This is a genomic window from Actinomycetota bacterium, from assembly GCA_030774015.1.
GTDB lineage: Bacteria > Actinomycetota > UBA4738 > UBA4738 > JACQTL01 > JALYLZ01.
The window spans coordinates 1-49,508 of sequence record JALYLZ010000099.1; the positions used below are offsets into that span (position 1 = coordinate 1).

At 69.7% G+C, this 49,508-nt stretch carries 42 protein-coding genes; 22 read left to right on the forward strand and 20 right to left on the reverse strand.

What is annotated here, in order from left to right; translation table 11 throughout:
* Nucleotides 1-46: 46 nt before the first annotated feature.
* Nucleotides 47-1,018: an aldo/keto reductase gene (locus M3Q23_09720; GenBank protein ID MDP9342349.1), complete on the forward strand. Its 972-nt coding sequence runs from the start codon at nucleotides 47-49 to the stop codon at nucleotides 1,016-1,018.
* 51 nt (nucleotides 1,019-1,069) lie between these two features.
* Here M3Q23_09720 and M3Q23_09725 read toward each other — a convergent pair whose 3' ends face one another.
* A complete protein-coding gene (locus M3Q23_09725) occupies nucleotides 1,070-1,291 on the reverse strand; it encodes a hypothetical protein (protein MDP9342350.1) in 222 nt (73 codons plus the stop codon).
* A 101-nt stretch (nucleotides 1,292-1,392) separates the two neighbouring features.
* On the opposite strand from M3Q23_09725, the gene M3Q23_09730 reads away from it, so the two are divergent.
* The 7 genes from M3Q23_09730 to M3Q23_09760 all read left to right on the forward strand — a co-directional run bounded on the left by M3Q23_09730 (nucleotide 1,393) and on the right by M3Q23_09760 (nucleotide 11,290).
* A complete protein-coding gene (locus M3Q23_09730; GenBank protein ID MDP9342351.1) occupies nucleotides 1,393-1,617 on the forward strand; it encodes a hypothetical protein in 225 nt (74 codons plus the stop codon).
* Nucleotides 1,618-1,940: 323 nt separating this feature from the next.
* On the forward strand, nucleotides 1,941-5,408 hold the full coding sequence (locus M3Q23_09735; protein ID MDP9342352.1) for an AAA family ATPase: 3,468 nt from the start codon (nucleotides 1,941-1,943) through the stop codon (nucleotides 5,406-5,408).
* Between the two features lie 39 nt (nucleotides 5,409-5,447).
* Nucleotides 5,448-7,274, forward strand: a complete 1,827-nt coding sequence (gene typA / locus M3Q23_09740) for a translational GTPase TypA (GenBank protein MDP9342353.1) — start codon at nucleotides 5,448-5,450, stop codon at nucleotides 7,272-7,274.
* 170 nt (nucleotides 7,275-7,444) lie between these two features.
* Nucleotides 7,445-8,317: a hypothetical protein gene (locus M3Q23_09745; protein MDP9342354.1), complete on the forward strand. Its 873-nt coding sequence runs from the start codon at nucleotides 7,445-7,447 to the stop codon at nucleotides 8,315-8,317.
* 64 nt (nucleotides 8,318-8,381) lie between these two features.
* Nucleotides 8,382-8,774, forward strand: coding sequence for a RidA family protein (locus M3Q23_09750; protein MDP9342355.1), 393 nt, complete (start codon nucleotides 8,382-8,384; stop codon nucleotides 8,772-8,774).
* Between the two features lie 316 nt (nucleotides 8,775-9,090).
* Nucleotides 9,091-10,431, forward strand: a complete 1,341-nt coding sequence (locus tag M3Q23_09755) for an AAA family ATPase (protein ID MDP9342356.1) — start codon at nucleotides 9,091-9,093, stop codon at nucleotides 10,429-10,431.
* Nucleotides 10,432-10,642: 211 nt separating this feature from the next.
* The gene (locus tag M3Q23_09760; protein ID MDP9342357.1) at nucleotides 10,643-11,290 is read left to right on the forward strand and encodes a DUF4435 domain-containing protein; all 648 of its coding nucleotides are present in this window, start codon (nucleotides 10,643-10,645) and stop codon (nucleotides 11,288-11,290) included.
* Between the two features lie 143 nt (nucleotides 11,291-11,433).
* Here the strand turns inward: M3Q23_09760 and M3Q23_09765 are convergent, their stop codons facing one another.
* From M3Q23_09765 to M3Q23_09775, 3 genes are all read right to left on the reverse strand, one after another.
* Nucleotides 11,434-13,695, reverse strand: a complete 2,262-nt coding sequence (locus M3Q23_09765) for a diguanylate cyclase (protein ID MDP9342358.1) — start codon at nucleotides 13,693-13,695, stop codon at nucleotides 11,434-11,436.
* A 109-nt stretch (nucleotides 13,696-13,804) separates the two neighbouring features.
* The gene (locus M3Q23_09770) at nucleotides 13,805-14,905 is read right to left on the reverse strand and encodes a methyltransferase domain-containing protein (GenBank protein MDP9342359.1); all 1,101 of its coding nucleotides are present in this window, start codon (nucleotides 14,903-14,905) and stop codon (nucleotides 13,805-13,807) included.
* 13 nt (nucleotides 14,906-14,918) lie between these two features.
* Nucleotides 14,919-15,413 (reverse strand): DUF5519 family protein, encoded by a 495-nt coding sequence (locus tag M3Q23_09775; GenBank protein ID MDP9342360.1) that lies wholly within the window; start codon nucleotides 15,411-15,413, stop codon nucleotides 14,919-14,921.
* 29 nt (nucleotides 15,414-15,442) lie between these two features.
* Here M3Q23_09775 and M3Q23_09780 point away from each other — a divergent pair, with 29 nt between their 5' ends.
* Nucleotides 15,443-16,438, forward strand: coding sequence for a 2-hydroxyacid dehydrogenase (locus M3Q23_09780; GenBank protein ID MDP9342361.1), 996 nt, complete (start codon nucleotides 15,443-15,445; stop codon nucleotides 16,436-16,438).
* 7 nt (nucleotides 16,439-16,445) lie between these two features.
* On the opposite strand, the gene M3Q23_09785 is transcribed toward M3Q23_09780, so the two are convergent.
* Nucleotides 16,446-17,141 carry a hypothetical protein gene (locus tag M3Q23_09785; protein MDP9342362.1) on the reverse strand — a complete coding sequence of 232 codons (696 nt, stop codon included), beginning with the start codon at nucleotides 17,139-17,141 and terminating at the stop codon, nucleotides 16,446-16,448.
* Nucleotides 17,142-17,271: 130 nt separating this feature from the next.
* Between M3Q23_09785 and M3Q23_09790 the strand changes: the two genes are divergently transcribed.
* Nucleotides 17,272-17,865: a GNAT family N-acetyltransferase gene (locus M3Q23_09790; GenBank protein ID MDP9342363.1), complete on the forward strand. Its 594-nt coding sequence runs from the start codon at nucleotides 17,272-17,274 to the stop codon at nucleotides 17,863-17,865.
* Between the two features lie 8 nt (nucleotides 17,866-17,873).
* Here M3Q23_09790 and M3Q23_09795 read toward each other — a convergent pair whose 3' ends face one another.
* Complete coding sequence (locus M3Q23_09795; GenBank protein MDP9342364.1) at nucleotides 17,874-18,380, reverse strand: OsmC family protein; 507 nt, start codon at nucleotides 18,378-18,380, stop codon at nucleotides 17,874-17,876.
* Between the two features lie 3 nt (nucleotides 18,381-18,383).
* Nucleotides 18,384-19,745, reverse strand: a complete 1,362-nt coding sequence (gdhA, locus tag M3Q23_09800; protein MDP9342365.1) for an NADP-specific glutamate dehydrogenase — start codon at nucleotides 19,743-19,745, stop codon at nucleotides 18,384-18,386.
* Nucleotides 19,746-19,974: 229 nt separating this feature from the next.
* On the opposite strand from gdhA, the gene lon reads away from it, so the two are divergent.
* The gene (gene lon / locus M3Q23_09805; GenBank protein ID MDP9342366.1) at nucleotides 19,975-22,320 is read left to right on the forward strand and encodes an endopeptidase La; all 2,346 of its coding nucleotides are present in this window, start codon (nucleotides 19,975-19,977) and stop codon (nucleotides 22,318-22,320) included.
* Between the two features lie 9 nt (nucleotides 22,321-22,329).
* Here the strand turns inward: lon and M3Q23_09810 are convergent, their stop codons facing one another.
* Complete coding sequence (locus tag M3Q23_09810; GenBank protein ID MDP9342367.1) at nucleotides 22,330-22,866, reverse strand: nucleotide-binding protein; 537 nt, start codon at nucleotides 22,864-22,866, stop codon at nucleotides 22,330-22,332.
* Nucleotides 22,867-23,274: 408 nt separating this feature from the next.
* Nucleotides 23,275-23,541 carry a hypothetical protein gene (locus M3Q23_09815; protein MDP9342368.1) on the reverse strand — a complete coding sequence of 89 codons (267 nt, stop codon included), beginning with the start codon at nucleotides 23,539-23,541 and terminating at the stop codon, nucleotides 23,275-23,277.
* Between the two features lie 50 nt (nucleotides 23,542-23,591).
* Here M3Q23_09815 and M3Q23_09820 point away from each other — a divergent pair, with 50 nt between their 5' ends.
* Nucleotides 23,592-24,452: an aldo/keto reductase gene (locus M3Q23_09820; GenBank protein MDP9342369.1), complete on the forward strand. Its 861-nt coding sequence runs from the start codon at nucleotides 23,592-23,594 to the stop codon at nucleotides 24,450-24,452.
* A 54-nt stretch (nucleotides 24,453-24,506) separates the two neighbouring features.
* Nucleotides 24,507-25,457, forward strand: coding sequence for a DMT family transporter (locus M3Q23_09825; GenBank protein MDP9342370.1), 951 nt, complete (start codon nucleotides 24,507-24,509; stop codon nucleotides 25,455-25,457).
* Nucleotides 25,458-25,519: 62 nt separating this feature from the next.
* Here the strand turns inward: M3Q23_09825 and M3Q23_09830 are convergent, their stop codons facing one another.
* Nucleotides 25,520-28,720, reverse strand: coding sequence for an AAA family ATPase (locus tag M3Q23_09830; GenBank protein ID MDP9342371.1), 3,201 nt, complete (start codon nucleotides 28,718-28,720; stop codon nucleotides 25,520-25,522).
* A 160-nt stretch (nucleotides 28,721-28,880) separates the two neighbouring features.
* Here M3Q23_09830 and M3Q23_09835 point away from each other — a divergent pair, with 160 nt between their 5' ends.
* Nucleotides 28,881-30,200 carry a hypothetical protein gene (locus M3Q23_09835; protein MDP9342372.1) on the forward strand — a complete coding sequence of 440 codons (1,320 nt, stop codon included), beginning with the start codon at nucleotides 28,881-28,883 and terminating at the stop codon, nucleotides 30,198-30,200.
* Between the two features lie 115 nt (nucleotides 30,201-30,315).
* Nucleotides 30,316-30,774 carry a DNA-3-methyladenine glycosylase I gene (locus M3Q23_09840; GenBank protein ID MDP9342373.1) on the forward strand — a complete coding sequence of 153 codons (459 nt, stop codon included), beginning with the start codon at nucleotides 30,316-30,318 and terminating at the stop codon, nucleotides 30,772-30,774.
* Between the two features lie 204 nt (nucleotides 30,775-30,978).
* Here M3Q23_09840 and fumC read toward each other — a convergent pair whose 3' ends face one another.
* Complete coding sequence (gene fumC, locus M3Q23_09845; GenBank protein ID MDP9342374.1) at nucleotides 30,979-32,382, reverse strand: class II fumarate hydratase; 1,404 nt, start codon at nucleotides 32,380-32,382, stop codon at nucleotides 30,979-30,981.
* 83 nt (nucleotides 32,383-32,465) lie between these two features.
* Here fumC and M3Q23_09850 point away from each other — a divergent pair, with 83 nt between their 5' ends.
* Both M3Q23_09850 and M3Q23_09855 read left to right on the forward strand, forming a co-directional pair.
* Nucleotides 32,466-34,418, forward strand: a complete 1,953-nt coding sequence (locus M3Q23_09850; protein MDP9342375.1) for a DUF2207 domain-containing protein — start codon at nucleotides 32,466-32,468, stop codon at nucleotides 34,416-34,418.
* Between the two features lie 78 nt (nucleotides 34,419-34,496).
* The gene (locus tag M3Q23_09855) at nucleotides 34,497-35,459 is read left to right on the forward strand and encodes a pirin family protein (protein MDP9342376.1); all 963 of its coding nucleotides are present in this window, start codon (nucleotides 34,497-34,499) and stop codon (nucleotides 35,457-35,459) included.
* Between the two features lie 28 nt (nucleotides 35,460-35,487).
* Here M3Q23_09855 and M3Q23_09860 read toward each other — a convergent pair whose 3' ends face one another.
* The 3 genes from M3Q23_09860 to M3Q23_09870 form a co-directional block, all read right to left on the reverse strand.
* A complete protein-coding gene (locus M3Q23_09860) occupies nucleotides 35,488-36,357 on the reverse strand; it encodes a dihydrodipicolinate synthase family protein (protein MDP9342377.1) in 870 nt (289 codons plus the stop codon).
* The gene (locus tag M3Q23_09865; protein MDP9342378.1) at nucleotides 36,354-37,541 is read right to left on the reverse strand and encodes an FAD-binding oxidoreductase; all 1,188 of its coding nucleotides are present in this window, start codon (nucleotides 37,539-37,541) and stop codon (nucleotides 36,354-36,356) included. The genes M3Q23_09860 and M3Q23_09865 overlap by 4 nt, the downstream gene beginning before the upstream one ends.
* A 70-nt stretch (nucleotides 37,542-37,611) precedes the next feature.
* Nucleotides 37,612-38,961: an adenylate/guanylate cyclase domain-containing protein gene (locus tag M3Q23_09870; GenBank protein MDP9342379.1), complete on the reverse strand. Its 1,350-nt coding sequence runs from the start codon at nucleotides 38,959-38,961 to the stop codon at nucleotides 37,612-37,614.
* 120 nt (nucleotides 38,962-39,081) lie between these two features.
* Here M3Q23_09870 and M3Q23_09875 point away from each other — a divergent pair, with 120 nt between their 5' ends.
* The 3 genes from M3Q23_09875 (at nucleotide 39,082) to M3Q23_09885 (ending at nucleotide 41,201) form a co-directional block, all read left to right on the forward strand.
* Nucleotides 39,082-39,720, forward strand: coding sequence for a haloacid dehalogenase-like hydrolase (locus tag M3Q23_09875; protein MDP9342380.1), 639 nt, complete (start codon nucleotides 39,082-39,084; stop codon nucleotides 39,718-39,720).
* A gap of 480 nt (nucleotides 39,721-40,200) precedes the next feature.
* The gene (locus M3Q23_09880) at nucleotides 40,201-40,887 is read left to right on the forward strand and encodes a hypothetical protein (GenBank protein ID MDP9342381.1); all 687 of its coding nucleotides are present in this window, start codon (nucleotides 40,201-40,203) and stop codon (nucleotides 40,885-40,887) included.
* Nucleotides 40,884-41,201 carry a transcriptional regulator gene (locus M3Q23_09885; GenBank protein ID MDP9342382.1) on the forward strand — a complete coding sequence of 106 codons (318 nt, stop codon included), beginning with the start codon at nucleotides 40,884-40,886 and terminating at the stop codon, nucleotides 41,199-41,201. Before M3Q23_09880 ends, M3Q23_09885 begins: the two co-directional genes overlap by 4 nt.
* Before the next feature lie 3 nt (nucleotides 41,202-41,204).
* Here M3Q23_09885 and M3Q23_09890 read toward each other — a convergent pair whose 3' ends face one another.
* Together M3Q23_09890 and M3Q23_09895 are read right to left on the reverse strand one after the other, a co-directional pair.
* Complete coding sequence (locus tag M3Q23_09890) at nucleotides 41,205-41,687, reverse strand: hypothetical protein (protein MDP9342383.1); 483 nt, start codon at nucleotides 41,685-41,687, stop codon at nucleotides 41,205-41,207.
* A 35-nt stretch (nucleotides 41,688-41,722) separates the two neighbouring features.
* Nucleotides 41,723-43,096, reverse strand: a complete 1,374-nt coding sequence (locus tag M3Q23_09895) for a beta-lactamase family protein (GenBank protein ID MDP9342384.1) — start codon at nucleotides 43,094-43,096, stop codon at nucleotides 41,723-41,725.
* Nucleotides 43,097-43,294: 198 nt separating this feature from the next.
* On the opposite strand from M3Q23_09895, the gene M3Q23_09900 reads away from it, so the two are divergent.
* Together M3Q23_09900 and M3Q23_09905 are read left to right on the forward strand one after the other, a co-directional pair.
* On the forward strand, nucleotides 43,295-45,733 hold the full coding sequence (locus M3Q23_09900; GenBank protein ID MDP9342385.1) for a hypothetical protein: 2,439 nt from the start codon (nucleotides 43,295-43,297) through the stop codon (nucleotides 45,731-45,733).
* Between the two features lie 57 nt (nucleotides 45,734-45,790).
* Nucleotides 45,791-46,243, forward strand: a complete 453-nt coding sequence (locus tag M3Q23_09905; GenBank protein ID MDP9342386.1) for a peroxiredoxin — start codon at nucleotides 45,791-45,793, stop codon at nucleotides 46,241-46,243.
* Nucleotides 46,244-46,250: 7 nt separating this feature from the next.
* On the opposite strand, the gene M3Q23_09910 is transcribed toward M3Q23_09905, so the two are convergent.
* The 4 genes from M3Q23_09910 to M3Q23_09925 form a co-directional block, all read right to left on the reverse strand.
* Nucleotides 46,251-47,141, reverse strand: a complete 891-nt coding sequence (locus M3Q23_09910) for an alpha/beta hydrolase (GenBank protein MDP9342387.1) — start codon at nucleotides 47,139-47,141, stop codon at nucleotides 46,251-46,253.
* Nucleotides 47,142-47,191: 50 nt separating this feature from the next.
* Nucleotides 47,192-48,022, reverse strand: coding sequence for an ABC transporter permease (locus tag M3Q23_09915; protein ID MDP9342388.1), 831 nt, complete (start codon nucleotides 48,020-48,022; stop codon nucleotides 47,192-47,194).
* Nucleotides 48,019-49,062: an ATP-binding cassette domain-containing protein gene (locus M3Q23_09920; protein ID MDP9342389.1), complete on the reverse strand. Its 1,044-nt coding sequence runs from the start codon at nucleotides 49,060-49,062 to the stop codon at nucleotides 48,019-48,021. Before M3Q23_09920 ends, M3Q23_09915 begins: the two co-directional genes overlap by 4 nt.
* Nucleotides 49,063-49,205: 143 nt before the next feature.
* Nucleotides 49,206-49,361, reverse strand: a complete 156-nt coding sequence (locus M3Q23_09925; protein ID MDP9342390.1) for a DUF5679 domain-containing protein — start codon at nucleotides 49,359-49,361, stop codon at nucleotides 49,206-49,208.
* Between the last annotated feature and the right edge of the window lie 147 nt (nucleotides 49,362-49,508).

Sequence of the window (49,508 nt, forward strand, 5' to 3'; positions counted from 1 at the left end):
CTCCAGGATGGCGCGGCCCGTTCTGTCCTCGTTCCCGATCGGTTTCATGAGCGCCGTGCTCGGTTCCACCGGGCTTCCGGTGTCGCGGATCGGTCTGGGCCTCGCCGCCCTCGGCCGCCCCGCCTACATCACCCTGAGGCGCGACCGGGACCTGGGCGCAGCCCGAAGCCAGGAGGCCATGGAACGGCGGGCGCACGAGGTGATGGACGCGGCGTACGAAGCTGGGATCCGGTACTTCGACGCCGCCCGGTCCTACGGGTACGCCGAACGGTTCCTGGCCTCCTGGCTCGAGCGGGACGAGCCCTTGCGCAAGGTGACGGTCGGGTCGAAGTGGGGGTATCGGTACACCGCGGGGTGGCGCCTCGACGCCGAGGTGAACGAGGTCAAGGACCACAGTCTGGAGGCCCTTCGGCGCCAGTACGCCGAGAGCCGTTCCATCCTGGGCGACCGTCTGGCCCTGTACCAGATCCACTCGGCGACCCTGGAAAGCGGCGTGCTGGAGGACCGCCGGGTGCTGGCCGAGCTGGCCCGCCTGCGGGACGAAGGTCTGGTCATCGGCCTGACCGCGAGCGGACCGCGGCAGGGCGAGGTGATCCGCCGGGCCCTGGAGGTCTCGGTCGACGGCGTGAACCCCTTCTCGGCGGTTCAGGCCACGTGGAACGTGTTCGAGCCCTCCGTGGGGCCGGCCCTCTCCGAGGCGCGGAAGTCGGGCTGGGGGGTGATCGTGAAGGAAGCCCTGGCCAACGGCCGCCTGACATCCAACGGCGCGCCGCCGGCCGAGCTGGCCCGTGTGGCCGACGCGCACGGCGTGGGGCCGGACGCGGTCGCGCTGGCCGCCGCCCTGTCCCAGCCGTGGGCGTCCGTCTGCCTGTCGGGAGCGGTCAGCGTCGACCAGCTCCGGAGCAACGTCGCCGCGCCGGCCGTCACGCTCTCGAACCACGAGCTCGATCGTCTGGCGCGGCTGGCCGAGCCCCCGGAACAGTACTGGCGAACCCGCGCCGGGCTCCCCTGGCGGTAGCCGGGCCTGCGCTCGCGTTCCTCTCGCAGAAGCCGCTCCACCCCGATCGGGCTAGCCGGCTTCCTCGCCCTTGACGATGCCGAAGACGGCCCCCTGCGGGTCGGCCAGGACGGCGTACCGGCCCGCGCCCTCCATGGTCATGGCGGGCATCAGCACGCTTGCCCCGCCCTCCAGCGCGGCGGCCAGTGTGCCGTCCACGTCGGCGACCTCGAAGTAGATGGCCCAGTTCGGCGGGATCTCCATGCCGGGCTGGGGGGCGGTCAGCCCGCCCACCGGCCTCGCCCTTGCTGAATATCGTGTAGGAACCGCCGCCCATGTCCATGGTCCGGGCGGTCCACCCGAAGACTTCCTCGTAGAAGGCCTGGGCCCGGGCCGTGTCGGGCGTCCACAGCTCCGCCCAGCCGAACGACCCGGGAACGTCGGCCAGCCCGAACCCCGGATGGTCCTTGGGCTGCCACGCGCTGATCGCGGCGCCGGTGGGGTCGGCCATCACCGTCATGCGGCCCGACTCCAGCACGTCGAACGGCGGCGCCAGCACCATGCCTCCGGCGGCTTCCGCCGCCTTGGCGGTCTGGTCGGCGTCCTCGGTGGCGACATAGACGTTCCAGCGGGGCGGGATGCCCTGGGAACGTTCCTGGTCGAACTGCTGGGTCCCGGCGCCGACGTAGCGGTCTCCGAGCCCGAACATCGTGTACACGCCGCCGTCCGGCAGCGGGGCGTCCCAAGCCTGCCACCCGAACAGCTTCGTGTAGAACTCCCTGGCGGCCGGGAAGTCGCTGGTGGCGAGCTCCACCCAGCAGAACGTCCCCGGCTCGTGCTTCTCGAACTCCGTCATCGTCGGCTCCTTCCGTTCGCTGGTCCGGTTCGTCCAACCCTAGCGCGGGCCGCCGACAGGCGTGCATCCGGGCATACACTCCCCCGCATGATCGTGTGTGCCCGTTGCGGGCAGGAGAACCCGGACGGGTTCCGGTTCTGCGGCCGCTGCGCGTCTCCCCTCGGCGCCGAGGCGCCGAGGGGCGAGGAACGCAAGGTCGTCACCGTCCTGTTCTGCGACCTGGTGGGGTTCACCGCTCGCTCGGACCGGGCCGATCCCGAGGACGTTCGGGCCACGCTCCGCCCGTACCACGCCCGGCTCCGCATCGAGATCGAGCGCTACGGCGGGACGGTGGAGAAGTTCATCGGCGACGCCGTCATGGCTGTGTTCGGAGCGCCGGTGGCGCACGAGGACGACCCCGAGCGAGCCGTCCGCGCCGGGCTCCGCATCACGGAGGCCATCGAGGAGCTCAACGAATCGCAGAGCGGCCTGGACCTCTCGGTCCGGATCGGGATCAACTCGGGGGAGGCCGTCGTCGCCCTGGGGGCCCGGCCAGCGGAGGGGGAGGGCATCGTCACCGGCGACGTGGTCAACACCGCGGCCCGCCTGCAGACCGCCGCCCCGGTCGGCGCGGTCGTGGTGGGTGCGTTGACCTACCGGGCGACCCGCGAGGTGTTCGACTACGACGATCTCGACCCCGTAGCCGCGAAGGGCAAGCAGGAGCCGATTCCTCTGTGGCGGGCCCTACGGGCGAAGAGCCGGTTGGGCGTGGACATCGAGCAGGGAACCCGGGCGCCGCTCCTCGGCCGCGACGCCGAGCTCGGGCTGCTGAAGGACACGTTCATCCGAACGGTTCGGGACCAGGCGCCGCAGCTCGTGACGCTGACCGGCGAACCCGGGGTGGGCAAGTCGCGCCTGGTCTGGGAGTTCCGCCGGTTCGTGGACGACACGCCAGACCTCGTCTACTGGCGGCAAGGGCGCTGTCTCCCCTACGGCGACGGCATCGCGTTCTGGGCCCTCGGCGAGATCGTCAAGGCCCAGGCCGGCATCAACGAGACCGACGACCCGGAGCGGGCGTCGGCGAAGCTCGACGCGGCCGTCCGCTTTCTGGCCGCGCCCGCGGAGGAGGCCGAGTGGCTGAAGGCGCGACTGGCCCCGCTCGTGGGCGGCGAGGGCGCCGGCAGCGGTGCGGACGCGGTGGCGCGGGACGAGTCCTTCGCGGCGTGGCGGCGGTTCCTCGAGCTGGCGGCCGCGCGCTCCCCTCTCGTCGCCGTCTTCGAGGATCTCCACTGGGCCGATCCGGTGCTGATCGAGTTCCTGGAGCATCTCGTCGACTGGGCGTCGGGCGTGCCGTTGCTGATCCTGTGCACCGGCAGGCCCGAGCTGTACGAGCGCCACCCCGGTTGGGGCGGCGGGAAGCGGAACTCCTTCACCGTGGCCCTCTCGCCGCTGGGTGCCGAGGACACCGCCCGTTTGATCTCCGAGCTGCTGTCCCAGGCGGTGCTCCCGGCGGAGGTCCAGTCGGCGCTCGTGGAGCGCTCCGGCGGCAACCCCCTGTACACGGAGGAGTTCGTGAAGATGCTGGTGGACCGGGGCGTGCTTGCTCGCGGGGAGAACAGGGGCCCGTGGCGGCTGGCGGCCGACGCGGACATCGCCGTCCCGGAGACGCTCCAGGCGCTCATCGCGGCCCGGCTCGACACGCTGCCCATCGAACAGAAGTCGCTGCTCCAGGACGGGTCGGTGGTGGGGAAGGTCTTCTGGAGTGGGGCTGTGGCCGCCATGGGAGCCGTGGACGAACAGGCGGTCCGCATCGCCCTGCACGAGCTCGCACGCAAGGAGTTTCTCCGGCCCGCCCGGACCACCTCGATGGAGAACCAGGCCGAGTACTCGTTCTGGCACGTGCTCATCCGCGACGTGGCCTACGGGCAGATCCCCCGCGCCGCCCGCGGGAAGAAGCACCGGGCCGCGGCCCGGTGGATCGAGGGCCAGGCGGGGGACCGGGCGGTGGACCAGGCCGACTTCCTTGCCTACCACTACGGCCAGGCGCTGGAGCTGGCCCGGGCGGCGGGAGACCGGGTTGAGTCGGAAGGCTTGAGGGAGCCGCTGCAACGGTTCCTGGTGCTGGCCGGCGATCGCGCGTTCCCGCTCGACGCCGCCAAGGCGGAGTCGTTCTACCGCGACGCCCTGGAGCTCCTTCCCGAGGGAACCGTCGATCGTGCCCGGGTCGAGCTCAAGGCGCTTGACGCCGGGTGGACGTCCGGGACCAGGCCGGCCCAGGAGGTCATCGCCGGCTACGAGGGCCCCATCCGCTCCTTCCGCGAGGCCGGCGACGTGGAGGCGGCGGCGGAGGCGATGATGGCGCTGACCGGCCCGCTCTGGGTCAGCGGTGAGACGGAGCGAGCGGAGCGGGTGGCCCGGGAGGTCATGGAGCTCCTGGGGACGGACCCGTCCCCGCTCCTGGCGCGCGCCCACTCCATCCTGGCAGGCCGATTGATGCTGTCCAGCAAGTTCGACGAATGCCTTCGTCTGACCGACCGGGCCCTCGAGCTCGCGGCCCAGTTCGGCATGGACGAGGTGACCCTGCGGGCCCTCCAGTTCCGGGGCAGCATCTGGTGCCTTCGGGGCGATCCAGAAGGTGGCCTCGCGGACCTGCGGCAGTCGCTGGACATGGCGCTGAGCCGGGCCTCGGGCCAGGCCTACGCGGCCTACGTCAACCTGGCCGACTTCGTGTGGGACGAGATGGGGCCGGCGGCGGGGCTGGCGATCTATCGAGCCGGCATCGACCATTCCAAGGCCCGCGGGAACTTCAACAGCGCCATGTGGGCGACGGCGGAGTCGGCCTGGCTCCTGTTCGGGTCGGGCGAATGGGACGAATGCCTTCGGTCGGCGGACGAGGTCATCGAATGGGGGCGCGGTTTCGGGGAGACGCAGATGACGGTGATCGCCATGCAGTCGAAAGCGGACGTGCTGGTGAGCCGGGGTCGGGCGCGGGAGGCGGCGGAGCTCGTCGCGGAGTTCCTGCCCAGAGCCCGGGCGGCCCGCGATCCGCAGATCCTCATGCCGTCCCTCGTCACGGCGACGGCGGTGGACCTCGCACTGGGGCGGCGCCCGGAGGCGACGGAGCAGATCATGGAGTACGCCCGCGACGTCCTGGACCCGACGTTCGCGGCCTACTTCCAGCCCCAGGTCTCGCGAGTCCTGGTCCAGGCCGGCCGCACCGACGACGCGCAGGACTACTTCGAAGCGGGGGTTGCCTCCTTGGTCCGAATGCGGCACGGGGGCGTGGCCGCGGCGGGGATCCTGGCCGAGGCCCGGGGGGAACTGGAGGAGGCGGAACGGCTCCACGCGGACGCGGCGGCGCGGTGGAACGACTACGGCTACCCGTTCGAGGAAGCCCATTCCCTGCTCGGACAGGCCCGATGCCTGATCGGGTCGGGTCGAGGCGGCGAGGCAGAGGCACCGCTGTCGCGGGCCCAGGAGATCCTGGCCGGACTCGGAGCCCTACCGCTGCTCGCCGAGGCCTCGCGCCTGCTGGAGGAGGTCCGCTCCGCCGGTTCGGCGTCGCCGGGCCGGTAGACTGGAGGCGACCTCTGTCTCCCCTCGAGGACCCCTGCCATGCCATCCCGTGAAGACCTTCGCAACGTCGCCATCGTGGCCCACGTCGACCACGGGAAGACGACGCTGGTCGACGCCATGTTGTGGCAGACGGGCGCTTTCCGGGCGGGCTCGGACGTGGAGGAGCGGGTCCTCGACTCCATGGACCTTGAGCGCGAGAAGGGCATCACCATCCTCGCCAAGAACACCGGCGTGAACTACGGCGGGGTCAAGATCAACATCGTCGACACGCCCGGCCACGCCGACTTCGGGGGCGAGGTGGAGCGCGGCCTGACCATGGTGGACGGTGTGCTGCTGCTGGTCGACGCCTCGGAGGGGCCGCTGCCGCAGACCCGGTTCGTCCTTCGGAAGGCGCTGGAGGCGCGCCTGCCCGTGATCCTGGTGGTCAACAAGGTCGACCGGCCCGACGCCCGCATCGCCGAGGTCCTGGACGAGGTGTACGAGCTGTTCCTGGACCTCGACGCCGATGAATCGCAGATCGAGTTCCCCATCCTGTACGCGAACGCCCGAGCGGGATGGGCCTCCACGGTGCCGGACGTGGCCGGTTCGGACCTGAAGCCGCTGTTCGAGATGCTGATCGAGCACATCCCGGCGCCCCGGTACGACGATTCCCATCCGCTCCAGGCTCTGGTGACGAACCTGGACGCCTCGCCCTACGTGGGCCGGCTGGCCCTGTGCCGGGTGATGCACGGCACCATCCGCCGGGGCCAGCAGGTGGCGTGGTGCCGGGCCGACGGGTCCATCGAGCCGGCCAAGATCACCGAGCTGTACGTGACCGAAGCGCTGGACCGTGTCCCGGCCGAGGAGGCCGGGCCAGGCGAGATCATCGCGGTGGCCGGCCTGGCCGAGGTCACCATCGGCGAAACCCTGGCCGACCCGGCCGACCCCCGTCCGCTCCCGGTCTCGCACTTCGACGACCCCAGCCTGTCCATGACCGTCGGCATCAACACCGCGCCGCTGGCCGGCCTGGACGGCGACAAGGTCACGGCGCGCCTGGTGAAGGGGCGGCTGGAACAGGAGGTGGTGGGCAACGTCTCCATCCGGGTCCTGCCCACCGAGCGCCCCGACACGTGGGAGGTGCAGGGCCGCGGCGAGCTCCAGCTGGCCGTGCTGGTCGAGATGATGCGCCGCGAGGGCTACGAGCTCACCGTGGGCAAGCCCCAGGTCGTGACGAGGCTGGTGGATGGGCGGGTCCACGAGCCGGTGGAGCGCCTGGCCATCGACATCCCCGAGGACTTCCTGGGAGTGGTGACCCAGCTCCTCGCGCTGCGCAAGGGCCGCCTGGAGCACATGGTCAACCACGGCACGGGCTGGGTCCGCATGGAGTACCTGGTGCCGGCCCGGGCCCTGATCGGGTTCCGGACCGAGTTCCTCACGGAGACCCGGGGGACCGGCCTGCTGCACCACGTCTTCGACCGCTACGAGGCGTGGCACGGCGAGCTGCGCACGCGTCCGACGGGGTCGCTGGTGGCCGATCGGCGTGGCATGACCACTTCGTTCGCCCTGCTGAACCTCCAGGAGCGCGGCTCGATGTTCATCGGCCCCGGCGTGGAGGTCTACGAGGGCATGATCGTGGGCGAGAACAGCCGGTCGGAGGACATGAACGTGAACCCGACCCGGGAGAAGAAGCTCACCAACATGCGCTCGTCCACCTCGGAGGAGCTGGTGCGCCTCATCCCGCACCGCGAGCTGTCCCTGGAGCAGGCCCTCGAGTTCATCCGCGAGGACGAGTGCGCGGAGGTCACCCCGAAGAGCGTCCGCCTGCGCAAGGTGGTCCTGGACCAGACCGACCGCCTGAGGGCGTCGCGCCGGGCCGGCGCCGACTGACCGGGAACCGTCCGCCCCCTTCAGGTGTACTCCAAAGCGTCATGGGCGGAAGGACCCTTCGCTGGATCTGGGCCTCGGCCGCTGGGACGGTCGTCCTGCTCGCCGGGTGTACGGCGTCGGGGTCGCACGGTACGACACCCGTCGCTTCGGCCACGCTTGGGCCCTCTCCCGTGCCGACCCCTTCCGCGACTCCGCTTCAGGCGGGCGCCATCGACGTGTCGTCCCTTCCAGGGCGGATCGCGTTCGCCAGCGGCACGGCGGACGTCTACGTGGTGAATGCGGACGGGTCGCACCTCCGCCAGCTGACCGCGAACCCGGCCAACGACTTCGACCCGTCCTGGTCGCCTGACGGGAAGCGGATCGCCTTTCGGTCGGAGCGCGACGGCAACAACGAGATCTACGTGATGAACGCCGACGGGTCCGCACAACGGAACGTGTCACTGTGGGAGGGGGACGACTGGGGACCGGCGTGGTCGCCGGATGGGCGGTGGATCGCATTCAACTCGGCCCGGCCCGGACTGGTGGGGCTGCACCTGTACCTCGCATCGCCGGACGGCGCCCTTTCGCTCCGGGTTGCGCACCGCTACGTCGAGTACCCGGCGTGGTCGGCCGACGGCACGAAGATCTCCTTCATGTCCCCCGCCCGTGACGGCGCCTACGACATCTTCGTGATGGACGCCGACGGAACGGACGTGCGGCAGCTGACGCACTCGCCGGGACCGGACGGCTGGCCGGCCTGGTCACCGGACGGCCGGCAGATCGTGTTCGCCTCCGTACGGGACGACTGCTCGTACTCGAGCGCTGCGGGCTGCAAGACATCCGGTGACGTCGGCCCGTACCACACGCTGTGGATCATGAATGCCGACGGTTCGAACCAGCACCGCCTGACTGACGTGTTCGGCCAGTTCGCCGTGTGGTCGCCGGACGGCAGATACATCCTGTTCGCCCCCGGTCTGAGCGTGATCCGTCCCGACGGCACCGGGCTCGCCCGCATCGAGGTCGGCGCCGCGGAGCCCGAGATGCCCGACTGGACCGCCGCCTGACGGCGTCCCGGTTACCGTTCCTCCAGCCCAGCAGTGAAGTCCGGGACGACGCAAAGGAGGACCGATGACCGTTCGGCTGAGCAACGTGCCTGCGTTGAGCGAACCGCCCGGCTACCACCACCTGGCCGTGGCCGATGGGCGCACCCTCGTGTTCACGGCGGGCCAGGTTCCCCTCGACGGGTCGGGGGAGCTCGTGGGAGAGGGCGACGCCGTCCGCCAGACGGAGCAGGTCCTGGCGAACCTGCTGCTGTCCCCGGAGGCAGCCGGGGCCCGCGCCGAGCAGGTGGTCAAGACCACCGTCTACGTGGTGGGCGGCGACCACGACCGGCAGGCGGCTGTGTGGAATGTGGTGCGGGACTCCCCGGTCGGGGCGTCGCCCAGCACCCTGGTGGGTGTGGCGTCGCTCGGCTACCGCGGGCAGCTCGTGGAGATCGAAGCGGTAGCGGTCCGCGACTGAATCGTCCGCTCCGAGCGAAGGTCCAAATCACTTTGCCTACCCGGGCGCCAGCGTCGCTAGGGCGGCGTCCCGGAGCTGGACAGCGTCGGGGGGCCACGCCCAGAACCGTGACCCCGCTGGTCGAGGAAGGTCCGGGCCCGCTCGGCGCCGTGGTCGAGCGAGATGATCGGCGTGTCCGTCGACCGGTAGTTCGCTCCTCCCGGGGACTGAGCTGAGCGCGATCCTTCCGGCGTCTTGATGGCAAGTCCTGCGTCCCTCTCGAGTCTTGCGCTGAGACCAAGGAACGAGCCATCATACGCGAAGGGGGTGATGCAGGGTGCGGATCGGCTCGGTTTCGATCAGAGGGCTCTTCGATACGTTTTCATATGACATCCCGCTTAACCTTGACGAGAGAATCACGCTCATCCATGGGCCGAATGGCGTAGGCAAGACCTCCATTCTGAAGGCTCTTTCCAGTCTATTTGCTCAGAACTTCAGCGTACTCCGCCGGATTCCATTCGGGAGTATAGAAATTGCTTTCGAGACCGGCGAGAAGCTGAAGGTCGCTCGCCGCAAGTCGCCTTCCCAAGATCAACCTCAGCCCGATCTAGCTTTCTCGCTCAAGAACCCTAGCCTCGGCGAAGACCTCAAGTTCAACCTGCCAATCCTCGATGAGGCTGAGCGTCGATTCGTGCCCCCCCTTGGGCTAATTGAAGACCATGTTGATACGCTGCAGAGGGTTGGTGAGTTCGAATGGTTCGATCAGTTGACCGGGGAAACCCTTGCCCTTGAGCAAGTTTTGGACAGATATGGGGAGATTCTCCCAATCCCGCGCCAAATCCTGGCACGCCGGGTGCCCGAGTGGCTGAGCGAAATACTCGAAAGCCTCCCAATCCTATTCATTGAGACTCAACGTCTATTCGCGATTGGCGAAAGGCCCCGCCGATTGGGTAGACCGCGCCCGACCGAGATGGCCTCGGCGGTGGCTACATATGCGAGTGCTCTATCTCACACGATTCAGAGGGATCTTGCCCAATACGCTACCATCTCTCAAGAACTGGATCGAACGTTTCCGAGCCGGCTGCTGAAGCAACGCAAGCTTCCTGCAAGGGCGACAGAGAAGGAGATCCGGCGCCGGTTCATTGTTCAAGGAGAGCAACGAGGAAGACTCATGGAGGCTGGACTCCTCGAAGCGGCGGAAGAGCTTCCACTTCCACATAGAGAGCTCGACGCCATCGAGTTGAAGCTCTTGTGGGCGTATCTGGCAGACGTGGATCGTAAGTTAAAGACGTTCGACCAGTTGCTGGCACGGATTGAATTGTTCAAGGAGATCATCAACCCTAAGTTTCTATTCAAAACGATGTTTGTGGACAAGGGGAAGGGCTTTGCCTTCGAGACCAATGTAGGGGAGGAGCTTCCTCCGACACAATTATCCTCCGGCGAGCAGCACGAACTGGTCCTTGCGTACCAGCTCCTCTTCGAGGTGGCACCTGGCTCGTTTATATGCATAGACGAACCCGAAATCTCTCTACATGTAACTTGGCAACATCGCTTTCTCGAAGATCTTCGGCGGATCGCGGGAGTCTCGAGTGTGGACTTTCTGGTGGCTACGCACTCGCCTCAAATCATCCATAAGAGTTGGCAACTGGCTGTGGATTTGGAGCCGCCGGTATCGTGAGGCGGCACTTGACTGCCTACGACGTGTTCGCTGAGCTTCGCATGATTCGTACTGCGTTCCGCGGTGCCTTGGTCATCCTTGAAGGCGAACACGACGCCCGATTGTATGACCGGTGGCTGGATACTTCGGTGACACGTTCGATCCCGGCACACGGCAAGGAGCACGTCCTGGAAGTCATGGGGCTCGTGGAGACCGCTAAACTTCCTGGGTGGTGGGGATAGTGGATGGAGACTTCTGGCACTTGGAAGGAGTGGGGACGCCTTCTGCGAACCTTCTAATCACTGATTTTCATGATGCGGAGATGTTGGTAATCGTTTCGACAGCGTTGGGCCGAGTAATTCGCGAACTGGGGTCGGCGGAAAAGATCGCTCGGTTTCGAGCCCTCCATGGAGGGAAGCCTCTCGTCCGTATCCTTCTTGAGATAGCGGCGCCCTTAGGGGCGCTTCGGTGGGCCTCGGAGCGAGAGGGATGGCGCCTTGATTTCAACGTTAGGCTTGATCGCGCGAGGTGCATTGAGCCACGACACTTAAACCTCGACTTCGGGCGATGGGTTGAGGTTGTCTTGCAGGTGAGCGGCTCTGCTCTTAGGAGAAGAAGGGTTCACGAGGTTGTCAGCTCCCTTCTGTCGGAGCAGCCAGACTTGCGCCAACTCTGCTCAGGGCACGATATCGTTGCCATCATGAGTGTGGGTCTGAGACGGGCTATTGGTTCCCGGCGGATGGCCGGTGCTTTGCCCGACGTGTTAGAGGAGGGGCTTCGAATGGCATACGATAGCAAGGACTTCAGGAAGACAAGCCTTTACGCAAGTGCGAGGGCGTGGGAGGCGAGGAACCCTCCATATCAGCTATTCGATGCCTGACCGGATCGAGGTGCGGTTAGTCATAGAAGTGTGACCGCACATAAGGGGTTCCCTGCTTGTCCGCCAGGGTGTCTATGTTGACCCCCCCGCCTATCCCCTTGGAGAGTAAGGGGTGGTTGCTGCCTGGTAGTTGCCTCACGCGCTCAAGCGCTCAGGTCGCGGTGGCCGGTTTCTATTCTGCCGGCCCGGTCCAGGCGCACGAAGGCGTCGACGACCATGGGGTCGAACTGGGTGCCGGCGGATTCCTGGAGGCGCCTGATCGCTTCGGAGACGGGTAGCGCTCTCCGGTACGGGCGGTCGCTGGTCATGGCGTGGAACGCGTCGCACACCAGGATGATCCGGGCTTCGACCGGGATGTCCGTTCCGCTCAGGCCCTCGGGGTAGCCGTTTCCGTCCCAGTGCTCGTGGCAGGCCTGCACGATCGGCACGAGGGGCTGGAGGAACGGTACGGGCGCGATGATCTGCGCCCCGATGCCGGGGTGCCGCTTCATCTCCACCCACTCCTCTGGCGTGAGCGCGCCGGGTTTGCGGATGATCTCGCTGGCCACGCCGATCTTCCCGATGTCGTGGAACAGCGCCGCGAGCTCCAGGGTTCGAAGCGGCTCGCCTTCCAGGCCCAGCTCGCGGCCGACCGCGATGGCCATCTCCGCGAGGGCCCGAGCGTGGTCGTGCGTGTGCGTGTCCTTGGCCTCCAGCGCGTTGGCCAGCGCCTCCACCGTTGACAGATACGCCTCCTCGAGCGTTCGGGCCGCGTCGCGCTCGCCCTTGATCAGCCTGGCGTTCTCGAACGCGGTCGCGGCGTTGAAGGCCAGCACCTCCAGCAGGCGCCGCTCGTTCTCGTCGAACTGGTCGAGACCGAGCCGTGACAGCACGATGACGCCGGTGGCCCGTTCCGCGTACAGGAGCGGCACCGCCAGGATGGTCTCGTCGATCTCGGGGGTCCCCTCGATCTGCACCGCGAACTCGCAGTGCGCGGCGTCGGGGACGTAGATGGTCTCCCGACGTTCCACGGCCATGCCGGTGGCCCCCTCGCCGACCCGCGTGAGCAGCGCGTCGAACGTCTCGCCCTCGTACTCGGACAGCTCTCCGCGGAACGCCACCGGGACCAGCATCTGCGACGCCTCGTCCAGCACGTACACCCGGCAGTTGTGGTAGTCGATCAGCCCGCGCAACTCCGCGGTGATGACCTCGCCGATGGCGGCCTCGTCGTTCAGCCGGGTCAGGCGCGAGGCCAGCTTGTGGAGCATGCGCATCTGGGCCAGCGAGCTGAGCTCCGACAGGTTGAGGTCGGGAAGCTCGCCCTTCAGCGGACGCCATGCGGGGGCTCCCGGAGGCCGATGCGCGCCCGGTCGCCACGGCTGCTCGCGCCATTCGGTCGCGTGGGCGAACTCCTCGCTCCCGAACACCACCACGCGGTCCTTGCCCGCTGCCTTGGCGGCCAGCAGGGCGGCGTCCGCGCCGGCGAACAGGTGGCGGGGGCCGGTGGCCTGGCGGGGCGCCTCGGCCAGGCCGATGCTGATGGTGATCCGGATGTCGAACGGCAACCTCAGGGCCCGCGCCGCATCCAGGAGCCGGTCCGCCAGCACGGCGGCTTGGGGAACGGTCTGGCCCGGCAGGAGGATGGCGAACTCCTCCCCGCCGATGCGGCACACCGGGTCCTCCGCCCGGCACACCGCCCGGCAGGAGCTGGCCAGTTCCTGGAGCACCTGGTCGCCGATGAGGTGCCCGTAGCCGTCGTTGATCCACTTGAAGTCGTCGATGTCGAACACCAGCAGCGCCACGCTCGAGTGGAGGCGCATGGCCCGGGCCACCTCCTCGGCCAGGCGTTCGTGGAAGAAGCGGTGGTTGTGCAACCCGGTGAGGTGGTCGGTCACCACCTGCGTCTGGAGCCGGGCCCGGATGTCCGCGTTGTCGATGGCGAGGGCGGCCAGGTTCCCGAACCGGATGGCCAGCCGGAACTCATCCTGCGTGAACACGTTCCCGGCGCCCAGGCGGTACAGGCACAGCACGCCCTTCAGCTCCGCGCGGGCCACGAGCGGGATGGCGATGAGCGCCTCCGGCTCGTCCGGCGTCCCGGGGATGTGCTGCGATCGCGGGTCCGCCATCACGTCCTGCACCAGGGCCGGTTCGGCCGTCTCGGCCACGGTTCCCGTGATGCCGGTGCCGAATGCGATGGTCCCCATGGCCAGGAGCTCTTCCGCGTACTGGTCCCGGACCAGGGTCGGGCGCAGGAGCCGGCGGGTGACGTCGGCCGTGTAGATGGTCAGGGTGTCGTGCGGGACGAGCTGGCGGAGCCCGTCGCCCACCTTCTCCAGCGTGTGCTCGGGCGAACCCTCCGAGACCAGGACCTGCTCGATCTCGGCGAGGATGCCTTCCGGTGGGATGTCGGTTTCGCGTCTGGACACGGTTGTTCCATGCGGGCTTGCCTCGAGGCCGGTCGAACTTCCATCTTCAGGCTACGGGGGCTCGCGGATCTCTCACATCAGTCGATCGGGTGACCCCCGGCCGGGGCTGCTACGGGATCAGCCGGTAGAAGCGCCAGAACTCGGTCTCGATCGGGAGGACCTCGACCCCCTCGAATCCCGCCTCCAGCGCATAGGCGCGGAGCGTCGCGGGGCGCATGACGGCGCCGGTCGCGGCCGTCCCGGGGTCTCCCATGGCGTCCGGGAGGCAGCTCACCACGCTCCATCCGTAGACGTAACGCTCGCGGTCGCCGGCCTGGGCCGAGAACTCCTCATCCACCAGCTCGTCCGCCACTAGCAACCATCCGCCCTTGTCGAGGAGCGAGCGCGCCGCCCGGAGCGCCTCGACCGGGCGGGACATGTCGTGGAGGGCCTCGAAGATCGTGGCGAGGTCGTAGCGGCCGGAGAAGCCGGGATCCGCGGCGTCCGCGGCCCGGAACGCCACACGGTCGGCCACCCCTTCTTCCCGCGCATTCCCGGTGGCTCGCTCGATCGCCGCCTCGTCGAGGTCGAACCCGTCCACCGTGATCCGCGTGTAGGCCTGAGCCATCGCGATGCTGGACCATCCGGTTCCGCATGCGACGTCGGCCACCCGAGCGGGTGGGTCGGACGTCAGCCGCTCGTGGACTTCCGGGATGGACGGAAGCCACGCCTTGCCCAGCAGGTTCACGAACCGCGGACGGTTGAAGTCCGCCCTCCCCTCGGGCTCCCAGGGAAGTGGCGGGATCCCGCCGCCGGTCCGGAAGGCCTCCACCAGCTCCGGCAGGCGGCGGCTCGCCCGCACGATGTCGATGGCCTTGTGCGCCGAGAACGACAGGCTGTCCCGATCGACCAGCACCTCGACGTGCTCGGCCGGGAGGACGTAGCGGCGCTCGGCGTCCGAGCTCGTCGGGGAGTTCTCTTCCTCGACGTGGACGTCGATCAACCCGGCGACGGCCTGGTGCTCCAGCCATTCGCGGACGTAGCGCTCTGCCGTCCCCGTTCGGACTGCCAGCTGGGCCGGCGTGGCGGGACCGCCCTCGGCCAGGGCCTGATACAGGCCGAGGCGCTCCCCCAGGTAGACGACATAGAGGTCGAGCGCCGCCATCTCCGACTGCCGCAACCGTTCGGCGAGCGGATGGCCGGGACCTGCGGCGGTCGCGTCCTGCGCCATGTTGCGCCGGAGCCTACTCGTCCGCGCCCGTCTGGTCCCCCGAGCCTCGCGCGAACGCGTGGGAAGCCTGGAGGATCGTCCAAACGACCTCGAGCTCGCCGGCGTCTCGCGGGCCGAAGACCATCAGGGCGGTCGGCGGCATGACGCCCATCCGGGCCAGCGGGTGCAGCTCGCCCCAGCCCTTGCGTTCGAGCTCCGTGGCCGCCTCCGCCGCCAGCGCGAGATGGAGGCTCCCGTCGTACGGCGGGTGGAGATGCGCGAACTCCGTGCCGACCATGAACGCCTCGGGCGGACCCTGGGCCAGCTCTTCGTCGAGGATGAACGCGCGGGCGCCCGGTACCGACACCCCGCTGCGGCCGACCCGGACGCCCGGCAGCCGGGCGGCCCGCTCGAACAACGCCTCCTGCAGCTCCGGCGGCGCGTTCTGGCTCAGCTGTTGATGCGGCATGGCCGGCCCGGTCTCCGGCCGCGCCCCCGCCCGGTCCGGAAGTGATCTGATCGCATCCATCTGCGCCGGCGAGCCTACAGTGGATGGCCATGAAGGCCACCGGCACCGCGATCGTCGTCGTGACCTTCGGCGCGTCCGGTGAGATCAAGGACGCGATCGTCGACGTCCTGGGGACGGCGGCCTCGGTGGTGTTCCTCGCCGACCTGGCTCCCGGCGAGCGGCGTGAGGCACTCGAGACGGCCGACGCCGTCCTCGCGTGGAACCTGGACGCGGAGCTCGAGCCGGAGGAGCTCGAGCAGCTGGCCGGCGTGGGGCTGATCCAGTTCGTCTCCGCCGGGGTGGATCACATCCCGTTCGACCGGCTGCCCGCCGAGGTGCCGGTGGCCTCGAACGCCGGGGCCTACGCCGGACCCATGGCCGAGCACGTCCTGGCCATGGCCCTCGCCCTGGCCAAGCGGCTGCCGCAGCTGCACGCGAAGCTGGCCAGGGGCGAGTTCGACCAGCGGACCCTGACCAAGTCCGTCCGCGGTTCTGTGGTGGGGACCCTCGGGTTCGGCGGGATCGGGCACGCCTGTGCGGCGCTCTTCGAGGCGTGCGGCGCGCGGATCCACGCGATCAACCGCTCGGGTCGGACCGACCGCCCGGTCGAGTTCGCCGGAACACTCGACGACCTGGATCGCGTCCCGGCCGCCGCCGACGTGCTGGTCATCTCCGTCCCGCTGACGCGGTCGACCCGCGGCCTGATCGGGCGCCGGGAGCTCGAGCTGATGAAGCCGGACGCGATCCTGGTGAACGTGGCCCGGGGCGCGATCGTGGACGAGGCCGCCCTCTACGAGCACCTCCGCGGCCACCCGCAGTTCTCCGCAGGCATCGACGCCTGGTGGGACGAGCCGCACCACGGCGAGCCCTTCCGGACGGCGTTCCCGTTCTTCGATCTGCCGAACGTGCTGGGCTCGCCACACAACTCCGCCCTGACACCGGGATCGCTGGTCGAGGCGAACCGGTACGCGGCCGAGAACGTCCTCCGCCACCTTCGTGGCGAACCGATCCGAGGCCTGGTCCGTCGGGACGACTACGCCGTCTGAGCTCGCATCAGTCGACCACGACCATGTTGCCGGCCAGGAGGAGGACTGACTTCGGTTCGGTCGGCTCCAGCAGCGTGCCGTCGCCGGTCGCCGTGACCCGTTGCCGCAGCCCGACCTGCCCCAGGACGTGGCTCGCGCCCTTGAACGCGAACCGGTGCGCGGCGGTCTGGCGAAGCGATCCCATCAGCGTCTCGAGGCCCTTGTCAGGCGCCGTGACGTTCACGATGCTCTGGAAGTCTCCGGCGAGGGAGGCGATGAGCTTGCCCGATCTGAACGAGTCCGGGTTCCCGAAGTCCGCCCCCGGCGCGTCCCGCAGGTAGATGTCCATCGGACCCGAGACCTGGAGGGCGTGGATCGGATCGTTGACCGAGCGGCCCTTCATGTGGGTGACGCTGAAGACCGTGAAGAGGGCCGTCGTCTCGTCTCGCTGTGGGCCGGCGAACAGGGCGGAGTCCTTGAGCCCGGCGATGTGCGTCAGGTAGCCGTAGGTCGTGAACTCGACCCCGGCTTGATCGATCTTGAACATCATCTGGATGGAGTTCTTGTCTTCCGTGCCCACGCCGACCTGGCCCCGAGGCCGTCGCGCCCCCTGCGCGACCGCGGCGCGCGCGCCGCCGAGGGATAGGCCGGCAACTGCCGCCCCGCCACCCGCGAGCAGCGCTCTCCGGCTGACCTTGCCCCGCTCAGGAATCTCCTCGCTCATCGAGCCTCCCTCGCAATCCCGTCGGACCGCCACCTGGCCGGTTCGCATTCTCTTGATCACGGGAATGCGGCGCAACCAGGCGCGCGGCTATCCTCCTCCCCGGCTCCTGAACGGAGCACCGAGGACCGAGGTGGAGACGCTTCCCGAGGAACAGTGGGCTCGATTGCTGTCGGCCCTGGATTCCCTGGCCCGCTTGTGGATCGAGCGGGCTGCCCCCATCGCCATCGGGCTGGCCGAGTCGCGCGAAGAGCGCGAGGCCGTCTACCGGCTTCGGTACGAGGTGGTGGTGGAGCAGGGATGGGCCCGTCCGGAGGAGTTCCCCGACGGCACCGAGCGCGATGGCTTCGACGACGGCGCGGTGCACGTGGTGGCGAGGGCGGGGCACGAGCTGGCCGGGTCGTCTCGTGTGGTGTTTCCCGTGCCGGGTCGCCGGCTTCCGACGGAAGAGGCGTTCGACATGCTCGTCGAGCCCATGGGCGGGGTCGTCAACTTCGACCGAACCCTCGTCATGTCGCCTCACCGGACCCCGGACCACCGGGTGCTTGCCGGTGTGATCGCCCGGAGCTGGCTCGAGGCTCGAGCCCGGGGCTTCTCGATGTGTTGCGGGATCCTGTCCCCCGAGATGATCGAGCGGTACCGCCAGCTTGGGATCGAGCTCACCATCCTGGGACCGGCGCGCCCTCACTGGGGCGAGGACCGATTCCCCATCAGGTTCGGACTCTGACTCCGGGCTCAGGCCTCGATCTCCAGGGTGACCGGGACCTCGCGCTGGGCCGCATCGCACACGGGGCACAGCGCCTTGCCCCGCTCGATCACGGTGCGGAGCTGCTCGGGCGACGCGCCCGCGGCGGCGGCCCGGACCCGCACCCGCATCGACAGGGGCCCGGCCGGCACCGACGGGTCCATCCCCAGAATGCCCCGGTCGTCCGACTCGCTGTCGGCGGTCACCTCCAGCGTGTCCAGGGTGAGGCCCTCACGCGCCGCCTCCATGGCGATGAGCGTGGCCACACAGCCCGCCAGCCCGGCCCGGAACACCCACCCGGCCGACGGGGCCGATCCCCCGCCTCCGACCGAGGTGGGCATGTCGGTGACGAGCGAGGCGCCGTCCGGCCCCTCCACCCGAACCCGGAGGCCCTCCTCGATCCGGGCCGTCGCCGCCGAGTCGGTGTAGCGGGCCTCGTCCGGGTGCTCGCTCAGGTACCGGACGGCGTTCTCGATCGACGTGCGGATCTCGTCCATCCGCTACACCAGGCCCTGGTCCAGCATGGCGTGGGCAACCTTCTTGAAGCCCGCGATGTTGGCGCCGTTGACGTAATTCCCCGGCGTCCCGTACTCCTCGGCGGTCTCCCGGCACTGCTTGTGGATGGCCTTCATGATGTCCTTCAGCCGGTGGTCGACCTCCTCGCGGGCCCAGCTGATGTGCAGGGCGTCCTGCGACATCTCCAGCCCTGACACCGCCACCCCGCCCGCGTTCGCGGCCTTGCCCGGCCCGTACAGGATGCCGGCGGCCATGAACTGCTCCACGCCATCGGGCGTCGTCGGCATGTTCGCACCCTCGGCCACTACGAAGACGCCGCCATTCAGCAGGTTGGCCGCGTCCTTCGCGTTGATCTCGTTTTGCGTGGCCGACGGGAACGCGCAGTCCGCCGGTATGGCCCACAGCGGACAGGCATCGGCCGTGGGGTCGTGCGGGATGAAGGTCGCGCCCGGGTAACGCTCCACGTACTCGGCGATCCGGCCCCGGCGGACGTTCTTCAGGTCCATGATCCAGGCCAGCTTCTCGTTGTCGATCCCATTCGGGTCGTGGACGATCCCGCCGGAGTCCGACGCGGTCACGGGCTTCGCCCCCATGTGCAGCAGCTTCTCGATGGTGTACTGCGCCACGTTGCCGGAGCCGGACACGAGGCACGTCTTCCCCTCGAGCGAGTCGTCCCGCGAGGAGAGCATCTCGTGGGCGAAGTACACGGTGCCGTAGCCGGTGGCCTCGGGCCGGATCAGCGAGCCGCCCCACTCCAGCCCCTTGCCCGTGAGCACGCCGGTGAACTCGTTGCGGATCCGCTTGTACTGCCCGAACAGGTAGCCGATCTCGCGGGTCCCCACGCCGATGTCGCCGGCGGGCACGTCCGTGTTCGGCCCGATGTGGCGCTGGAGCTCGGTCATGAAGGACTGGCAGAAGCGCATGACCTCGCCGTCGGACTTGCCGTGCGGGTCGAAGTTGGCCCCGCCCTTGCCGCCGCCCATGGGGAGCCCGGTCAATGCGTTCTTGAACACCTGCTCGAACGCCAGGAACTTCAGCAGGCCCAGGTACACGCTGGGGTGGAACCGCAGGCCGCCCTTGTAGGGGCCGATGGCGCTGTTCATCTCGATGCGGTAGCCGCGGTGGACCTGGATCTCGCCCGCGTCGTCGACCCACGGGACGCGGAACATGATCACGCGCTCGGGCTCGATGATTCGCTCGAGCATCTTCGTGTGGCGGTATTCGGGGTGGCGGTCGAGGATCAGCTCGACCGATTCCGCTACCTCACGGACGGCCTGGTGAAACTCCACCTGGCCGGGGTCCCTGGCCTTGACCTCATCCATCAAGGCGTCGACATACCTGCTCATGGCCGATCCTCCCTTTTCTCTTCTCACCCGGTTCCAACGCTGAACACTACCCGCAATGGACCGCAGAGCATCGGGCGAGGCACCGCGGAAGGCGATGTGCCCGGGACCGCCGGACAGGGTGCCGGCGCCAAGCTTGAGTCCCGTACGCTCAACTTTGGCCGGAGGGACGGAATAGCCCGGCCCTGGACGGCGTTCTCCACTCCGTAAGCCCATGAAGCCGGGAGAAGACATGCCTGACCAGCTCGAAACCCAGATCCTGCCCCTTCTGCCACTGACCTCGGGGGTCGTCCTCCCGGGGATGGTGGTCACGCTGACCCTGGAGACCGAGGACGCCCAGCGGGCCGCAGAGGCCGCGCGGTCCCACGACGACCAGCTCCTGCTGGTTCCGCGCGTGGGCAGCCGCTACGCGACCGTCGGCACCGTGGCCGTGATCGAGGACGTGGGGCGCCTGCGCAACGGCATGGAGGCCCTGGTGATCCGGGGCCTGCACCGGGCCGCCGTCGGCACCGGCGTGGCCGGGACCGGCGACGCCACGTGGGTCACCGTCTCGGAGGCCGTCGAGACGAACGCGGAAACTGCTCGCACCCGCGAGCTGGCCCGCGAGTACCGGGCCGCCGTGGAGGCCATCGTCGAGGCCCGGGGCGTGCCGCAGGTCGCGGAGTTTCTCCGCGGCATCGAGGAGCCAAGCGCCCTGGCCGACATGTCGGGCTACTCGCCGGACCTGTCGCTCGAGCGGAAGGTCCAGATCCTGGAGACCCTCGACGTCGAGCGGCGGCTGGAGGTCGTGGTCCAGTGGACCAAGGAGACCCTGGCCGAGGTGGAGCTGAAGGACAAGGTCCGCCGCGACGTCGCCGAGAACATGGACAAGCGCCAGCGGGAGTTTCTGCTGCGCCAGCAGATGGAGGCCATCCGCAAGGAGCTCGGCGAGGACACGGAAGAGAACGTCGTCGAGGAGTACCGGACCAAGATCGCCGAGGCGGGCATGCCCGAGGCCGTGCAGCAACAGGCCGAGCGCGAGCTGGGCCGGCTGGAGCGCACCTCCGAGCAGTCGCCCGAGTACGGCTGGATCCGCACCTACCTGGACTGGCTGGTCGAGCTGCCGTGGAACGTTCGGACCGACGACAACCTGGACATCCCCGACGCCCGCCGGATCCTTGACGAGGACCACACCGGCCTGGAGGACGTGAAGGACCGCATCGTCGAGTACCTGGCGGTGCGGAAGCTCCGGCGCGAGCGCGGCCTTGCCGAGACATCCACCGGCCGCGGCTCGGGCGCCATCCTCACGCTGATCGGTCCGCCCGGGGTGGGCAAGACCTCGCTCGGCGAATCCGTGGCCCGCGCCCTCGGCCGCAAGTTCGTCCGGGTGGCCCTGGGCGGCATCCACGACGAGGCCGAGATCCGGGGGCACCGCCGCACCTACGTCGGGGCCATGCCCGGACGGATCGTGCGAGCGCTGAAGGATGCCGGCACGAAGAACCCGGTGATGATGCTGGACGAGATCGACAAGGTCGGTGCGGACTGGCGAGGCGACCCGTCGAGCGCGCTGCTGGAGGTCCTGGACCCCGCCCAGAACCACACGTTCCGGGACCACTACCTTGACGTCGACCTGGACCTGTCCGAGGTCCTGTTCATCGCCACCGGCAACGTCGCGGAGACCGTTCCGGGACCGCTGCTCGACCGGATGGAGGTCATCCGTTTGGACGGCTACACCGAGGACGAGAAGGTCGCCATTGCCCGGGACCACCTGGTGGCCCGGCAGGTGGAGCGGAACGGCCTGTCCGTTGGCGAGGTCGTGCTGCCCGACGGGACGCTCCGGGCCATCGTGGGCGACTACACGCGCGAGGCCGGGGTGCGGAACCTGGAGCGGGAGATCGGCAAGCTCCTGCGGAAGGCCGCCACCCAGATCGCTTCGGGCTCCGTGGAGACCCCGGTGACGGTTGAGGCGGAGCAACTGCGCGAGTTCCTGGGCCGTCCGAAGTTCTTCTTCGAGGCGGCCGATCGGACCAGCGTCCCCGGCGTCGCGACCGGCCTGGCCGTGACCGGCACCGGCGGCGACGTGCTGTTCATCGAGGCCTCGGTCATGGACGGCGAGCCCGGTCTCACGCTGACCGGACAGCTGGGTGACGTCATGAAGGAGTCCGCGCAGATCGCGCTGTCCTACGTGCGAGGGCACGCCCCCGAGCTCGGGATCGCCGCCGACCAGCTGAACCGGCGGTTCCACGTGCACGTGCCGGCGGGCGCGGTTCCCAAGGACGGGCCCAGCGCGGGCGTGACCATGACCACGGCCCTGGCGTCGCTGCTCACCGGGCGGCCGGTGAAGTCGACGGTCGGCATGACCGGCGAGGTCACCCTCCAGGGCCGGGTGCTCCCGATCGGCGGCGTGAAGCAGAAGGTGCTGGCCGCGCACCGGGCGGGCCTGAAGGAGGTCATCGTCCCCAAGCGCAACGAGGGCGACCTGGACGACGTCCCCGAGCAGGTCCGAGCCGACATCGAGTTCCACATCGCCGAGTCCGTCGACGACGTCCTGTCCTGGGCCCTCGAGCCCACGCGGGAATCCATCGAAGCGGTCGCCTGATGATTCCTGCTACGGGGCGTTCTCGAGTAGCCAGTTGCTGATCAGCTGAGTGCGATCGGCGAATGTGAGCTCGGCGGGGGAGATGCGGGCCTCCTGGCACATCGCCGGGAGGTCCCGCTGGAACACCTGGAACCGGTCCCAGATGACTCCACCGCCAGGGATCCCGCTTCGCCTGGAGCTCGTCCTGAGCCAGCCGCGCACCTCCAGGACCGCCTGGCGAGGTTCGTTCTTGTGAGCAGCGACGTACTGGCCCGCGATGTCGGAGATGAATCGCTGGTACCGGTACTGATCGCGGTCGAGGACGAGGCACACCTTTCGCCGATCCTGGGCAGACCCATATCTCCTGCATCCGAGGAACAACCCGAGCTCGAGTGGCATGTTGAACCGCGGGAGTCCCTCGTCGTTCGATTCCGTACGCGAGATGTCGTGGATCCCGAAGCGGCTGCCCTTGATGATGGCAGCGATCTTCTCGAAGCGGTTCTCCGCTGAGTCGGCGACCTCCAGGGCCGACCGCGCGTAGAAGCCGGAGTCGTGGACCGCGAACACGATTGCCTCGAAGATCGGGCGGTAGGTGGCATCAAATGGACAGTTGACGAAGACGTTGTCCTCGTAGCGAGCAATTGCAGCCGGGACTCTAAGCGGACTTGCGGGAGACCTTGGCAACCGCTCGCCTCACCTGGGCGGGTGTGAGACGTCCGTAGCGACGGGATGTCTTCACGACTCGCTTCGAGGAACTCGCCGCCTTCTTCGCGGCAGTCTTCGATGCCATCTCGTCCCACAATGTAGCTGGCATGTCGAGTCAACCTTGATCCGGGAAGCCGCGGGTCGCATGCGTCTCAGGCGGACTCCTGCTCCGAGCGGACCTCGAGGCCTTCATGTTCCAGGGTCGAGCAGGAGCTGCCTCGCCAGCAGGGCGCGGTTCAGCTCCCGCTGGGTGAGGACGCGCTGGGCCATCTACCGGCCGGCCATGAGGGCGCGACGCGACCGCCACGACATGCTCGACCATCGGGAGGCGCCCGACAGGATCGATCCGAGCGATGCGAACGAGCCGATGGAGAAGGCGCTGAACGAGGACCCGATCGACCCGATCGACAGGAACGAGCCCACCGACCCGATGGAGAGCACGGAGCCCTTCGACCCTATGGACAGGATCGAGTTCGTCGAACGGACGGACCACCGGGACCCGCCGGCTCGATCCGGTGAAGCGCTCATGGCGCTCATTCTGGTCCATCGCGGAATCGGTCCGCTCGGCGGCGGGTAGGGTGGAGTGCATGGCGAATCCAGCCGCGGCCACGGCGGGAACACTCGCCATCGGCGGCGACCTCACGGTCAACCGGATGGGTTTTGGCGCCATGCGCCTCACCGGTCCCGGGATATGGGGTGAGCCGGAGGACCGAGAGGAGTGCATCCGGGTGCTCCGACGGGCCGTCGAGCTCAGCGTGAACCTCATCGACACCGCCGACTCCTACGGCCCCGAGCTCAGCGAGCGCCTCCTCGCCGAGGCGCTCCATCCGTATCCGGACGACCTGGTGATCGCCACCAAGGGAGGGTTCCTGCGGCCGGGGCCGGGCCGGTGGGTCCAGGACGGCCGTCCCGAGCACCTCCGGGCGGCCTGCGAGGGGAGCCTCCGCCGCCTCCGCCTGGAGCGGATCGACCTGTACCAGTGGCATCGCATCGACCCCAAGGTCCCGATGGAGGAGTCGCTCGGCGCGCTGAAGGAGCTGCGCGACGAGGGGAAGGTTCGCCACCTCGGCCTGTCGGAGGTATCGGTCGACGAGCTCCGGCGGGCCCAGGCGGTCGTCCCGATCGTGTCCGTGCAGAACCGCTACAACCTGACCGAACGGGGCTCCGAGGACGTCCTCGAGGCCTGCGAACGGGAAGGGCTGGCGTTCCTCCCGTGGTTCCCGCTGGCGGTGGGAAAGCTCGCCCGGCCCGGTGGGGCGCTGGACGAGCCGGCTCGCCGGATGCGGGCCACGGCGGGGCAGATCGCGCTGGCATGGCTGCTCCGGCGCTCGCCGGTGATGCTCCCCATCCCGGGGACGTCCAAGGTGGCCCACCTCGAGGAGAACGTCGCCGCCGCGGGGCTGTCGCTGCCGGACGACGTGATGCGGTCGCTCGACCGGGCGGCCTGAGAAAGGCGCCGCCGGCGCTCCCGGCGTGTCCGTTCCGCCTGCCAGAATCGGCGCATGGGCGTGGAGGGACGATCCGGCGATCGGCATGTGGCCCAGGAGCGACGGCCCGGCCTGCATGCCACCCGGCTGGGCGTCCTGGCGGTGATCACTCCGGTCGTGGGGTGGTCGTTCGCCAACACCATCGTGCGGATCGCGCACGTTCCGGCGCTGATGTTCGCGTTCTACCGGCTGTGGCTGGGCGCGCTGGCCATGGTGGTCCTCCTGGCCGCGACCCGGCGCCGGTTGGCGTGGACGATGATCAGGTCGGCCGCCCCGGGCGGCGTGCTGTTCGCGCTGAACATCGTGTTCTTCTTCTCAGCCATCAAGCAGACCAAGGTGGCCGACGTCCTGGTGATCGGGGCTCTTCAGCCCGCCCTGACCCTGCTGGTGGCGGGGCGGCTGTTCGGGGAGCGGGTCACCCGCCGCGAGCTGCTGTGGGTCGCCGTCTCGGTGGTCGGCGTGGTCGAGTTCGTCCTGGCCTCGAGCGGCACGCCGGCCTGGAGCCTCCGGGGCGACCTCCTGGCGGTGGCGTCCCTGCTGGTGTGGACGGCGTACTTCCTGGTCTCCAAGCGCGTCCGGCAGCGGGTAGGCACCGTGGAGTACATGACCACGGTGACGCTGGTGGCCGCCCTCGTGGTCACCCCGATCACGGTCGCCTCCGGACAGTCGTTCACGACGTTTCGCACCGCGGACTGGCTGTGGCTGCTGCTGTTCGTGGCGGGGGCGCAGGGCGGGCACCTCCTGCTGGCCTGGGCCCATCCCCGTGTCGACGTCACGCTGTCGTCGCTGCTCATGCTGGGTGAGCCGCCGGTCTCGGCGGTGGCCGCGCTGGTGGTGCTGGGGCAACACGTCACGGCCCTCGAGATCGTTGGGGGCATCGTCGCCATCGTGGCCGTGGCGATGGTGGCCACCCGGGCCACCGCGGCGGCCGAGTCTCTCGACACCACCGTGGCGACCCCCCCGTAAGGGGGCCGACTTCTCGGAGGACGAGTGCGCCGGGAGATGGACCTGCTGAAGTAGGGGTCGCCTCAGACAGCCAGCGAGGCGAGGGCCTCCCGGGCTCTGGCCGCGGGGACGGTGGCACCCTTGCCCTTGTAGCGATCGATGGCCTGCCGGAGCGCCGCGGCCGCGCCCTCCGTGCGACCCGCCATCCGAAGGACCTCCGCGAGGTCCATGTACGCGTCTCCCTGGTGAGCGACCTCGTCCGTCGCCAGGACGAGCTCGACGGCCTCCCGGGCCAGTTGCTCGGCTCCCTCGAGATCACCGCCCGCCGCGAGGAGCTTGGCCTTGACCGTTCGCCACCAGAACTGTGCGCCGTTGTCCTGAGGATTCGCAGCGTCCCGGCCCAGCGCCGCGAACTCGTCCGCCTCGTCGAACCTGCCCTGGCGGTACAGCGCTTCGGCCAGGATCGGCGCCAGCGACGAGAGCCATCCCCGCTCGCCGATTCGCTTGAGCTCCTCGACGCCCGGCCGGAGCTCTCGCTCGGCGGCGACCGGGTCGCCGGCCAGGAGTTCCAGGGGACCGTAGTGGAAGCCCAGGGTGGCCAGCGAGATGGTCTGGCCCACGTCCCGGGAGATCTCACGGGCCCGCTCCAGGTGCCCTCGGGCCTCGTCGAACTCACCGATCAGGGCGAGGAAGCCGGCCATGATCCGGCGGGCGGTCGCCTCGCCCACGAGGCTGTCCTTCGACCGCTCCAGCCACTCGCGGACCACGGGGAGGGCGTCCTCGGCGGGGGTCTCGCCCCAGAGCAGGGTCGTCATCCGCCACCCCTCCAGCCACCGCTCCAGTTGGAGGTCGCCTGCCCGACGGGCGTACTCGATGGCCCGGCCGAGCGGTTCCCGCATCCGCGACCACTGGGCCCGGATCCAGGGACCGTTCGACACCAGCAGCCACGCGTGCGCCAGACCCTCGTCGTCCCCCAGCTCCTCCAGCTCGATGACGGCCCGCCTCGCGAAGGCCTCGGCGTCCTGCACCGAGAACTCCGGATCGGCCTGGCTGCGGAGCTGCCACCGCTCGAGCTCCGCGCGGATCTCCAGGCGGCGGTCGGGGAGGGCTCGTGCCTCGTCGACGGCTTCCTCCAGCATCTTCCCCGCCTCGGCGAATTCCGAGCTGACGAACAGGGCGCGATTGAGGTTGATGAGGGCTCGAACCCGGACGGGGTCCGGCGGGGTCAGCAGGGCGATGGCCCGGCCCAGCAGGTTCCTGGCGGCGAGGGCGTCCCCTCGCCCCTCGGCCCGGTGGCCGGCCGCCGCCAGCAGCGTGCCGGCTCGCCGCGCTACCTCCAGGTCATCCCCGACGACCGGGCCCAGCTCGGACCGGAACCGGTGGGCCTGCTCCAGGTGGTAGCCGACGAACTCCTCGTATTCCTGGGCCCGGTCGCCGGCCATGACCTCTAGCCACCCGGCGAACCGGCGATGGAGGTCGGCGCGCTCGCCCTTCGGGACGGCCTCGTAGGCGGCGTCCCGGATCAGCTGGTGGCGGAACCGGTAGGCCTCCTGGCCGGGGAACGAGCCCCGGCTGGGCCGTATCAGCTCGCGGCGAACCAGGCCGCGGAGGAGCTCGCTTGCTCGGGAACGGGCCCCCTCCGGGAGCAGCGCCTCCACCGCCGCGGCGTGGAACTCCTTGCCCTCCACGGCGGCGCGCCCGATCACGTCGCGCTCCTCCGAGCCCAACCGATCCAGGCGGGCCGCCAGCAGTGCCTGCACGGAGGGCGGCACGGCGACTAACGAGAGGTCTCCCGAAGTCCGCCACCGGCCGTCCTCCCGCCGGACCAGCAGGCCGTCGTCGATCAGCATGGCCAGCATCTGCTCCACGAACAGGGGGTTGCCCTCGGCGGCTTCGGTGATACGGGCGCGCGCCTCCTCGGCCAGGTCGGCCTGGCCCAGCAGGTTCGTGACGAGCGTGTCGCTCTCCTCCGCCGACAGCGGTTCGAGCAGGATGGTGGTGGCGTTGAGCTTGCCGCCACCCCAGCCCGGGCGTGTGTCCAGCAGCTCCGGGCGGGCCGGGCAGACCAGCAGGATGGGCGCGTCGCGCGTCCAGTCGGCGATGTGCTCGATCAGGTCGAGGAGCGTCGGCTCGGCCCAGTGGATGTCGTCGACCACGACGGCGAGGGGCCGCCGGCGCGCCATCGACTCGAACAACCGGCGGACCGCCCAGAACATCTCCTGGGTGGGAGCGCTCGAGTCGCCCAGCCCCAGGACCTGGAGGAGACGGTCCGCGACCAATGGCGCCTCGTCCTCGGGCTCCAGGAGCGACAGGAGCCGGGACCCGGCCTCGTCGGGGCCGTGGATCTCGTCGACGCGGGCGGCCTGGGCGATGGCCTCTGCCACCGGCCAGAACGTGATGCCCTCGCCGTAGGAGAGGCACCGGCCCCGCAAGACCGTGGCCTCTTCGGACACCGACCCCAGGAACTCCTGGATCAGGCGGGACTTCCCGACGCCGGCCGAGCCGAGGACCGTGAACAGGTAGCAGGCCCGGTCCTCCACGGCCGATTCGAAGGCCTCGCCCAGCTGGCGGAGCTGCCGGTCCCGGCCCACCATCGGCGAGTCCATCCGGCGGGCCAGCCCGGCCGCCAGCGGATGCACCAGGACCAGCCGGTGGGCGGCCACGGGTTCGGCCTTCCCCTTCAGGGCCAGCGGCTCGACTGGCTCGGCCTCCACCGCGTCGCGCACCAGCCGGTGCGTCGTTTCGCCGATCAGGACATCCCCGGGCGCGGCGGCCTGCTCCAGCCGTGCCGCCACGTTCACCGCGTCGCCGGTCACCAGGTGCTCGGCGCGGGCGCCCTGGGCGGCCACGACCTCTCCGGTGTTCACCCCGATGCGCGCCGCGATCTGGGTCCCGAAGTCGCGTTCCAGCTCCTTGTTCAGCAGGCGCAACGCGTCGCGCATCTCCGCCGCCGCCCGCACCGCCCGGAGGGCGTCGTCCTCGTGGACCACCGGAACGCCGAACACGGCCATGACCGCGTCGCCGATGAACTTCTCCACGGTTCCGCCGTGGCGCTCCAGGACGGCCCGCATCTCGTTGAAGTAGCGGCCCATGACCCTGCGCATGGACTCGGGGTCCAGGCGCTCCCCCAGCGACGTCGAGCCGGTCACGTCCGCGAACAGGACGGTGACGGTCTTGCGGACCTCGCCCCCCGCCGGCTCCGGCTCGCCGAGGGGTGCGGCGCAATGGGGACAGAAGGCGAAATCCGCCGGGCTCTCCCGTCCACAGTTGGGGCAGGTCCGCACGCGCCGAGTGTAGGGGGCGCATCGGCGTTGGGCCAGGCTTGCTTCTCCACATCGATTTTCCGTGAAGGCGCCGGTTTCGATCCCGTGATCAGCGGAAACGAACTACCCGCGGATCCCGCGGGGAGGGTCCGCCACCTGCCAGGGGAGAGGAGGCCCGCAAATGAAGCGACTCGCATGGCGAGCGCTGGCCGCGGGGGCGGCCGTGCTGGCCGCCGTGGCCATCGCGGTGCCGGCGTCGGCCGGGAGGTCGGCCACCGGCGCCACGAGGCCGGTCGCGTTCACGTCACCGGTGAAGGTCACGCCGGATCTCGGTTTCGGCTACGAGCCGAGCCTGGTCGTCGACCGCTACGGCAACATCTTCGCCGCCGCCCACAAGGAGAACTGGCAACTGGTGGTGGCGCCGGATGAGAACTCGCCCACCTACACGCGAAGCATGTCGTGGGACTGGGTATCGGTGGACGGCGGGCAGACCTTCGTGGACATCCCGGGACTCAGCCCGGCGAGCCTCGAGCAGCACGAGTTCGGCGACGAGGGTGACCTGGCCCTGGACGACGCGGGCCACCTGTACTTCGTGGACACCAACGTCACCGACGTCACGTTCACCCGATGGAAGGTCACCGGGAACAGCCTGGCCAGCATGACGCTCGAGACCACCCGGCCGATCCTGCCCACCATCAGCCCGCTGGACGACCGCCCGTGGGTCATCGCCCACGGGAACGGACACGTCTTCTACTTCGGCAACGACGGCACGATGGCCGGCGACGGGGGGCGGTACACGGTCTACCGGTCGACGGACGCCGGCGATACCTTCGACCCCGTCGGCCAGGTCCTCCCCGACTCGGGCTGGTGCCGGCCCGCCGCGGACCACCGGGGCGGCTCGCCGTACGTGTACGTGATCTGCACCAACGACGTGAGCCACCTCTACGCGTTCGTCACCTCGGACGACGGGGCGACCTGGAACCGGTACCTGATCACCAGGATCAACCCCAAGGACAGCACGCAGAGCTGGCCGACGGTCCAGGTGGCGCCGGACGGTTCCATCTGGGCGCTGTACGTGGACGCGAAGACGGTCGTCAACGGCGTCCCCACCTCCAGCGCGCTCCGGCTGTTCCACTCCACCGACCACGGGCAGACCTGGACGGAGCAGGACATCACCCCGCAGGTGGGCCACTACGAATACGGCTGGATCTCGGTTTCGCCGAGCGGCAACCTGCTCGGCCTGGGCGTGTACTACCGGCCGACGAACAAGGACCCCTGGCGCGTGTACGGAGCAGTTTGGATGCCGGGCTCTATCCCGACGCTGACGTCGCTGGACGAGGCGCATCCGGTGGCGGACGCCAGCGAGTCGGACGCTCCCGGGGACTTCATGAGCAGCTACTTCACGCCGGCGAACAAGCTCGGGGTGATCTGGACCCGCATCGTCCAGCGCATCTCCCCATACGTCGCGGAGCGAGACATCTACTTCGTGCACCAGACGTAAAGCGGTCGAGCGAAGGCGAGGGGTGGGGACCGCTGGGCCCCCGCCCCTCGCTCTTCCCGGTCGATTCCGACAGGCTTCGTTCGGCGTCTTCGGGACGGCGAAAGGAGGCAACGACGTGGAGGCGCCGAAGCAGATCCGGCCCAAGGGGTTGGCGGACTACCTGGAGGTCATGACCAAGGCCGCGTTCCAGAGCGGCATCAGCTGGAAGGTCATCGAGGCGAAGTGGAGCGGCTTCCGGGAGGCGTTCTTCGGCTTCGACCCCGAGCGCGTGGCCGAGTTGGAGCCGCCGGACGTGGACCGGCTGGTCACGGACACCAGGATCGTCCGCAACCGCAAGAAGATCGAGGCCACCGTGCACAACGCCCAGACCATGCTGGAGCTGGACCGGGAGCACGGAGGCTTCCGGAAGTACCTCCGGTCGTTCCCGGACTTCGACGCGTTGGTGCGGGACATGCGCAAGCGGTTCAAGTTCCTCGGCGACACGGGTTCCTACTTCTTCCTGTGGGTGGTCCGCGAGCCGGTCCCGCCGCACGAGGAGTGGATGGCCGCGCATCGGCCAGGTCGCCGCGCCTGACCGGCCTCAGGCGGGGCCGCGCGCCACCGCCAGCCCCGCCGCCCACGTCCAGAACGCGGGCCGGCGGCGGGGGGAGAAAGCGTTCCAGGAGCTCCTGGGTCCGGACCAGCTCCAGCGACGGGACGTCCGCGTCCGCGCCCAGCCGGTCACGCTCCTCGCCCAGTCCGTAATGCGCCTGGATATCGGGGTCGAGCTCGCGCCGGCTCACTCCGGCCCGACCATGCGCTCGGGGCGGACGGCGTCGTCGTATTCGTCCTCGGAGAGGTAGCCGAGCGACAGCGTCGCTTCCTTGAGCGTGGTGCCCTCGTGATGGGCCTTCTTGGCGATCTCCGCGGCCTTGTCGTAGCCGATCTTGGGCGACAGCGCCGTCACCAGCATGAGCGAGCCGTTCACCAGCTCCGCGATACGCTCCCGGTTCGGCTGCAATCCCTCCACGCAGAACTCCCGGAACGTCCGGCACACGTCGGAGAGGATGGCCACCGAGTGCAGGAAGTTCCGGGCCATCACCGGCTTGAACACGTTCAGCTCGAAGTTCCCCTGGGAGCCGGCCACGGTGACGGCCACGTCGTTGCCCATGACCTGGCAGCACACCATGGTCATGGCCTCCGACTGGGTCGGGTTCACCTTTCCGGGCATGATCGAGGACCCCGGCTCGTTCTCCGGGAGGTCCAGCTCGCCCAGGCCGCTGCGCGGACCGCTGCCCATCCACCGGATGTCGTTGGCGATCTTCATCAGCGAGACGGCCAGCGTGGTGATGGCGCCGTGGGCGAACACGATGGCGTCGTGGGCCGCCAGGGCGGCGAACTTGTTCGGCGCGGAGACGAACGGGAGCCCGGTGAGCTCGGCGATCTTGGCGGCGGTCCGCTCGCCGAACTCGGGCGGCGCGTTCAGCCCCGTGCCCACGGCCGTCCCGCCGATGGCCAGCTCGTACAGGCCGGGCAGGGTCTGGTCGATGCGCTTCAGGTCCGCGTCGAGCTGGGCAACGTACCCGGAGAACTCCTGGCCCAGGGTGAGGGGGACCGCGTCCTGGAGGTGGGTCCGGCCGATCTTCACGATGTCGGAGAACTCCTCGGCGCGGCGAGCCAGGGCGTCGCGGAGCTCGCGGACGGCGGGGACCAGCCTCTCCACCACGGCCTGCGCCGCGGCGATGTGAATGGCCGTGGGGAACGTGTCGTTGGAGGACTGCGACATGTTCACGTCGTCGTTCGGATGGATGGGCTTCTTGGAGCCGAGCTCGCCCCCGGCCAGCTCGATGGCTCGGTTCGAGATGACCTCGTTCGCGTTCATGTTCGACTGGGTCCCCGAGCCCGTCTGCCACACGTACAGGGGGAAGTGGTCGTCGAGCTTGCCGTCGATGACCTCGTCGGCAGCGCGCACGATGAGCTCGGCCTTGTCTTCGGGGAGCTTGGCGAGCTCCCGGTTCACCAGCGCGGCCGCCTTCTTGAGGATGCCGAAGGCCCGGACCACCTCGACCGGCATCCGGTCGTCCCCGATGGCGAAGTGGTGGAGCGAGCGCTCGGTCTGGGCGCCCCAGTACCGGTCCGTCCTGACCTCGACGGCTCCCATGCTGTCGGTCTCGGTGCGCGTGCCCTGTGCGTGCTCGGTCATGGTCCGTTCTCCTCGCCGGTGCGACCACAGCAGCTTACGGGTCTCCCTATGCCGGAGACGTACCCGTCGGTAGAGTCTGCTCCGTGCGCCTCGCTGCCCTGCTCAAGCGCGCCCTGGCGATCCTGGGGGTCTCGCTGTTCTTCGCGCTCACCTTTGGGGCCCTGTGGATCCCCAAGGTCTTCCCGCACCTCGGGGAGAAGTACTACGACTACCCCCAGGTCGTGGTGGACGCGTTCGTGCATCCCGACGGGTCGATGACGGTGGTGGAGCGGCGGACGTTCGACTTCCAGAAGGGGTCGTTCTTGTACGCCTTCGCGGACATCGATGAACGCCAGCCCGGCGACATCGTCGGTGTGCGGGTCAGCGAGGGCAGCAACGGGTACAGGCCCTACTCGCCGTTCGGCGGTCCGGGACCGATCGACCCCGGGATCCTTTCCGTATCGGACCAGGGCGACCACGTGGACATCTACTGGTACTTCAAGGCCCAGGACGAGCAGAGGACGTTCGTGCTGCGGTACAAGGCGCTGTGTGCGGTGAACGTTTACCCGGACGGGGCCCACCTGTACTGGCAGTTCATCCCCGCCGACGTCAGCGAACCGACCCACCACGCCGTCATCGCGGTGCACCTGCCCGGTCGGTTCTCCAAGGTCCATCGCCCCTCCGCGCCGTGCTCCCCGGGGTCGGAGCCGGGCCGTCAGCCTCCCCAGACGTCCACCCCGCTGGCGGTGGGGGACATGCGGGCATGGGGCCACGGACCGCTCCAGGGAAATGTGCGGATCCCGAACCCGCAGACCGTGCGCTTGACTGTGGACGATGTTCCGGCGTACCAGTTCGTGGAAGCGAGCCTGCTGTTCCCGAAGAACGTGGTCCCCTACGAGGGGCTGACGATCTCCGGCATCGGGCCCGACCTCTCCACCGTCCACAGCGCCCACGAAGTGCTGTTGCAGGAGGAGCGCCTTGCGGCGGGGGCCAACGCCACCCGCCGGCGGGTCCATGCCATCGACGTGGCGTGGCGGGTCGCCGCGGTGGCCTTTCCGGTCATGCTGGCCGGGCTGCTGATCGTGGCCTGGCGTCGCGACCGCGTGCCCGGGCTCCCGCGGACGATGCAGGACCCGCCGGAGGACATCCACCCCGTGGACCTGGCGGTGCTGTGGGGCAGCTACGCGCACGAGTCGCCCACCCAGAACGCCTACCGGGCGCAGCTGCTGTGGCTGGCCCAACAGGGTGTCATCCAGGTCCAAGCCGACGGCCAGGTGTCGAAGCCGCAGGACATCGAGATCACCTTCGTGAAGGAACCTGCGGACGGGCTCGACTCGGAGTTCACCGGGTTCCTGTTCGCCGACAAAGGGGTGGGGCCCCTCAAGCTTTCCCAGCTCAAGGGTGAGGGAAGCCGGGCCAAGCCCCTTCGGGAATGGTCCAAGGACGTTCGGGACCGGATGCAGCACCGGATCGCCAAGCGGAAGAAGCGTTGGGAGTCCCGGGTCATGACCTGGGCGATGCTGGTGCTGGCCGTCTTTGGCATCATCGCCGCGACGGAGACGCACCGGGCCATGGTGGCGTGGCTGCTGATCCCGGAAGCCCTGGTGCTGGTGGGCCTGGCCAGGTGGTTCCTCCATCCGTACCTGCGAGGAGACGAGCGTCTCCGCGTGGCCAAATGGGCGGCGTTCCGGCGCTTCCTCAGGAAGTTCTCGTCGCTGCCGGACGCGCCGGCGCTGGCTGTGATCATCTGGGAGAAGTACCTGGTGTACGCCACGGCGCTGGGGGTGGCCCACCGGGTGGTGCACCAGGTGAAGGCCATCGTTCCCGAGGAACAGCTTCCGTCGCCTTGGATGGGCGCCCCGCGGGGCTCGATGGGGTTCTTGTGGGCGAACTCCATCTCCACCCATGCCCCGGTGGCGGCCGCCATCGGCTCGAGCTCCGGCGGGACCAGCTGGAGCGGGTCGAGCGGCGGTTGGTCCTCGGGCGGCGGCGGGGGGGGAGGGTTCAGCGGAGGAGGCGGCGGCGGTGGTGGCGGTGGCGGCCGCGGCGCGGGGTAGCGGCTCGCTCCCGTAGGGAACAGACCCGCCCCGTTACCGGTTATCCGGACCGACACCTTCCTGAAAGCGAGACGAACGATGCCGGCACGGACTCCCGAGAACTGGACCTCCCTTCCGAGGATACCGGCGGTCGATGCCACCGCCACCGAGCGGCCGGTGGTCGGCGTCTCCGACGCCCCCACCTTCCTGGAGGGAGAGGGCTTCCACGTCCGGCGGGCCACCGCGTCCATCGACCTTCGCTTTGCCGACCCGTTCCTGCTGCTGGACCACATGGGGGCGGTCGAATACGCGCCCGGCGAGGCCAAGGGCGCGCCCGACCACCCGCACCGCGGCTTCGAGACGGTCACCTACATGATGGACGGGCAGCTGGTGCACCGGGACTCGAATGGCGGCGGCGGGCTGATCACCGACGGCGCGACGCAATGGATGACGGCGGGCGCCGGGATCGTGCACTCCGAGATGCCAACCGAGCAGATCGTGGCGTCCGGCGGGCTGTTCCACGGCGTGCAGCTGTGGGTGAACCTGCCGAAGGCCGAGAAGTTGACCCCGCCGCGGTACCAGGACATCGAGGCCAGTCGCGTGGAGGTGCTGGCCTCCGACGATGCCGGCGCGGTGGTCCGGCTCATCGCCGGGGACCTGGGGGGCCACGCCGGGCCGGGAACGACCCACACGCCGATCACGTACGCGCACGCGACGCTCCAGGCGGGGGCGCGGCTGCGCGTGCCGTGGCGGGAGGACTTCAACGCGCTGGTCTACGTGCTGGCCGGACGGGGCAGGGTGGGCGCCAAGGAGCGGCCCATCCACGAGGGCCAGCTGGCCATGTTCGGGCCGGGCCAGGCGGTGACCGTGTCGGCGGACCGCGACCAGGAGAGCCGGAGCCCCACGCTCGAGGTCCTGCTGCTGGGCGGGCGACCCATCCGGGAGAACATCGCGTGGTACGGGCCGTTCGTGATGAACACCCAGGAGGAGATCATCCAGGCCGTGGAGGATTACCGCGCCGGCCGTATGGGGTCCATCCCCGCCGAGCGCACCCCCGCCTGAGCCGCCCGCCGCCTGAGCCGGACGAGATCTACCCTGCGGAGCCCACCCGATCCAGAAAGGCCGCCACCTCCTTCCGCTCGGCGTCCGTCAAGCCCCGAAGGGGCGCCCGCACGTCGCCGGTGATCGGCACCCCGCGCAGCGCCAGGACCTCCTTCAGCGCAGCCGGCATGGGCAGCCGCTGGATGGCCGCCCGCAGCTCGCCCACCCGCTCGCCCAGCGCGGGCTCCGGTTCCCGGACCAGTCGCGACACGAGTTCCGGAAACGCAGAGGCCAGCGCCGACACCGCACCGACGGCTCCGCGCTCCAGGCCCCGCACGATCAGCGCCTCCGGTCCCACCAGCACGTCCAGGTCCTTGAGCAGATAAGGCTCGAACCGGTCGAACGGCGTCTCGGACACCTTCATGCCGGCCAGGTTCGGCGCCTCGTCGCGCAGCTGGAGCAGCACGCCGGGAGGGATGGGATAGCCGCTGCGCGCCGAGAACACGTAGACGTAGAAGGGGAGCGGGTGGCAGGCCCGGGCGGCCTCCCGGAAGTGCGACAGCAGGCCCGCGTCGTCGAAGGGGTAGTAGGGCGGGGCGATCACGGCGACGGCGTCGGCACCGTGTTCCGCGGCGTGCGCGGCCAGCGCGACCGTCTCGGCGGTGGTCTGCGCCCCGCAGTGGACGGCCACGCTCAGCCTGCCGCGCGATTCCGCCAGGAACCGCTCGGCCGCCGTCCGCCGCTCGTCAGGCGACAGCATGATTCCCTCACCGGTCGTGCCGAGTGCCAGGATGCCGTCCACGCCGCCGGCCACCAGGAACTCCACCAAGCGGTCGAACCCATCCAGGTCGAGCCGCGCTCCACCGTCACCAAGCGGCGTCACCGCGGCGGCGATGGTCCCCCGAAGCGGGCCGCTCATAGCCTGTCGAACTCCCGGGCCACGAACTGCCGGTCCACCCGGAACGGGTTCTCCTGCGGCCGCATCCGACCGGTGAGCACGTCGACCAGGATCCGGCTGCCGGCGGGGCTGCCCATGATCCCGTGGCCGCTGTAGCCGCTGTTCACGTACAACCCCTCGATCCTGGTCGGCCCGATCAAGGGCCGGTGGTCCGGCGTCATCGTGTACTGGCCCGCCTCCACGTACCACGTGGGCTCGCCACGTTCCCACACGTCCCGCCAGAACGGAACGATGCGGGCCGCCGCCGCCGGGCTGGACGGGTCGAGGATCTGGAAGCCGAACTCCCGGTCGGCCGGCACGTTCCAGCTGGGCGGTGACGGCTGCGTGTCCGGATCCGTGCACAGCAACCATGCGCCGAGCAGGGCGGGCCGCCAGTGGGTTCCCGTGTCCTCGTCGATGGTCATGGGCGCGTCCTGCGGCACCTCGGGGACGTCGGGCATCACCAGCTTCTGGCGCCGCACGGTCCGGATCGGGAGGTCGGCCCCGGCGACGCCGGCGACGATGCCGGACAGCGGCCCGCACGCGACCACGGCGTGGGATGTGGCCACGGCGCTGTTCCGGCTCACCACGCCTTCGAGCCTCCCTCCCGTGATCCGGAAACCGGTCACCGGAGTGTCCAGGACGATGTCGGCGCCGGAGGCCTCGGCCAGACCCAGGGTCAGGGCCACCGTGTCCAGGAACCCGTCCCCGGCCCGGAATCGCCCTTGGACCACGTTCGTCCCCACGTACGGAAACCGCACGCGAACCTCGTCGCCGGTCAGGGTCTCCACGTCCATCAGTCCCCATCCGTGCTGGCGCTGCACCAGCCGGCGCTGGCGCTGCGCTCCGTCCTGGCTGGTGGTCAGCCACAGGTAGCCCTGCTGGCGGACCCCCAGGTCGTAGGCGTCCTGTCCGGTGACCTCCCGGAACTCCAGGAACAGCTGCACCGACTCCCGGACCATTTCCAGCTCCTCCCGGTTGTCGAACTGGAGCCGGAACGCGCCGGTGGCCCGGGGAGTGGTGAGGGTGCACAGCGCGGGGCGTGCCTCGATGAGCAGTGGGCGGAGACCGGCCCGTGAGGCGAAGAACGCCGTGGCCGCCCCCACCACCCCGCCGCCGATGATCACCAGGTCCGCGCTTCGCGGGAGGTCCGATCGAACCCTCACCGCCGCACCCTAGCTCAGGGCACTGACACGGGCCGGGCGCATGGGAACGGATGTGAACAGGAGGGAAGGCCTACGCGGCGGCCCGCACGGCCAGGAGCTGCCACTCTCCCTCGATGCCCTTGAGGTGGTGGGACCCCCGATCCTCGAACGCGAGGTCCGAACCCACGACGAGGTCCTTCACGGTCCTCGAAACGAGGATCTCTCCCCGCCCCGCCAGGGCCATGATCCGGGAGGCCAGATGGACCGCGATGCCCCCGATGTCGTTGCCTCGGACCTCGATCTCGCCGGTGTGGATCCCCGCGCGAATGGCCAACTCGAGAGGCTGGAGCTGTTCGCGGAACCCGGTGGCGAACCGGATGGCGCGTCCCGGGCCGTCGAAGGTCGCGAGCACTCCGTCCCCCGTGCTCTTGACGAGTCTCCCGCCCTGCGTTCGGAGGATGCGGGCCGCGACGTCGTCGTGCAGGTCGAGCAGGGCATGCCATCGCGCGTCGCCCATGCGTTCGACCTGAGCCGTGGAATCGACGATGTCGGTGTACAGCACGGTGGCGAGCGCGCGGTCCGAGGGCGCGGGTGGCGTGACTCCGGTCAGGAACTCCTCGACGGCATCGAGCGCCTCGTCCGGGTGGTCCCAGTACAGGGGGCCGTCGGATCCAGGAAGCTCGACCAGCCTCGCGCCGTCGATGTGCTCGGCCAGGTAGCGGCCGTGCTGGATGGGCATGAAGCGGTAGGCGGTGCGGTGCAGCACCAGCGTGGGGACGTGGATGGCCGGCAGGATGGCCCTGGCGTCCGCCTTGAACATCGACCGGAAGTAGGCGGCCGCCGCCGTGGGGCCGGCGATGGATCGAGTCTTCTTCGCGTACCAGCTGCGAAAGCGGGGGTCGTCCGCCCGGCTCGGGACCTGGAGCAGGACGTGCTGATCGCTTCCCCATCGTTCGGCCATCGTCAGGTTCAGCTGCTCGGCGGCCTCCGCCGGTATGCCCTCCGGGTAGTCGTCGGCTGCGACGTACTTGGCGCTCGTGTTGACGAGGATCAGGGCGGCCGTACGTTCCGGCCTGGTGGCCGCGAACAGCATGCCCATGGGCCCCGCGTCGTAGGACGTCATGATCGCCGTGCGCTCCGACCCCACCTCGGTCATCACGCAGTCGAGCTCCTCGACGAACGACTCCCAGGGGGGCAGCGCGTCGAGGGGGAGCGGGTCGGATCCCCCCGTCCCGCGACGGTCGAACCGGACCACGCGGGCGAACGAGGCCAGCCGGCGGAAGAACAGCTCGGCGAGGGGGTCTTCCCAGTCGGTGTCGAACGCGCCGAAGCTTCCCGCCGTGAGCACGAGATCGAGAGGGCTCGAGCCGAAGACCTCGTAGGCGATGCGGCCGGAGCCCAGACGGGCGTATCCGGTGGCCCGCTCCACGGGCAGCAGCATACCCGCACCCCGACCGGGGACAGGGCGCGACGTCGACCTCTGACACGCGACGTCCGGTTTCCGGGGTCACATCGGGCGAACGGTAGCCTGTGGCGCGATGCGGCCCCGACGCCTGCTCCTGTGGCCGTCATCGGCCGCGAGATCGGCGACCACGGTGTCTCCATGAGTGGGAAGACCGATCCGCAGATCGCCATGGAGATCGTGGAACGAGCCGGCGTCCCGGCCGGCGAGGCGCGGTCGCTCGTTCCCCGGGTGCTCGCGGAGATGGAGCGGCGCCTGGAGCCGGAGTCCGGGCGGATCCGCTCCGAGGGGCGGGTGTTCCCGGGAGTCGGGGAGCTCGTGGCCGGGTTCCACCACGACCCCCGGGTCCTCCAGTCGGTGCTGACAGGGAACGTGCTCGCCAACGCCCGGGTCAAGCTACGGGCGTTCGGGCTGGACCGGTTCCTGGACCTCGAAGCCGGTGCGTTCGGGAGCGACCATCACGACCGGACCGAGCTCATCCCGATCGCTCTTCGCCGGATCGAGCAGCGGCACGGCTGGCGCCTGGAGCCCACGCAGGTGTGGGTGATCGGCGACACGCCCCGGGACCTGGCCTGCGCGAGAGCCGGCGGGGCGAGATGCCTGCTGGTGGCCACCGGCCGCATCCCGATCGACGAGCTCAGCGGCATCGGCGCCGACGCCGTGCTCCCCGACCTGGCGGATGTGGAGGCCGTCCTGGACCTAGTCCTGGACCGGCCGGTCGGGCTTGGCGGGCAGTAGAGGCCGAGAGGGGCCACTTCGGCCGCTCCGGTTGCTTGCCAACGGGCGCGTTTGGTCGGAAACTGCGTGGCACGGGAGAAAGGAGGTGGTCCTACTTGCATAGACGCAGTGCGACCCTCGAGGTGATCGGCTGCTGAGCCGTCTCCGCGGGCGAGGACAGGACCACCCTCCCCCGTCCCGCCGGGGTTGACCCGGCAGAATCCAACCAGATCACCGAGCTCGCGAACCCGGAGTTGGTCGCACCGGGCGGACGGTACGGATCCGAAGGATCCAACGGATCGCGGGTCCGAAGCGCTCGCGAGTTGGTCTGAACACGAACCGGGGCCGGGAGCCACGCGCTCCCGGCCCCGTTCACGTCCTCCCGCGCTGACCCGCCGGTACTCCACGGTGGCCCATCAGGCTCGGAGTTCTCCTTGACACCAAATAGTTTGCGATGCAAACTAGACCAGAGAAGCATGCGAAGGTGAGGAGGCGATCGAGGTGGACCGTGGAGAGGCCGTCGAGTGGCTGGGAGCTGCCCAGCAGCTCAAGCGGCGAACGAGGGCCACCTCCCGCCGCTACTGGTTTCCCCTGATCGTGTTCGGGCTGATCACTCTGGGCTCGACCCCCTTGTACGTGGAGCCGCCCGCGTCTGGCCCGGTCAGCTCGTCCTATGTGGGCGCGTTCTTCGTGTCCAGCCCTCAACGCCTGTCGCTGTACTGGGTGCTGGCGACCGCGGTGGGGTACCTGGCGACGGTGCTCTACTACCGGTGGCGGGACCGGAAGAGCGGGGTCGTCGCGAGCGTGCGGCCCTTCGTGTACACCGGCGTGGCCCTGTTCGTGCTGCTCATGCTGGTCTCGCCGGGTGGCCTCGCGCTCATCGGGCTCTCGAGCAGGTGGACGCCCTGGTTCAAAGTGGGCGATCTGTTCATCCGGGGCCTGACGCCGATCCTCACCGTCGCGATCGGGCTCGTGGTCCTGTCGGCCTTCGAGCGCAGCGTCGCGTTCGCCGCCTACGCGCTCGCCTTCCTAGGCGTGGCTCTCACGGTGAACCTGTACGACATCGGAAACGTCACGTACCGGTTGGGCCTCGGCCAGCACGGGCTCCAGGCCAACGTCCTCACGGCGGCCGCGGTGCTCCTGGCGGGGGGAGCGGGGTTCTGGCTGGCGGGGAGACGGCAGACGTGAGCCACCCAGCGCAGGACCTGGACGAGGTGGTACACCAGCGCAATCGCCTGGCGATCCTGGCGATCCTGAGCGAGGCCAGGAAGGTGGAGTTCACCTACCTCCAGAAGTCGCTGGACCTCACCGGCGGCAACCTGTCCCGGCACCTCCAGGTGCTGGAGGACGCCGGTCTCGTCCACATCGAGAAGGGGTACGAGGGCCGCCGCCCCAGGACGTGGGTGCAGATCACGAAGGCGGGGAGCCGGGCCCTGGCTCGCGAGCTCCGCACTCTCGAGGAGATCGTGGCCGGGCTCCAGGGGTCGCTGATCGAGTCGTGAGCCCTACCGGGCGCCCAGCCACCCCCTGAACTGCCGCAGCAGCGCGTCGCCTCCTCGCGGTTCTTCCTTCGGTTCGAGCCACGAGGATCGCTTCTTCTCGTTCTCCAGCAGCACCCACTCGTAGCCGTACGTGCGCGGGCCCGCCCAGAACGGATCGATCCATCGCTCGCCCTGGAGGCCCGCCACCGCTGCATACCCGTACCGGGGACGTCCGGCCCAGAAGCCGTCGATGTCGTGCAGGGCGGATCCGCGCGTCCGGGCCTGAACCTCGGACACGTTCGAGAACTCGCCGATCCAGGCTAGCCGGATCCTGGCCCTGGCCACGAACAGGCCGCCGTGGAGCTGGACCCACACCACGTCGTCGGGGGCCGCGCCGGCCTTGTGGGCCGGGCCGGGGCGGTCCCGGATCTCGACGGCGAAGCCGAGCGAAGGCGCGTCCCGCGTTCCGGTGAGGTGCTCGAGCCGCCGGATCAGCACGTGCTCCATGGCGGAGCCAGGGTATCCGTACGGGCCGGGATAGGTCAGATCCGCTGGTACGAGCGGTTGCAGACGTGGAACCCGTCGATGCGTCCGGACCGATCTCGGACCGCCCGCATGGGCTCGCCGCAGTAGGGGCCGTCCAAGAACCGAAAGGTGTCCGGTCCCATGGGTTCCAGCTCGACGTCGGCGAACTCCGGGGCACCCGGGGTGGACACGCCCGTGGCGACCAGGCGCCCGCCTCGCCACGCCAGCACCATCGCCTCGCCGTCGGCGGCGTAGCGTCCCAGGAGGTCCTCCACGGCCGGATGCGGCGGGGGCCAGGGGACGGACGGCTCGACCGGAAGGCACGCGGCGGCCCCCTCGATCATGGAGACCACCAGGGGGAGGACGGACGCCTCCGTCTGGCCGGCGTTCGCCATCACCGCCGCACCGACGCCCGAGCCAGGCGAGACCAGCATCCACCCCGAGAACGCGGGCTCCGCCGCCACGTGGCCCACCAGCATCTCCGATCCCGCGCGGACCAGCATGGGCCCGAGCCCCTGGCCCCGGCTCCATCCCTCGTCGACCATCAGGGCCGGACGCCGCATCTCCTCGAGGCTCTCCCGCCGAAGCACGGCCTCGACCTCCGAGCCCGCCAGGAACGCCCCGACCCGGCACAGGTCGAGCACGGTGCCGAACAGCTGACCGGAGGCGTCGGGCCTCGGTTCCCAGGCCCGCGGGTCCCGCACCACGCTGTCCCGATCCGGGGCCCGCCGGTAGCCACGGGCCAAACGGGGCCGGGGAAGCGTGTCCGGGTCGAACGTGACGTCGTCCATGCCCAGTGGCTCGACGACGCGGGACCGTACGAACTCCGTGAGCAGCTCACGGGAGACCCGCTCCACGGCCTCGCCCAGCACGCAGTAGCCGAGGTTCGAGTACTTCCACCGTTCGAGCGGCCAGTACGGGAACTGGACCTCCGGGAGCACCGCTCGCAGCGCCTCGCCCTGCGGCAGGACGTTCGGAGGGAGCGAGGCTTCTCGCTGGAGGCCCGAGCCGTGGCACAGCAGATGCCGGATGGTGACCTCGGTGCGGGGGAACTCGGGCACGTGGAGGGTCACCGGATCGTCCAGGCCCAGCGCTCCCTCGTCGCGAAGGACCATCACGGCCGCCGCGGTGAACAGGGTGGTGATGGCATCCAGGCGCACCACGGTTCCCGGGCCCACGGGCCGGCGCGTCTCCACGTCGGCGAAGCCGAACCCACGGGCCCACAGGATGCGGCCGCGGTGATGCACGGCCGCGGCGATCCCCGGGACGCCCTCGGCCATCAGGGAGCCGATCCGGCTCGCCCACTCGCTCGTCGCCGATTCGGGCAGCGGGTTGGGGACCGCGATGGACGGATGGCCCCGGCGGAATCCATGCAGGTTCACGACGGACACGCCGCGAGCGTAAAGGGGACCCACCGGTGCCGCATCGGGCGAAGGGTCCGACATCGGTCCCGAGTTCGGCCTTCGCATCGCACGTCGAGCGAACTAGGACGAGCGGCGAGCGGGCGGTCGCCGAGGCCACGGCCGGTCGCCGAGGCCACGGCCCCCCCTCGATACACTGGCGTTCGATCCCGGTCGGCGGAGGGGTGGATGGGGTTCAAGAAGGAACGGCTCGGGCCGCGGCTGGTCCGAGCGGCGCGGTCGGGCGATCGGTACCGCGACGCGCACATGTTCCTGGGCGGCACGGGAGCCGTCGGCGGGACGGCGGTGCTCCAGATGCTCTCCCTGTACGAGGAGATGTTCTCGATCCACCCGCCGGAGCCCGACGACGTGCCCGTGGTGGTGGCGACCGGCACGACCCCCGACGAGATCCAGGCGTTCACCCGTCGGCTGTTCCGGTTCGTGGAGTCGCGGCACGGCCCGGAGCGCCTGCCCCGGCGGGTCCGGCGGGGCTATCTCGCCGCGAGCGGCGTGTTCATCGCGCTGGAGCGCTTCCAGGTCTCGGCCATCTCAGGGCTTCGAGCGGTGGTCCAGACGCCAGCCGAAGGACGTCCGGCGGTGGTGGCCAGCTTCCTGGACTCGCTCGGCGCGAGCGTCGACGACCCACCCGAGACCGTGTTCAAGGCGCTCGCCACGGTGGTCTCCGGGGCCCGGCCGTTCACCGAGTTCCTGGAGCGGTATCGCGACGAGCACCTCCGGCCGCTCGGGATCGAGCGGTTCCGGTCGGTGGTCGTGGGCATCCCCATCCCCAGCCTGGTGGCCTACCACCAGGACGAGTTGAAGCACACCGCCGAGCACGTCCAGGGCTTCACGGCGGAGCACGTGGACGAGTTGAAGGAGCTGTTCGTCGAGGCGCTCCGGGACGACCTGGTGCAGGTCCAGGAGGGCCTGGCCGACACGGTGCTGATGGCCCACACCACGGGGGTGGGCGGGATGTACGACGACGACGTGGACCATCCCGGCCGGTCCATCATCCGCCTCGGGTTCGCCCACGCCGGCCTCGACCTGCGGCTGGCGGAGAAGCAGCGGTTCGCCGAGAAGCTCACCCGGACGTACTCGGCGGCCGGGATCAAGGTGCTCGTCACCGCGGCGGCCATCGGCATCGACGAGGTTCGGGTCCGGGAACGGATCCCGCTGCACCGCGGCATCCGCCAGCTGTTGTTCGACGCCCCGGAGGAGGTGTTCCCGGGCTCGAAGGGCTCCCAGCCCGGCGAGGCCCGGGCCAGCCGCCGGGCCGGCCGCCCCCTGCCCTCGCGCCACGTGCTGCGGGTGTTCCGGCCTCTGACCGTCCCGCTGGACGACCCTCCCGCGGGCGAGGCGACCTTCGAGCTGGGAGAGGAGATCACCCCTTCCTACGCCATCCGCAGTGGCGAGAACGGGTTCTTCACGGTGGCCAACGCGGAGGCGCTGTACCGGGTGATGCGGGTGGCGTCGGCCAGCGAGCTGGGGCTGATGCTCGCCACCGTCAGCCTGTTCGGCGACGACCGGCTGAGCCCCTGGTTCCGGGACGACGTCTGCTACTTCGACGAGACGGACAACGCCCGGCAGGTCCTCGACTTCCTGGCCCAGCCGGCCCTGCGGCGGACGCAGCTGTCGGGCCTGGAGCCGATGAGTCTCCAGGACCTCGGCTCGGCCAAGCACCAGGGCGAGCTGCACACGCTGTCGCTGCTCATCCTCCTCCACCGCCTCCGCACGCTGGACGTCGACGCGATCGACCCCTACGTCGACCTGGAGCACTTCGACGCCCGGGCCTTCTTCGTGGAGCGGTCCCGCGCCCTGACCTTCGAGGACGTGGCGGCGTGGGGGTTCGAGGAGCTGGCCCGCGACCTCCAGGTGCTGGTGTCCGCCGACCAGCCCGAGGACCTGCTGGCCCTCACGCCATCACGTGAGCAGGAACTGTTCCCCCGGCGGCAGGAGGCCCTTCGCCGGGTCCTGGACCGGGTGCTCCACGCCGTGTGGCAGATCCCTTCGCTGGGCTCGCCGCTGGTGTTCGAACGCGAGGGGCGGGCGTTCGTCCGGACCGGATACTACGTCGCACCGCTGGACCTGCTGATCGGTTCGCAGGAAGCGCTCGACGCATGGTTCCGCCACAGTCACGAGGCCCGGGAGACCCCCGATTCATTCCAGGACTTCCGCGACTACCACATGACGGTCGGTGGGTTCGTGGACGTCCGCCCGCACGCCGTGGTGTGCACCGCGAAGAGTGAGCGCGAGGACCTCACCGGCAAGCTGGGCCGGTTCCGGGACGAGGAGGCGCTCCGCGCCCACCTCCTGACGATCGAGCCGTACGCGTCCTTCGCCACCAGCGGGCTGCTGGCGGTGTGGTTCCGGCTGCGGTCGCTGTTCCGGCTGTTGCGCGAGGCCATGATCGAGCTGGGGAGCCTCCACGAGTTCCGGTGGCACATGCCCAGAGACGCCCGGGGCCACATCCTGGTCGTGCCCGGGGTCGTGGAATCGTTCCGGATGGTGGCCGAGGGCCTGGAGAAGACCACGGGGACCGAACGCCTGGACGGGATCTGGGGCTACGAGCGCCGCCCCGTCCCCGATCGGCGAGGCGTCATTCCCGGGATTTCACCCCAGTCCGAGTAGACTCCGCCGACGGCCCGTTCACCCTCCTGGAGGCTCGGCGTGCTGGCAGAAGGCACCATGGCGCCGGCGTTCACGCTGCCGGACCAGCACGGCAACCCCGTGTCGATCGAGGATCTCCGGGGCCGGTGGGTGGTCCTGTGGTGGTTCCCCAAGGCGTTCACCGAGGGCTGAACGAACGAGGGCAGGGGGTTCCGTGACCGAGCCCCGGAGTTCGCCGAGACCGGCGCCGAGCTGATCGGCGTCTCCTTCGACACCCCCGAGGACAACCGCGCGTTCGCCGAGCAGAACGGCTTCCCGTTCCGCCTGCTCTCGGACGTGGATCGGGCGGTCGGAACGGTGTACGAGACCAAGCGGTTCCCGGAGGAGCCGAACCCCGAGTACGCGAAGCGCCGGACCTACCTCATCGACCCCCACGGCCGGATCGTGAAGGCCTACCGGGTCCGCGACACCCCCGCGCACCCCGATGAGGTGGTGGCTGACTTGCGAGAGCTTCAGGCGGAAAAGAGTTAGCGGGAGATCAGCTGGCGGAGCGGGCTGCGGCGGGAGCGCTGATCCTGGAGAGCCATTTCAGCACGATCCGGGTGAATCCCTCCGGGTCTTCCATCATCGGCACGTGGCCGATCTTCGCCATGACCTCGAAGGTCCAGTCCGGCCGCATGGACGCCGCGGTCTCCGCCGCCACCAGCGGGACCAGCCGGTCCAGCGCCCCGTGCACCAGCAGCGTGGGAGCGGAAACAGAGAGGATAGCCTCACGGACCCGGTCGGGCTGGTACAGGACCTCGACCAGGTTGCGAGCACCCTCCAGGAACCCGGCCTGGGCGTCCTCCTGGCCGGCGTATTCGATGGCGAACTCGACGTGGTCGTTCACCACCTGCTCCGAGAGGGTGCCGGGATCGGCGCACGTCAGCGCTAGCATGAACTCGACGAGCTGCCTGGGGTCCTGATCGCGCATGGAGGCGAGCAGGGCCTCTCCCACACCGGGCGTCGCGTATGCCGCAAACAGCTGTGTCACCACCGGATCGAGGGCATCCACCCACGCCGGCAGGGCCGGGTCCACCAGCACCAGCGCCGAGACACGGTCCGGGCTCTCGGCGGCCTCCAGCAGCGAGATCAGGCCACCCATGGAATTCCCGGCGACGACCGCGGGCTCCGCCACCACGTGCTCCAGGAAGGCGTCCAGGAGCTCGCGATTCGCGGAGATGGAGGACGATCGGCCGGCTCGCGGAGTGCGCCCGAATCCGGCCAGGTCCACGGCCAGGACGCGCGCGCCCTCGGCCAGCAGTGGCGCCGACGCACCCCAGTTCACGGTGGCGCCCCCCAGGCCGTGCACGAGCACCAGGGTCTGGCCGGAACCACCGAAGTCCACGTAGTGAACGGGCCCGCCGAGGTCGACCGTCCGGTGTTCCACGCAGGCCATCCTACCGCTCAGTAGGTCCTGTTCCTCTTCCGGCACCGGGCTCAGGTCCGGCGGTAGCCGCGCACTGCGAGCGGGATGAACACGAGCAGCAGCCCAGCGATCCAGGCCAGGCTCTGCCATACGTGGGTGGACGTGCTCCCCAGCAGGACCTGCGGGGGGACGTTGCTTCCCAGGGTCAGGGAACGGATCGCGTCCACGGTGATCGAGATCGGGTTGACCTTGGCGAAGGCCCGGAGCCACCCAGGCATGGTCTGGACCCGGACGAAGGCCGAGGAGGCGAACACGAAGGGGAACACCCACACGAAGCTGGCCGCCTGGGTGGCCTCGACGTCGCGGATCCGCAGGCCGATGTTCGCGGAGATCCAGGAGAAAGCCAACCCGAACAGCACCGCCAGCAAAACGGCCGCCACGGCCGCAAGGAAGCCCGCGTGGAACCGGAACCCGATCGCGTAGCCGACCCCGGTCATCAGCAGCACCACGAAAAGGTTCCGGGCGGTGTCCCCGAGGGTCCGGCCGGCCAGCACGGCCGAGCGGGCCATGGGCAGCGACCGGAACCGGTCGATCATCCCGCGCGACAGGTCCTCCGCCAGCGCCACGCCGGTCTGGGTCGATCCGAACACCACCGTCTGCACGAAGATCCCCGGCATCAGGAAGTCGATGTAGGCGACCCCCGGGATCTTGATGGCCCCGCCGAACACGTACGCGAAGAGCAGCACGAACATGACCGGCTGGACGGTCGAGAACACCAGCAGGGTCGGGACCCGGACGTATTTCAGGAGGTTCCGCCGCGTGATCGCGCTGATGTCCGAGATGGTCCACGCCAGCCTGGACCCCGAAGGAGCGGGCCGCGCAGCTACGGTGGTCGTGCTCACGCCGGGCTCTTCCCGCGGCGACGTCCCCGAGCGGGTTCCTGAGTCTGCTCGCCTGGCTCCTGCTCCTCCGCCGCGTGGCCGGTCAAGGCCAGGAAGACATCGTCCAGGCTCGGCCGGCGCAGCGCGAGGTCCGAGATGGTGATGCCGGCGCCGTCCAGCTGCCGGACGGCGTCAACCAGCACCGTGGCGCCCTTCCCGCCCACCGGCACCCGCACGATGCCCGACTCGTTGTCCGCCTGCGGCGAGCCGACCCCCAGCGCGAACATCTCCCCGACGGCCTCCCCCACCTGGGAACGGTCGCCCACCCGGAACTCCAGCACCTCGCCGCCTACCCGGTCCTTCAGCTCGTCGGCCGTTCCCTCCGCGATGACCTTGCCCAGGTCGATCACGGCGATGCGGTGGGCGAGCTGCTCCGCCTCCTCCATGTACTGCGTGGTGAGGAGCAGCGTGGTGCCGTCCAGGACGATCTCGCGGATGACGTCCCACAGCCCGAACCGGCCCCGGGGGTCCAGTCCGGTGGTCGGTTCGTCCAGGAACAGCACGGTGGGGCGACCCACCAGGCTGGCGGCGAGGTCCAGCCGCCTCCGCATCCCGCCCGAGTACGTCTTGGCCACCCGATGCGCCGCGGCGGTCAGCTCGAACCGCTCCAGCAGTGCGTCCGCGCGCCGGCGGGCCTCGGCCTTTCCCAGGTGGTACAGCACGCCGACCAGCTCGAGGTTCTCGCGGCCGGTGAGGTTCTCGTCGACGGCGGCGTACTGGCCGGCTAAGCCGATGGCCTGGCGAAGCTGCTCGGCGTCGCGGACCACGTCGAAGCCCGCCACCTCGGCCCGCCCGCCGTCCGGGCGGAGCAGAGTCGTGAAGATCCGCACCGCCGTGGTCTTCCCGGCGCCGTTGGGCCCGAGCAGGCCGAACACGGTTCCCGGCTGGACCTGCACGTCGATCCCGGCCAGGGCCCGGACGTCACCGAAAGACTTCTGGAGGCCCTCGGCCAGGATCGCCGGACGCCCGCTGACGGCGGACGCGGCGGAATCGGAGCGTATCTCGACGGCGATGGCGGCCCTCCCCGCACGCTGGACCGGAAACCGAAGTCGCCGAGTCTAGCAGGGCGATGTGAACGAATTGAGGAGGCGACCGGAGCCGCCTCGCTCGCCGCTGCGGTGAAGGGCGCCGTCCTGAAGGGTCGCTACGAAGCGGCCTTGCCCAGGATGCGCATGACCTTGGTGCCGCACACCGGGCAGATGCCCTGGGCGGCCCGCCGGCCGTTCTTCAGGGTGACTTCCTCGCCCTCGAACTCGCGCTTCTCCCGGCACTTCACGCAGTACGCCTCGTACTTCGCCATGCCCCCTCCTTCCGTGTCCTGGGGCCGTGCGGAGCCGCCTCACGTGCCTGCGGGCGGCTCCAAAGGGGATTGTTGCCCGTTCGTGCCCGGTTTCAAGCACCCTCGGGGAACGTGTGTTCGACTCGGTGGTCGGGCGATGGGCGTTGG

Bases quoted from the DNA above. Each gene is read 5' to 3' on its own strand.
- fumC (MDP9342374.1), bottom strand. From the start codon at position 32,382: ATGACCGAGCACGCACAGGGCACGCGCACCGAGACCGACAGCATGGGA.
- M3Q23_09750 (MDP9342355.1), top strand. From the start codon at position 8,382: ATGACCGTTCGGCTGAGCAACGTGCCTGCGTTGAGCGAACCGCCCGGC.
- gdhA (MDP9342365.1), bottom strand. From the start codon at position 19,745: ATGAGCAGGTATGTCGACGCCTTGATGGATGAGGTCAAGGCCAGGGAC.
- M3Q23_09870 (MDP9342379.1), bottom strand. From the start codon at position 38,961: ATGCTGCTGCCCGTGGAGCGGGCCACCGGATACGCCCGTCTGGGCTCC.
- M3Q23_09925 (MDP9342390.1), bottom strand. From the start codon at position 49,361: ATGGCGAAGTACGAGGCGTACTGCGTGAAGTGCCGGGAGAAGCGCGAG.
- M3Q23_09855 (MDP9342376.1), top strand. From the start codon at position 34,497: ATGCCGGCACGGACTCCCGAGAACTGGACCTCCCTTCCGAGGATACCG.
- M3Q23_09780 (MDP9342361.1), top strand. From the start codon at position 15,443: ATGAAGGCCACCGGCACCGCGATCGTCGTCGTGACCTTCGGCGCGTCC.
- M3Q23_09785 (MDP9342362.1), bottom strand. From the start codon at position 17,141: ATGAGCGAGGAGATTCCTGAGCGGGGCAAGGTCAGCCGGAGAGCGCTG.
- M3Q23_09835 (MDP9342372.1), top strand. From the start codon at position 28,881: ATGAAGCGACTCGCATGGCGAGCGCTGGCCGCGGGGGCGGCCGTGCTG.
- M3Q23_09820 (MDP9342369.1), top strand. From the start codon at position 23,592: ATGGCGAATCCAGCCGCGGCCACGGCGGGAACACTCGCCATCGGCGGC.
- M3Q23_09795 (MDP9342364.1), bottom strand. From the start codon at position 18,380: ATGGACGAGATCCGCACGTCGATCGAGAACGCCGTCCGGTACCTGAGC.
- M3Q23_09770 (MDP9342359.1), bottom strand. From the start codon at position 14,905: ATGGCGCAGGACGCGACCGCCGCAGGTCCCGGCCATCCGCTCGCCGAA.
- M3Q23_09900 (MDP9342385.1), top strand. From the start codon at position 43,295: ATGGGGTTCAAGAAGGAACGGCTCGGGCCGCGGCTGGTCCGAGCGGCG.
- lon (MDP9342366.1), top strand. From the start codon at position 19,975: ATGCCTGACCAGCTCGAAACCCAGATCCTGCCCCTTCTGCCACTGACC.
- M3Q23_09825 (MDP9342370.1), top strand. From the start codon at position 24,507: ATGGGCGTGGAGGGACGATCCGGCGATCGGCATGTGGCCCAGGAGCGA.
- M3Q23_09890 (MDP9342383.1), bottom strand. From the start codon at position 41,687: ATGGAGCACGTGCTGATCCGGCGGCTCGAGCACCTCACCGGAACGCGG.
- typA (MDP9342353.1), top strand. From the start codon at position 5,448: ATGCCATCCCGTGAAGACCTTCGCAACGTCGCCATCGTGGCCCACGTC.
- M3Q23_09815 (MDP9342368.1), bottom strand. From the start codon at position 23,541: ATGAGCGCCATGAGCGCTTCACCGGATCGAGCCGGCGGGTCCCGGTGG.
- M3Q23_09720 (MDP9342349.1), top strand. From the start codon at position 47: ATGAGCGCCGTGCTCGGTTCCACCGGGCTTCCGGTGTCGCGGATCGGT.
- M3Q23_09860 (MDP9342377.1), bottom strand. From the start codon at position 36,357: ATGAGCGGCCCGCTTCGGGGGACCATCGCCGCCGCGGTGACGCCGCTT.
- M3Q23_09775 (MDP9342360.1), bottom strand. From the start codon at position 15,413: ATGGATGCGATCAGATCACTTCCGGACCGGGCGGGGGCGCGGCCGGAG.
- M3Q23_09735 (MDP9342352.1), top strand. From the start codon at position 1,941: ATGATCGTGTGTGCCCGTTGCGGGCAGGAGAACCCGGACGGGTTCCGG.